We start from the raw sequence: 56225 nt of genomic DNA on the forward strand, positions 1-56225 counted from the left end.
CATGCGTTCCCGCATCCGCAGATAGCGGGCGAGTTTGGCGGCGGACCGTTCGACGCGCTCGGCGACCGCGGTCCGTACGGCGTCGATGTCGTCGGTGTCCCCGATGTCGACGCACTGCACCTTGACCATCAGTTCGTCCCTGATGGCCAGGGGCTTCGCGGGGCCCTCGGTGACGAACGCGCGCAGAACCCGGCGCCCGGCCTCGGTGAGCGAGAAGAGCCGTTTGTTGGGCCGGCGTTCCTGCTGGACGACGCGGGCGGAGACCAGTCCCTCGCCCTCCATGCGCTCCAGCTCGCGGTAGAGCTGCTGGGGGGTGGCCATCCAGAAGTTGGCGACCGAGGCCTCGAAGCCCTTCGCGAGGTCGTACCCGGACGCCTCGCCCTCCAGAAGCGCGGCCATCACCGCGTTGCGCAACGCCATGAGATCAAGCTAGCACCGCGTTGATTGGTCGTTGATCAGTCAAGGACGCGACTATCGACGCGGACGGGAGGGAGCAGCTCCGGCCGCTTGGCCTGCCGGCCGTCGCCCGACGAACGCCCCTGGACCCGGCGCAGGAGCCAGGGCCCCAGGAAACCGCCGACCCAGCGCAGTTCCGCCCCGACGACCCGCAGCCGCGTGGGTACGGACGCGTCGGGCGGCAGGGGCAGCGTCCAGGTTTCGTCACTGCCCGGCAGGCCGAACGCGTGCGCGACCGCGGCGGCGATACGCGCGTGGCCGAGCGGGCTCGCGTGCAGCCGGTCCGGACTCCACAGCCGGGGGTCCGTCACCACCTCGTGGGCGGACATGTCCGCGATGACCACTCCATGGCGTCCGGCCGCCTCCCGGATACGGGAGTTGAGGGCGAGGACCCGGCGGCCCAGCGGCCGGGCGAGCGGGGTGAGCCGGCCGACGTCGGGAAAGGTGACCGTCGCGACGCGGGCCCCCTGCCCGGTCAGCGCGGCGAACATCGCCTCCAGGTGGCCAGCCACCTCGTCCGCGTCGAAGCGGGGCCGCAGCAGGTCGTTCATCCCGGCGACCACGGTGGCCACATCGGGCCGCAGCGCGAGGGCCGGCGGCAGCTGCTCGGCGCGCACCTGCCCTGCGAGGCGCCCGCGGACGGCGAGATTCGCGTACAGGACGTCCGGAGACCCCTTCGCCAACTCCTCCGCGAACCGGTCGGCGCACCCGCGCAGCCCTGTCACGTCGTCACCGTCACCGAGCCCTTCGGTCTGGCTGTCCCCGAGGGCGACGTACCGCAGATATCCGCTGTCGGACATGGACCGACCCCCTTTCGTCATAGCCCACTAATACCCTATTCACTTTGTTGGCTATGACAAGGGGCGGCAGGGACCCGGCCGGAGCGGGCGCGCTCGGATCCCCGGCCGGTCTCCTCGGAGACTCAGTCCCTGGGCAGCAGCGTGCCGAGGGGGCCGAGATCGAGATTGAGGTCCTCCGGACGCACTCCGTGCTGTTCACACAGTTCCGTCATCCGTTGGTCGAGCAGCATGAGTGTGGTGCCGATCTCGTCGGCCTGCTCGTCGCTGAGGTCGCCCTGCTCGATACGGCGGATCGCCTGGCGCTCCATCAGCTGCCTGAGGAGTTCGACCACGGTGAGGACGAGGGCGACCAGGTCGCGGCCCATCTTCTCGGAGTCCAGGTCCACCCGGGAGCCGGTCACAGCGGGCCGCCGTCGGCCCAGGGAGCCGGGACGCGTTCGTTGACGGACGACAGCAGGGCGTGCAGCGACAGACGTACCAGCGGAACGTCGGCGATGGCGATGACCAGATCGCCGCTGATCACCACTCCGGTCGCGAGGACGCGATCCAGCAGATCGACGAGCGGCACCCCGACGGGACCGCCCAGTGGCCCGGCGTCGTCCCAAGCCACCACATCGGCATCGTGCGTCACGCTCTACACCTCGCCGACGAACGAGTAGGGCACCCACGGTCCGGACAGCTCGATCCGTGCTCCGGTGCGTTCCCGCAGCGTCCGGGTGAGCCGGGCGAGTTCCTCGGCGCGGTGTTCCGCCACGAGATAGGTCGCGTTGAGGACCTGGACCCGCCGCTCCCCGGCCGCCTGAGGCTGCGGCCGCAACCTGCGGGAGGCCTTGGCGAGACCCCCGACTTCGGCGTCCACCGCCTCGGCGATGCGCAGTGCCTCGTTCTGGCCGCGCTCGCGGCGTTCCTGCGCTCCCCGTTTGCGGTTCAGATAGGCGAGGCCGGCTCCGGGTGCCGGTCGAGTCCGGTCGGCCGACGCGACCTGCCGGGCCGGCGCCCGCTCCGGGTCGTGCGGGTCGTCCCGGCGATCACGTTCGAGTCGGTCGCTTCGGCCCTCCCGCTCGTCTCGGCCGTCCCGCGCGTCTCGGTCGACCCGCGTGCTGGGCGGCGCGTACACCTTCACGCCCCATTCGGCGTGGTGCGCGATGCGTCTGAGCGCGGCACGGAAGCGGTCCGCCTCCTCGCCCAGTGCTTCTCGCACTCTCCGTTCACCGTGGTAGAGGGTCGCCATCGGCAGAGGAACCGTAGGGCAGCGGGCCGCGACCGCGGAGACCACGTCGTGGTGGGCGCGTGCGTAACGTTCCAGCTCACGCTGATCGGACAGGCGTGCCTGCCAGGCCTCGTCGGTGAAGTCGGCCGCCCGGACGGTCTGGACGATCGCCGTCAGGGTCCCCAGGGACAGCGTGCTCACGGCTGAGTCGTCGCTGACACCGGTCAGTCCGACGACGTCCGTCGGGTCCGGATCCCGGCAGACGGCAAACACGTAGATCGTGTCGGCATCCGACGTCTCAGGGCCGCGCTCCGTCATGTGCCTCGGTTCTCCTTGCTGATCGCTGACTTCGTACGGTGCCGCGGAACCGCTATCGGGGTTTTCTTTCCGGTGCCTCGGACTCAAGCTCCTTCAGCCGCTCACGCAAATCTCGGTTCTCCTCCTGCAGCGCGTCGCGGGAAGCACGCGAACTGAGGGCCGGATCGTTCTCCCACCAGTCGATTCCGGCCTTCTTCGCGGTGTCCACCGATGCCACGAAAAGCCGGAGCCGAATGGTGAGCAGTTCGATGTCGAGAAGCTCGATCTTGATGTCCCCGGCGATCACGATCCCTTTGTCCAGAACGCGTTCGAGGATGTCGGCGAGGTTGGTGGTCTGCGGGCCGGGCACGGGATAGGACCTCTGCCGGAAGTCGACATCAGTCACGACGCCGCCTCTGCCCTCTCCTCTTCGGCGGGGTTTCTTCTTCCTCTTCTTCCTCTTCCTCTTCTTCCTCTTCTTTCTCCTCCGGCCCTTCTTCGTCCTCGTCCTCGTACGCGTCCTCGGCTTCGTCCTCTTCGTCCTCGTCGCCCTCCGGCGCGTCCTCGTCCTCGTACTCGGATTCGGCGCCCTCCTCGTAATCCTCCTGGTCCTCCTCGTCCTCCTGTTCCGCCTCTTCCTCTTCCACCGCGTCCTCGTGGGAGACGACGACTTCTCCGTCACGGATCTCGCCGCGCCACCCCTCGGGCTCTTCGGTGCTGAGGGTGACGTACCGCTGGAAATTCTTGAAGTCGAGACGCATCCGGCGACCTTGTGCCCGCCAGAGATTTCCCGTCTTCTCGAAGAAGCCGGACGGGTAGTACTCCACGACCAGCACGATCCGCGTCAGCGTGGGGCCCAGCTCATGGAAACTGACCGCGCCGCGAGTGGTGCCCTTGGCCCCTTCGGAGGTCCAGACGATCCGGTCGTCGGGGATCTGTTCCTGGACCGTCGCCTTGAAACTGCGCGTCGACGGGCCGACCTTGACCTTCCAGTCGCTTTCGGTCTCGTCGTTCTTCGAAACGTCGCGAACACCTTTCGCGAAGCCGCTGAACTGGTCGTACTGCGTCCAGTGGTCATAGGCGTCCCGCAGAGGAACCCCCACATCGAGAACCTCGATGATGTTCATGACCTTGCCGCCGCTTGCCTTGCGTTTGCCTTTTCCTCCGCCGAAGGCTTCCTTGGCCTTTCCCACGACGTTGTCCTTGACGCCCTTGGCCTTCTCCGAGACGAAAGCCTTCAGGGGTGAGTCACCCTGAAGGACACGGGAGCCGATCGCGGGCAGCGAGCCGCCGTTCTGGGCCACGTCCGTGAGCTGCCCGGTGACGTCGGTCAGTTTGTCGCCGGCCTTCTCCGCCAGATGCTCGACCTGCGCCGCCACGAATCTGGACAGCTGTTCACGAAGCTCGTCCAGGCCCGACGTCTCTTCCGTAGACCGGTCACTCTGCTTCTTGGCCATGACTGCCTACCTCCGACGATCGGCGCGCTTGGATCCTGCTCGCTTCGACGGCGCCGTCTTCTTCGCGGGAGCGGTCTTCTTCGCCGTCGTCTTCTTCGCCGCCGTCTTCTTGGCCGCGGTTTTCTTGGCCGCGGTCTTCTTGGCGGGAGCGGTCTTCTTCACGGGCGCGCTCTTCTTCGCGGGTGCGGCCTTCTTCGCGGGTGCGGCCTTCTTCGCAGGTGCCCTCTTGCGCGTCGCGGTCTTCCGCCGGGGCCTCTCCTGCGGCTCCTCTTCCTCCGGCTCCTCTTCTTCCGGCTCCTCTTCCGGCTCCTCTTCCTCCTCTTCTTCCTCCTCTTCTTCCTCCTCCGGCTCCTCCTCGTACTCCTCGTCCGGCTCTTCCTCGTACTCCTCGTCGTCCTCGTCCCCCGAGATCGACTTCTCTCCGATCCGGGCCGTACGGTCGCTGAGGGCACCGGCGAGCGTGCTCATGCCCCGGTCGGCGGCGGCGGTCATCGCCTTGCGGCCCGCGTCCAGCACTTCCCCGCGCAGCTGCTCCTGCAGCTCGGCGAACTGCGGAAGCTCCCCGAGCCTGCGCATCCCCTCGGCGGCGAGCTGGCGGGGTTCGAGGCCGAAGCGCCGGCCCGCCAGATAGGTCGCGACGGACAGCGCCAGCCGGCCCTTCTTGGTGCGGCCCAGTACATAGCCGCCCACTACGGCAGCCGCGAGAGCCACCTTGTCCTTGTCTTCCATGAGCCCATCACCTTCGATCGTTCGGGGAGGAGCGGGCCCGTGCGGCGTGCAGCCGGTCGAGCAGTCGTTCCTCTTCTCTTTCGAACTCCTCCAGGCCGATGTCCCCGTCCTCGAACTCCTGGTTCAGCACAGCCAGCTGGGTGCGGAGGACTCCGGGGTCGTGCAGCTCTCGCTCGGCGGCGTCGTTGAGCTTCTCCGCCACCCAGACGACGCCGCGGACCGGCGCGATGGGGAGGGTGAGCAGCCCGGTGATCAGTCCCATCTCAGACTCCGGCGGCGTGGACGGGAGTGCCTTCGGCGGCGACGAAGCTGTAGCAGGGCAGGGGACCGGAAAGGCGCAGTTCCACGCGGTCGCGGTGGGTGTGCGCGAAGCGCTCCGCGGCCTTGCGGAAGGCCTCGCTGTCGCCGCGGCCGACGAGGAACGACGTGTTCAGGACACACCCCTGGACCTCGGGGCCCGAGGTCACCGCGCGCGCCCTGGGCGTCAGCTCACCCAGAGCCCGCCGGCCCGCTTCGGCGGCCCGGCTCTCCAGTGCGGCGGCCACCGCCTGGCCCAGCCTGAGGCTCGCTTCGTAACCGGGCCGTCGGCGTACCTCGTCCCTCAGCCGGCGGACCTGCTTGTCCTCCGCGACGAGGCTTGCCAGCGCGTGTTGCGCCGGGAGCGCCTTGACGTTGATCTCGACCCCGTCGGAGAGGTGCTCCAGCGCGACCAGGTGCTCGGCCTCCTGGACCGCCAGCCGGTCGAGCACCGTCTCCTCGTCGGCCGCGATCATTCCGAAGCGCATCGGCAGCACCGGGCCCTGTTCCGACAGGCGCAGCAGCAGTTCCTGGTGGGCGAGCAGATCCCGGCGTCTGGCGCGGAGCGCGGGCGGAGCCTCGCTGACGACGGCCGCGACCCGCCCGCGCCGGATCAGCCGCAGTGGCGCGGCCGGGCTGCCCACACCCCGCGCGTCGGCGGGCAGCGGTCCCGCGGCGCGGATGATCGCGTACACGTACACACCTTCGTCCGGCACGGCTCACGCCTCCACGGGTCGTCGGCGGCTCGTACCGCTCCGGGCCGGGGCGCGCCGCTTCCGCGGCCGTTCCTGCCGGGTTTCCTCCGCCGCTTCCTCGTCCTCGTCGAAGTCGTCGTAGTCGTCGTCACGGCCGCCGACGGCCCGGCGGACGGTGTCGCCCACGTTCTCCGCGGCCTTGCGCACCTTGCGCTTGCCGATGGACTTGGCGGCACTGCCGCCGAGCAGTTCGGGGATGGTGGTGCTGCCGGAGTCGTGCTCCAGGTCGAGCCGGTTGCACGCCTCCGCGAAGCGCAGATACGTGTCCACGCTCGCCACGACGATGCGCGCGTCTATCTTGAGGATCTCGATGCCGACCAGGGACACCCGGACGAACACGTCGATGACCATGCCCCGGTCAAGGATCAGTTCGAGCACGTCGTACAACGTGCCGGCGCGCGGCGGGCAGGCAACGACCTCGTCGGAGTAGGTGGTCGCAGGCATGAGGGGTCCTTCCGGTAGTCGGGCAACCTGGGGCACTGCTCACTCGTCGGCGGACCCCCGCCGATAGCGGCGGACCCTGCGGTACTCCATGAGCTCGCCGTCCTGGTCGAGCCGCACCTCGTACGACGCGAGAAGGCTCGTCGTGTCCGGAATCCGGGGCAGCTCGAGGACGTCCACGACGACGCACCAGCCGTCGTCGTCCCGCCTCACCGCCGATACGCCCTCGGTGGGATGGCCGATCAGGCCCTCCAGGCTCCGGCAGGCCGCACGCGCCGCGTGTTCCGCCCCTCCCGCACGCGGGGAGCGGGGAGCGGTCGTCGTCGAGGACTTCCGGGCACGCGGCCGACGCTCTTCTGCCATACACGCAAGTCTGGTAGCTGTGCGGCGTGGCGCATCTTGAGCGGGGCAGTCGGGTGCCGGGCCCGCCCCCGGACCGCACGGACCTCGTTGATCACCGCCCCGGCCCGACCCGGCGAGGGCTGCCCCGGCCCGGCTCGGCCCCGGCTGACTCGGCCCCGGCTGACTCGGCCCGACTGACCCGGCCCGGCTGACCCGATCCGGCCCGGCTACGGAATCAGGGCCTCGTCCCACACAGCGACGTCGCGTCCTACAGACCCGCGATCGCGTTCCAGCGCTTCGCGAACTCCGTGCGTTCCTTCGCGGTGATGTCGCGGGCGATCGCGAGCCTCTTGCGCATGGCGGTGTCGGGGAAGATGAGCGGGTCCTCGGCGAGGGCGGCGGTCTCCTCGTCCTTGGCGGAGGCCAGGATGTCCTGGGCGGCCGGGACGGGGCAGACGTAGTTGACCCAGGCGGCGAGTTCGGCGGCCACGGCGGGCTCGTAGTAGTAGTCGACGAGTTTTTCGGCGTTCGCCTTGTGGCGGGCGAGGTTCGGGATCATCAGGGACTCGGACCAGAACTCGGCTCCCTCCTGAGGCACGACGAACTCGATGTCGGGATCGTCGGCCTGGAGCTGGATCACGTCACCGCTGTACGCCTGGCAGGCCAGCACGTCACCGCTCGACAGGTCCTTGATGTAGTCGTTGCCGGTGAAGCGGCGGATGTGGTCCGCGCGGACGAGCTTGTCGACCTGGTCGCACATCCTGTGGAAGTCGTCCGCGGTCCACCGGGTGATGTCGACGCCGTTGCCCTGCATCAGCAGCGCGAACGCCTCGTCGAGCCCCGACAGGAGCGTGACGCGGCCCTTGAGGTCGGCGGCCCACAGATCGGACACGTGCCGGATCTCCCGGCCCAGCCTGCGGCGGTTGTACGCGATACCGGTGATCCCCGACTGCCACGGCACGGTGTGGCGGCGCCCCGGGTCGAAGGCCGGGGAACGCAGTTGCGGGTCGAGGTACTCGGTGATGTTCGGCTGCCGGGAGCGGTCCATCTCCTGGACCCAGCCGAGGCGTACGAACCGCGCGCACATCCAGTCGCTGATGACGATCAGGTCCCGGCCGGTCTCCTGGTGGTTCATCAGGGACGGGCTGACCTTGCCGAAGAACTCGTCGTTGTCGTTGATCTCCTCGGTGTACGTGACCGCGATCCCGGTCCGCTTCCCGAAAGCCTCCAGGGTCGGGCGCCGTGACTCGTCCTCGTCGTCCGTGTCGATGTAGAGCGGCCAGTTCGCCCAGGTCAGGCGCTTCTCCGTGGCCGACAGATCGCTTCTTCGGCGGTCTGCGGGGGCGACGTACGCGGCGGGCACCCCGCAGCCCGCGGCGAGCACGGTCGCGGCGCCCGTGCCGAGGGTGCGCAGCAGGGAGCGGCGGGACATGCGGGTTCTCGGGGTGGGGTGGCTCCGGTTCGCTGGCACGTCCGCAGCATGCCGGGTGCCCTGGCGGGCGGGCAATGGACGTTGCGTCCAGCGGTAGGCCCGTCGGGCGACAGGGTGTCGCCCCCGCCGCCCCTACCCGTTCCCGTCCACACATGGGGGCTGCGCCCCCTCGCCCCCCGTATCGCGCTGCGCGCTCGTCCTCAAACGCCGGACGGGCTGGTAGTCAGCCCCTCCGGCGTTTGAGGAGCGGGGGTTCGGGGGCAGCGCCCCCGAGACGTGGACGATGGGGGTCCCCCGCTCGAGCGCAGCCGAGAGGGGGGAGGGAAGGGGCGGCGGGGGCGGGAACACCACCTCCACCCACAACCCGCCCTCCCCCCGCGCCCGCGCCTCCACCACACCCCCATGCGCCCCCACGATCGCCGCCACGATCGACAGCCCCAGCCCCGCCCCCTCGCGGGAGCGCCCCCGCACCCGCTCCACCCCCACCCTCCGGAACGGTTCGAACAGCGCGCCCACCTGATCGGCCGGCACCACCGGCCCGCTGTTGGCGATCCGCAACGAGGCCCGCCCGTCGACGACCCCGGTCCAGACGGTGACCCAACCGCCCGCCCCCTGCGGCACGTTGTGGCGGACGGCGTTCTCCAGCAGGTTGCTCACCATCCGCCCGACCAGGTGCGGGTCCCCGACGAGCGGCGCGGAGGCCAACTCGGCAGCCACCCGGGGCCCGGGGCCGTGCCCGACCCCGGACCCGTCCTGGGGCAGCAGCTCAGCCGCCAGGACCGCGAGATCCACCGACTCCCGCTCGGGCTCGGCCCGCTGCCCGCGCGCCAGCGTGAGCAGCGCCTCGATCAGCCGCTCCTGCTCCTGCCCGGCGGCCCGCACCCGGAGACAGGCCGCCCGCAGGGACGCGGCGTCGGCGCGCGGGTCGGCCAGCGCCACGTCGACGACGGCCTGCTGGAGGGTGAGCGGAGTACGCAACTCGTGCGACGCGTTGGCCACGAACCGCCGCTGCGCCTCGAAGGCGCCCTCGAGCCGGGCGAGCAGATCGTCGAACGTGTCGGCGAGGACCTTGAGTTCGTCGTCGGGGCCGGACACGGCGAGGCGCCGGTGCAGATCGTCCGCGGAGATCCGCCGGGCCGCGACCGCCATGTCCCTGAGCGGCGCGAGAACCCGCCCCGCGACCAGCCAGCCGAGGATCAGCGAGGCGATCACCATGACACCGAGCGCGATCCCCGACTCGATGAGCAACTGGTGGAGCTGGTCGTTGCGCTGGACGGCCAGCCGCTCGCGCACATACCTCTCGACCGCGCCCGCCCCCGGCTTCACGACCGGCCCGGAGCCCGTGTCCCCCGTACCGGCCTCACCCTCCCCCGGCGTCGGCCGCTCACCAGATCCCGCTCCCGATCCGGATCCCGATCCCGACACGGCCAGCGACTGGTCGTCGGCCACGAGCGCGTACGTGAGCGCCAGCAGCACCGCCCCCGTCACGACGAACAGCCCGCTGTAGAGCAGGGTCAACCGCCACCGGACGCTCTGCGGCCGCCGCCCCCTCCGCGCCCCCGGGAACGCGAACCGGCCGCGCACCACGCCCGTACCGCCCACGCGGCCTGTACCGCTCACACCGCTCACACCCGGTACCCCGCCTGCGCCACCGTCTCTATCAACGGTGGGTCACCGAGCTTGCGCCGCAGCCTGCTGACCGTCACCTTCACGGTCTGGGTGAAGGGATCGGCCGCCTCGTCCCAGCCGCGCTCCAGCAGTTCCTCGGCGGAGACCACCGCCCCGCCGGCCGCCATCAGCAGCTCCAGGACCGCGAACTCCTTCGGGCCGAGCGGCAGTTGCCGCCCCTCGCGGGACGCCACCCGACGGGCGGGGTCGAGCCGCAGGTCGCCGCGGACCAGTACGGGCGGCAACGCGGGCTGCGCGCGCCGCCCCAGGGCTCGTATCCGCGCGACGAGTTCGGTGAAGGCGAAGGGCTTCGGCAGGTAGTCGTCGGCGCCCATACCGAGCCCCGCGACCCGGTCGGCGACCGTGCCGGACGCGGTCAGCATCAGTACCCGCGCCCGGCTGCCCCCCTCGGCCAGGGCCCGGCAGACCCGGTCACCGTGCAGTCCGGGCAGGTCACGGTCGAGCACGACGACGTCGTATCCGTTGACCGTGGCCCGCTCCAGCGCCGCATGGCCGTCCAGTGCGAGATCGACGGCCATCCCCTCTCTGCGCAGTCCCGCCGCGACGGTCTCGGCGAGCTCCTCGTGGTCCTCGACCACCAATACGCGCATCGGCATCTCCGGCTGCGTCTCCGGCTGTTGCGAACCCTGCGGCCAGCGTGCCCGCCGGACGGTAACAGGGTGGTAAGAGCGCCCGTTCCCGTGCCGTAACCGCCCGCGCGCTGAGGTGTTCCCGACCGACGACCTGCGTCCCCGAACAGCCGACGCAGCCGGAGACACCAGGGAGGAACCCATGCGAAGTTCGACGAAACGGCACCGCCGACTGGCCGCCGCCTGCGCCCTGATCAGCGCTCTCACGCTCGGCGGGGTGTACGCCGGTCAGTCCGTGGCCGCCGGATCGCCCTCGCCGTCCGACGGTGACTCGTCGTCGGCGAAGCCGCCGGAGGACGACGGCTCTACCGACTGGAAGCGCCAGGACAAGGCGTCCCGCGCGTACACCGAGTGCATGCGGGACAACGGGCTGGAGGACTTCCCCGACATCGTCATCTATACGGCGGACGGGGGCCGCGGGGTGAAGGTGCGGATCGACCGGGGTGAGGGTGACGGGGCGAAGCGCCCGGACCCGACCTCGAAGGAGTTCCGCAAGGCCGCGAAGGCCTGTCAGGACATCCTCGACGAGATCGGCGTCAAGCTCCCGGTCCCGCCCGGTGACCTGCCCGGGAAGGGCGACGGCCCCTTCCCCGGCCCCGGCGGCTGCGGCGAGATCCGGCAGCGCGAGAAGGGGACCGGGGAGAAGGGGAGCGGCGATCAGCGCGAGGACGGCGACACGGAGTCGAGCGTCGAGGGGCTCGTCTTCAGCGGCTGACCCGCGTCCGGCCACCGAACCGGTGCTCGGCACCGGCAGCAGCACCTGTAGCGGCCCCGGGCGGACCGACTCCCGCCCGGGGCCGCACCCCCGTATCCCGGTACCGCCTACCGACTCCTCAGCCCAGCGACGTCATGACGTGCTTGATCCGCGTGTAGTCGTCGAACCCGTACCCCGACAGGTCCTTGCCGTAGCCGGAGTGCTTGAAGCCGCCGTGGGGCATCTCCGCGACCAGCGGGATGTGCGTGTTGATCCATACGCAGCCGAAGTCGAGGACCTTGGACATGCGCATCGCGCGTGCGTGGTCCTTCGTCCAGACGGAGGAGGCCAGCGCGTACTCGACGCCGTTCGCGTACTCGACGGCCTGGGCCTCGTCCGTGAAGGACTGGACGGTGATGACCGGGCCGAACACCTCGTTCTGGATGATCTCGTCGTCCTGCTTCAGGCCGGAGACGACGGTCGGGGCGTAGAAGTAGCCCTTCTCTCCGACGCGGTGGCCGCCCGCCTCGACCTTGGCGTGCGCGGGCAGCCGCTCGATGAAGCCGGTGACCTGCTTGAGCTGGTTCGGGTTGTTGAGCGGCCCGTACAGCACGTCCTCGTCGTCCGGCATGCCGGTCTTGGTGTCCGCGGCGGCCTTGGCGAGCGCGGCCGTGAACTCGTCGTGGATGGACTCCTGGACGAGGACGCGGGTGGCGGCCGTACAGTCCTGGCCCGCGTTGAAGAAGCCCGCCACCGAGATGTCCTCGACGGCCTTGGCGATGTCGGTGTCCTCGAAGACCACGACGGGCGCCTTGCCGCCCAGCTCCAGGTGGACCCGCTTGACGTCCTTGGCGGCGGACTCGGCGACGGAGATGCCGGCCCGTACGGAACCGGTGATCGACGCCATGGCCGGGGTCTTGTGCTCGACCATCAGACGGCCGGTGTCGCGATCGCCGCAGATGACGTTGAAGACACCCTCGGGGACGACCGAGCCGATGATCTCGGCGATCAGGACCGTGGACGCCGGAGTGGTGTCGGACGGCTTGAGCACGACCGTGTTGCCCGCGGCGAGCGCCGGCGCGAACTTCCACACGGCCATCATCATCGGGTAGTTCCACGGCGCGACCTGCGCGCAGACACCGACCGGCTCGCGGCGGACGATCGAGGTCAGGCCCTCCATGTACTCGCCGGCCGACCTGCCCTCCAGCATGCGGGCCGCGCCCGCGAAGAAGCGGATCTGGTCGACCATGGGCGGGATCTCCTCGGACCGGGTCAGTCCGATGGGCTTGCCGGTGTTCTCGACCTCGGCGGCGATGAGTTCCTCGGCCCGCTCCTCGAAGGCGTCCGCGATCTTGAGGAGGGCCTTCTGCCGCTCGGCGGGGGTCTGGTCGCGCCAGGCGGGGAAGGCCGCGGCGGCGGCCTCCATCGCGGCGTCGACGTCGGCCTGGCCGGACAGCGGCGCGGTGGCGTACGCCTCGCCCGTCGCGGGGTTGACCACGTCCGTGGTCCGTCCATCGGCGGCATCGCGGAACTCTCCGGCGATGTAATTACGCAGACGACGCAGCTCGGTGCTCACTGCCCGGCCCTCCTGTCGGATGTCCACAACGGATGTCCTACGACTGTTCTTCTACGGTCCTTCGCCCCAGGTGTCCACTACCTGAGACGCCTGCCCTCCCACCCTAATCCTCGCCCCGACGTTTTCAACACCCCCGTTGGCCCCAGAGCTGCGAAATCCGCAGACTTCGAACACGTAAACAACGAATTTCATCGATCACACCTTGCGGAACTGTCGAGCCCTCGTGCAGAGTGAGCGCGTGGCCAGTCGAAGCGCAGACCCCAGGGATTCCCGGGACTCCCGTGAGTCCAGGAGCGGCACCCCTCAGCTGGATGCCGTCTCCCTCGGCATCATCGAGCAGCTCCAGGAGGACGGCCGCCGGCCGTACGCCGCGATAGGCAAGGCCGTGGGCCTTTCCGAGGCGGCCGTGCGCCAGCGCGTCCAGAAGCTGCTCGACCAGGGCGTGATGCAGATCGTCGCCGTCACGGACCCGCTCACCGTGGGCTTCCGCAGGCAGGCGATGGTGGGCATCAACGCCGACGGCGACCTGGAACCGGTCGCGGACGCGCTGACCGCCATGCCGGAGGTCGAGTACGTGGTGATGACCGCGGGCTCCTTCGACATCCTCGCCGAGATCGTCTGCGAGGACGACGACCACCTGCTGGACGTCATCAACAAACGCATCCGGATCCTGCCCGGCGTGCGCTCCACCGAGAGCTTCGTCTACCTCAAGCTCAAGAAGCAGACCTACATGTGGGGAACCCGATAGCCGTGACTGCCAAGGACCTCAGCCGCACCGCGTACGACCACCTGTGGATGCACTTCACCCGCATGTCCTCGTACGAGAACGCGCCCGTCCCCACGATCGTCCGTGGCGAGGGCACCTACATCTACGACGACAAGGGCAAGCGCTACCTCGACGGTCTGGCCGGTCTGTTCGTGGTCCAGGCGGGCCACGGCCGTGCCGAGCTGGCCGAGACGGCCGCCAAGCAGGCCAAGGAACTGGCCTTCTTCCCGATCTGGTCGTACGCCCACCCGAAGGCCGTCGAGCTGGCCGAGCGCCTCGCGCACCACGCTCCCGGCGACCTGAACAAGGTCTTCTTCACCACCGGCGGCGGCGAGGCCGTCGAGACCGCGTGGAAGCTCGCCAAGCAGTACTTCAAGCTGCAGGGCAAGCCGACCAAGTACAAGGTCATCTCGCGTGCGGTCGCCTACCACGGCACCCCGCAGGGCGCCCTGTCCATCACCGGCCTGCCCGCCCTGAAGGCCCCGTTCGAGCCGCTGGTCCCCGGCGCCCACAAGGTGCCGAACACCAACCTCTACCGCGCGCCCGCCTTCCTCGACACCGGTTCGGGCGTCGACCCGGAGGTCTTCGGCCGCTGGGCCGCCGACGAGATCGAGCAGCAGATCCTCATGGAGGGCCCCGAGACGGTCGCCGCCGTCTTCCTGGAGCCCGTGCAGAACGCCGGCGGCTGCTTCCCGCCGCCGCCCGGGTACTTCCAGCGGGTGCGCGAGATCTGCGACCAGTACGACGTGCTGCTCGTGTCGGACGAGGTCATCTGCGCCTTCGGCCGCCTCGGCACGATGTTCGCCTGCGACAAGTTCGACTACGTACCGGACATGATCACCTGCGCCAAGGGCATGACCTCGGGCTACTCCCCGATCGGCGCCTGCATCATCTCGGACCGGCTGGCCGAGCCGTTCTACCAGGGCGACAACACCTTCCTGCACGGCTACACCTTCGGCGGCCACCCGGTGTCGGCGGCCGTGGGCCTCGCGAACCTCGACATCTTCGAGCGCGAGAACCTCAACCAGCACGTCCTGGACAACGAGGGCGCGTTCCTGTCCACGCTCCAGAAGCTGCACGACCTGCCGATCGTCGGCGACGTCCGCGGCAACGGCTTCTTCTACGGCATCGAGCTGGTGAAGGACAAGGCCACCAAGGAGACCTTCACGGACGAGGAGTCGGAGCGCGTGCTCTACGGCTTCGTCTCCAAGAAGCTCTTCGAGTACGGCCTCTACTGCCGCGCCGACGACCGCGGTGACCCGGTCATCCAGCTGTCGCCGCCGCTGATCTCCGACCAGTCGACGTTCGACGAGATCGAGGGCATCGTCCGCCAGGTGCTGACGGAGGCCTGGGCGAAGCTCTGAGCCGAACCTGTCGGCGGGGACGGCCGCTCACCGGCCCGCCCGACCGCCCGCTGAACCTTTGAGCTGAACAAGTGATCAACACCGGCCCCGGTGGCGCCCGTTCGAGTGAGAATGCGCGCCCCGGGGCCGCGTGCTGTCCTGCCTCCGGGCCCCGACTCCCTAGCGTGCCCAGTGACCGATCGGCCCTGCCTTCGTTCCCCCGACCGGGGGACCCGACGACCTTCCGAGGCCGCCCGGGCAGCGCAATCAGATCTGAAGAGGTGTACGCGATGGCGGCTCCGCCGGACAACGACGTGCTCTGGGCACGCGCCCTGCACGTCACACACAACGGCTCACCCGCACTCACCGGCGTCTCCCTCGGGGTCCGCGAGGGCGAGATCCTCGCCGTCGGCGGCCCGCGCGGCAGCGGCAAGACGACCCTCCTGCGCTGTCTGTCGGGTCAGCTCACGGCGCAGGAGGGCGAGGTCTGGTTCGACAGCACGCCCGTCCACACCATGAGCCCGAGGCGGCGCGAGCGACTGCGCCGCGACCGTTTCGGCTGGATCGACCCGGCTCCGGTTCTCGTCCCCGAGCTGACCGCCTGGGAGAACGCCGCCCTGCTCCTGATGCTGCGCGGCGTGAGCCGCCGCCGGGCCAGGACCACCGCGCTGGAGTGGCTGGACCGCCTGGACGTCGGCGGCTGCGCCCGCAAACGCCCGTACGCCCTGCTCCAGGCGGAGCGCCAGCGGGTGGCCATCGCCCGCGCGCTGGCGCCCGCGCCGAGCGTGATCTTCGCCGACGAGCCGACCGCGCCGCTGCACCGCGCCGACCGCGCCCAGGTGCTGCGCACGCTCACCGCGGCGGCCCGTTCGCACGGGATCACCGTCGTCCTGGCCACGCACGACGCGGACACCGCGGCGCTCGCCGACCGCACGGTGTCGCTGCTCGACGGCCGGCGCGTGGACACCGTCCATCTGCCACCGCTCGCGGAATCGACGGAGCCCACCAGATCCCGCGAGCCCAGCGGGCCGGGCGGCCCGAGCGCAGCACCCGATCCCAGCCAGCCGGGCCAGCCCGGCGAGCCCACCGAGACGGAAGGCCGGGCCGCGTGCTCGCTCTCCGCCTAGTCCGCGGGGCCAACCCCGCCGTCCAGTTCCGCAGGCTCCTCGTCGCCGCGGCGTCCGCGGGCACCGGCTTCCTGCTCCTGTGCACCCTGGGATACGCGCTGGGGCACCCGGACGCGTCCACGGCGGCCGTGCTCCGGCTCGCCTGGTGCCTCGCGCCGATCGCGGCCACCGTGCAGTTCGCGGTCGCCGTCGCCCGGACCGACCCGGCCACCCGCCCCCGGGCCGGGCTCGCGGCGATCGGTCTGGGACCCGGGCAGCTGATGGTCCTGGCAGCCGTCTCCACCGCCGTGTCCTGCACGCTCGGCTCGATGGTCGCGCTGCTGTTCTTCCTGCACCTGCGCGGCGATCTGACCGGCCTCCCCTTCGACGGCGACGCGGCCGGCTTCCTCGCCGCGAACCAGCCGCTGCCCCTGCCCGCCACGCTCACGCTCCTTGCGCTGGTGCCGGTCCTCGCGTCCGCGGCCAGCGCGGTCGTACTGCGCCCGCGCGGTTCGCGCCCGCCCCGCCCCGTGGTGAGCGGACGCCCGGGCCTGCTGTCCGGTTTCGGCGGCTACGGCCGCCCCACCGAACGCATCGGCTCCCCCAGCTACGCCCGCCTCGGAACCCACCCGCCCAGGGACGCACCCACACCGGCCCACTTGACCGAACGGGCCCCCCAAGGGGCCCGCGGAACTGCGTGGGCAACCCCCACCGGCCCGCGGAACCCCCACGACCCCCTGGCCCCCGCCCCCACCCCCGGCGGCCTCCCCTGGGGCGCGGCCGTGCTGGCCGCGGGCCTCGCCGTGGAGACGTACGCCGGCCGCGCCGCCTCCGCCCACGAGGGCCCCACGCTGCCCGGCGGATTCACCGGAGGCCCCTTCGGCGTACTCGTCGGCTGGGCACTCACCGCGTTCGGCCTCGCGCTGGCCGGCCCCGCCCTCACGCACTTCTGCGGCAGGCTCCTCCAGTCCCTGCGACCCGGCGCCCTGCGGCTGCTGGCCGGACGCGTGCTCATGGAGGAGGCGACCCGCATCGGACGCCCCCTCGGCGTGGTGTGCGCGGTGGCGTCGGGCACGTACGCCATGGCCGTGCTCTACACCGGAACACGTCCCGGCATCGGCCCCCTCACCACGCTCGGCATGCTGCTCGTCGCCGGGTGCGCCGTGGCGACGCTGCTGACCGCCGCCGTCGAGGCGAGGAACGCCCGCGCCGAAACCACCGCGGCCCTGCTGCGGATCGGCGCGCCCGCCTCGACGCTGCGCGCCGCCGCCGCCCTCCGCGCCGGCGCCCTGTTCACCGTCCTCACCCCGCTGACCTGGGCGATCGCGGAGCTGGCGGCCATGCCACTGGTCCGCTGACACGGCGTACGCCGAGGAACGATCGAACGGTCGAGTGCGCGTACGAAAAAGATGCGCGCGGACCGATGATTTTCCGGTGAGGTGTCGGTCTGACCCTTCGAACAGCAACTCACCTGACGGAGGACCTCCCATGTACCAGCAGATGATCTTCGTGAACCTGGCCGTGAACGACGTGGAGGTGTCCAAGAAGTTCTTCTCGGACCTGGGCTACACGATCAACGCGCAGTTCTCGGACGAGAACGCAGCGTCCGTCGTCATCAGCGACACGATCGTCGCGATGCTGCTGAACAAGCAGCGCTACGCGGACTTCACGAAGAAGGAGATCGCCGACTCGACGAAGACGAGTGAGGTGCTGCTGTGTCTCAGCGCCGAGAGCCGCGAGAAGGTCGACGAACTGGTCGACAAGGCGATCGCCGCGGGCGGCTCGGCGAGCGGGGAGACCCAGGACCACGGCGTCATGTACGGGCGCGCCTTCGACGACCCGGACGGCCACACCTGGGAGGTCATGTGGATGGACCCGTCCGTCGTCCAGGGCTGATTCCCCCGGCCGCGACCGAACGGGCCACGCCGAAAGAGGCCGTGCTTACATGGGCGGGTGCAGACGAGCCCCGCCCATGTGGCCCATCACAACGACCGTGAGATCGAGACGCTGGAGGAGTTCGACGCGACCGTCTCGGCCCGCGGCGCCCTCACCGGCTTCCGCGTGCAGGCCGTCGATCTGACGGACCGTACGAGAGAGCTGCTCGCCAGCGACACCGCGGGCGCCGTCTTCCTGGGCTGCGCGATGCGGGAGAACGCGGCGGCGAAGATCCGGGCCGACGGCGCGCTCGTCTTCCCGCCGCTGCCCGATGTGCCGTTCGACCCGTACCGCGGTCATCTCTACACGCCCGACGAGCTGTTCGGCTCCCTCGACAAGGGCTACGAGGCGACGCCGGACGCCGTCGCGTACGACTGGTTCCAGCAGACCCGGGCCGACGGCGACATCTACGCGTCGATGCTGCGCTCCATCCACGACGACGCCGTCTCCGACGCCCTCGACGAACTCCTGCGCGGGGCGCGCGTGGTGGGCGTGATGGGCGGACACGCGATCGCGCGCGGCACGCAGGCGTATGGGGGCGCGGCCAGGCTGGGCCGCGCGCTCGCCCGCGCCGGGTTCACGGTGGCGACGGGCGGCGGCCCCGGCGCGATGGAGGCGGCCAACCTCGGCGCGTACGCGGCCCCGTACCGCGACGGCATGCTGGACGAGGCGTGCGAACTCCTCGCGAGGGCACCGTCGTTCGTGCCGTCGGTGACCGACTGGGCGCGCGCGGCCTTCGACGTGCGCGAGCGCTGGCCGAAGGGCAACACCTCCGTCGGCATCCCCACCTGGTTCTACGGGCACGAGCCGCCGAACGCCTTCGCCTCCCACATAGCCAAGTACTTCGCCAACGCCACCCGCGAGGACGGTCTGCTGGCCCGCTCGAACGCGGGGGTGGTCTTCCTGCCCGGCGCCGCGGGAACAGTGCAGGAAATCTTCGACAACACGACCCCCAACTACTACGAGTCCCGCGGCGAACCCACCCCCATGGTCCTGGTGGACCGCGCCCACTGGACGGAACGCCTGCCCGCCTGGCCGCTCCTGCAAGCCCTCGCCCGCGACCGCTCGATGGAGTCCCGCATCACGCTGGTGGACCGGATCGAGGAGGCACCGGAGGCGCTCGACCGCCTGTCGCGTGTAAATGAAACCTAAAAGCCAAGGGGCAAGACGGACACACGGATTGACAACCGGAGACGGTGCCCAATAAACCTGTGAGGCGTCTGGGATTGCTGTTTCTCAGTAGCTCCCATCAACCCCCCTCATTTTGTGCATCCCGTGAAGGGCAATCGTGTCCATATCTCGCCGTACCGCACGTTCTGTGCGCATTCTCGGAGTTGCCTCCGCCTCGGCCGCGCTCACGCTCGGCCTGGCCGGCAACGCGCTCGCCTGCAACATCAGCGAGTTCTCGGCCGTCGCCAAGTGCGACGGCACCAAGGGCGTCATCAGTGTCACCGACAAGGACCCGTCGGGCGTCAAGGCCAGGGTCAGTGTCTACCTCCAGTCGAACGGCGCCGACGCGAAGCTCGTCGGCGAGCAGGACGTCGAGGGCACGCGTGAAGGCGTGACCATCGACTTCTCCGAGGACTGGAAGCCGAACGCGACGTACCGCGTGCACGTCAAGGCCGGCAACCAGGTCGACGAGGACATCAAGCCGAACCTCGTCACCCCGTCCGAGGCCTGCGAGTCCCCGGAGACGACCACGCCTCCGGCGACCCCGAAGCCTTCCGAGAAGCCCTCCGAGCCCGCGGAGGAGCCCTCGGAGCCCGCCGAGTCCCCGGAGCCGTCGGAGTCGGAGAGCACTCCGGCCGCGTCGACCGGTGACAACGCCCCGTCCCCCGCGGGCGACTCGAACCTCGCCGAGACCGGTTCCAGCTCCAACACCGGTGCGATCGCCGGCATAGCGGCCGCGCTCGTGGCGGCCGGCGCCGGCGTGATGTTCGCGCTCCGCCGCCGAGGCGCAGCAAAGACCCGCTGACCCACGCACAAAAGTGGCCCGCCCCCACGAAGGGGGCGGGCCACCGCGCTGTCCACCCCCACCCCCCTTCCAGGGGCGCGGGGAACGGCGCAATCTCTTGGGGGCGCGAGGAACGGCGCAGGTCTTCCGCCTCTGGGGGCGCGGGGAACGGCGCAGTCTTTCGCTTTTAGGGGCGCGGGGAACGGCGCAGTCTTTCGCTTTTAGGGGCGCGGGGAACGGCGCAGAAGCCCCGCAGGGGTTCCCAGGGGCGCGGGGAACTGCGCACCCACCCCCCACCGCCCTCAGGCGAAAGACGCCCGCTCAAGCCAGAAGTCCAACAACTCCCGCTCCCCGAGCACCTCCAACCGCCCCCCGTCCACGGGAACCCGCCGGTAGAAGGCGAGCAACACCTCCGTCAACGGCCCCCGCAACGCGACCGTCGCCTTCTCGTGCCCCCGCCGCCACCCGATCCCCTTGTCGTCGAACTCGACGATCCACTCGGCATCGAGCCCCGCCACGGCATCGGTGGCATGCAGATGGATGCTCCGCCCCGCCCCACGCAACTCCCGCGCCGCGTCCCCGGGATACCTCTCCTGCGCGAACCGCACGATCTGCAGCCACTCGTCGATCGCGTCCGCCGCCAGATCCTGCGCGACCTCGTACGCCGCTCCGACCGTGCCGGCCGCGTCGGCCCGGTGGATCACCGTCTCGTGTGCCATGCGCCGCGCCCAGAACCCGGCCGAGTGCTCCCACGCCCAGGACCAGGCCGCCGCGTCGGCCCCGGCGGCGCGGAACGTCCGTGCGGCCGTCTCCGCGCCCTCCGCGAGCCAGACGTCCAGGGAGACGGGGTCGTCGTCCTCGGGCCCCAGGGCCCCCGCCACGTCCTCGACGGGCACGTCGCCGGTCGCCCGCGTGCGGACGATGTGCTCGGCCCACCGGTGGGCCTCGCCCACATGCACGGCGAGTTGCCGCAGCGTCCACTCCGGGCAGGTCGGCACGGTCGCGGTGAGATCGCCGCCCGCGAGATGCGCCCGCAGCAGCGCGGTCTGCCCGACGACTTCGTCGCAGTAACGGTCGTGCCCGAGTAGCGTCATGGGCCGCACCCTAGAGCCCGGCGACTCCCGCGAGTACGACAATTTCGGCTGCGTCGAAGGCCACCCCGACCTCGTCGCCGGTCTCCGGCGCGTCCCGCAGCGCACACGCCGCCTCAAGCCGCGGCGCCCCCTCGGGCTGCAGTCGTACGGCGACATGGGTGCCCCGGAAGGTCCGCGCGGCCACCGTGCAGCGCAGCCCCTCCCCGGCCGGTACGAGCCGTACGCCCGCGGGTCTGACGAGCAGCGTGACCTCGCCCTGGGTCGTGTCCGAGGGCACCGGCAGCTTGCCCCAGGGGGTGTCCGCGGCCTCGCCGGAGACGGTCGCCCCGGTCACGTTCTCGAAGCCGAGGAAGCGGGCCACGAACGCGTCGGCCAGCCGCTGCCAGACCTCAAGGGGCGTACCCGTCTGGGCGATCCGCCCGTCCCGCATGACGACGACCCGGTCGGCGAGCGCGAAGGCCTCGCCCTGGTCGTGGGTGACCGCGAGCACGGTGGTGCCCAACTCCGCGAACAGTTCCCGCAGTTCGACCACGAGTCGTTCGCGCAGCGAGCGGTCCAGCTGGCCGAGCGGTTCGTCGAGCATGAGCAGCCGGGGTCGGGGGGCCAGGGCGCGGGCGAGGGCGACCCGCTGCTGCTCGCCGCCGGAGAGGGAGGCGACGGCCCTGCCCTGCGCGCCCGGCAGACCCACGAGCGTCAGCAACTCCTCGACCCTCAGCGCCTGCCGCTGCTTCGACTCCCCGTGCATCCGCAGCCCGAAGGCCACGTTTCCGGCCACGTCGCGCTGCGGGAACAGCTGGTGGTCCTGGAACATCAGGCCGACCCCCCGCTTGTGCGCGGGTACGCCGTCGAGGTCGCGGCCGTCCAGGAAGATGCGCCCGTCGTCCAGGTGCTGCAGCCCGGCGACGGCCCTCAGCAGCGTCGACTTGCCACTGCCGCTGGGCCCGAGGACGCACACGATCTCGTGCTCGGCGACATCGAGCCCGACCTCGTCGAGCACAGCCCGCCCCCCGAACCGTACGGTCGCCCCCTTGAGTTTGAGCATCGTCAGAACTCTCCCGTCCGGTCGGAGCGAAGGCCGGTGCGAAGGCGTTCGAGGACCAGCAGGGACACCGCGCACACCAGCATCAGGATGGTCGACAGGGCCATGGCCTGCCCGTAGTTGAGTTCGCCGGCCCGCCCGAGCAGCCGCGCCACGGCGACCGGCAGCGTCGGGTTGTCGGGCCGTGCGATGAAGACGGTCGCGCCGAACTCGCCCAGCGACACCGCGAAGGCGAACCCGGCCGCGATCAGCAGCGCCCGCCGCACCATCGGCAGATCGACCTCGCGCCACACCCGCCAGGGCGAGGCCCCGAGCACCGCCGCGGCCTCGCGCAGCCGTCCGTCCACCGCGCGCAGCACCGGCAGCATGGTCCGTACGACGAAGGGGACGCCCACCAGCGCCTGCGCGAGCGGCACCAGGATCCAGGTGCTCCGCAGGTCCAGCGGCGGCTCGTCGAGCGCGATGAGGAAGCCGAAGCCGACGGTCACGGCGGAGACGCCGAGCGGCAGCATGAGCAGCGCGTCGAAGCCCCGTACGAGACGTCCGAGGCGTCCGGCGTCCCGGCGGGTGAGGGCGGCGGCCGCGAGTCCGCCGATCAGCAGGGCGATGGCGGTCGCGGCGAAGGCGTACCGCAGCGAGTTGCCGACCGCCTCGATCGGCGGGACCAGGAAGAGACTGCCCTCGTTGCGGGTGAGTGCCTTGTAGTAGCCGAATCCGGGGGCGTCGAGCGAGCGTTCGACGAGGACGGCCAGCGGCAGCACGAGCAGGACGGCGATGGAGCCGAGGACGCCCGCGAGCAGCGCCCACTGCCCCGCCCCGCGCGGCCGGCGCGCGGTCGCTCCGGCGTCCACCAGCCGCAGGGCCGTCTCCCGTCGTCGTACCGTCCGGGCGTGGACGGCGAGGATCGCGCCCACCGCGGCGAACTGGACGAGCGTCAGCACGGCGGCCGTCGAGAGGTCGAAGATCTCCGAGGTCTGCCGGTAGATCTCGACTTCGAGCGTCGAGAAAGTGGGGCCGCCGAGGATCTGCACGACACCGAAGGAGGTGAAGGTGAAGAGGAACACCATGAGCGCGGCAGCGGCCACGGCCGGTCCGAGCGCCGGGAGCGTCACCGTGCGCCAGGCCGTGAACCGGGAGGCGCCGAGCATCCGCGCGGCCTCCTCCTGCCGCGGGTCGAGCTGCGCCCAGAGGCCGCCGACCGTGCGGACGACGACCGCGTAGTTGAAGAAGACGTGCGCGAGCAGGATGGCCCACACGGTGGTGTCCAGGCGTACGCCCCACAGCTCGTCGAGCAGCCCGCCCCGCCCGAGCAGCGCCAGGAAGGCCGTGCCCACGACGACCGTCGGCAGCACGAACGGGACGGTCACCACGGCCCGCAGAATCTGCTTGCCCCTGAACTCGAAGCGCGCGAAGACGTACGCGCCGGGGAGCGCGATCAGCAGGGTGAGCGCGGTCGAGGCGAGCGCCTGCCAGGTCGTGAACCACAGGACGTGCCGGATGTCCGGCTGCGCGAGCACGTCCCCGATCCGCCCGAACCGCCAGACACCGTCGACCTTCAGCCCGCGGACGGTGATCGCGACGACCGGATAGGCGAAGAACACCCCGAAGAACGCGACGGGCACGGCCATGAGCCCGAGCCGCGCCACGCTCCCCCGGTGCGGCGACCGGGGGCGGGCGGGAGGCGCTACTTCAGTACGAGCGAGGTCCATGACTTGACCCACTCGTCACGGTTGTCGGCGATCCTGGCCGGAGCCAGGGTCTCGGGGTCCGCGGCGGCCGGCCCGTACTGCGTGAACGCGTCGGGCACCTTGGCACCCTCGACCACCGGGTACACGAACATGTTGAGCGGCATGTCCTCCTGGAATTGCCTGCCGATCAGGAAGTCGATGAGTGCCTTGCCGCCCTCGGTGTTCTTGGCGTTGCTGAGCAGTCCCGCGTACTCGACCTGGCGGAAGCAGGTGCCGTCCGCGACGCCGGTCGGCGCGGTCCTGGGCTTCGGGTCGGCGTAGATGACCTCGGCGGGCGGGGACGAGGCGTACGAGACGACGAGCGGCCGCTCCCCCTTGGCCTTCTTGCCTCCGGCGGACCCGGAGAACTCCTCGTTGTAGGCCTGCTCCCAGCCGTCGACGACCTTCACGCCGTTGGCCTTGAGCTTCTTCCAGTAGCCCTCCCAGCCGTCGTCGCCGTACTTCGCGGCGGTGCCGAGGAGGAAGCCGAGGCCGGGCGAGGAGGTCGAGGCGTTCTCGGTGACGAGCAGGTCCTTGTACTCGGGCTTGATCAGATCGTCGAAGGACGTCGGCGGGGTCAGCTTGTGCGCGCTGAACCAGGCCTTGTCGTAGTTGACGCAGATGTCACCGGAGTCGATGGGCGTGACCCGGTGCTTGTCCTGGTCGACGCGGTACTGCGCCTGGATTCCGTCGGCGCCCTCTGCCTCGTACGACTGGAAGAGTCCGTTGTCGAGCGCGCGCGACAGCAGGGTGTTGTCGACGCCGAAGAAGACGTCGCCCTGCGGGTTGTCCTTGGTGAGGATCGCCTTGTTGACGGCCTGCCCGGCGTCGCCGTCCTTGAGGACCCTGACCTTGTACCCGGACTCCTTCTCGAACGCCTTCAGGACGTCCTTGGTGTAGGCGAAGGAGTCATGGCTGACGAGGGTGACGGTCTTGGACCCGGAGCCGTCTTCGCCCCCGGAGTCGGACGAGCCGCACGCACTGAGCACGGCGAGGCCGAGCCCGGTGGCCACGACGACAGCCGTGATCTTCTTGGTACCGCTGATGGTGCTCATGATGTTCCTCCTGGGCTGACCAGGAAGAGACGCGGCCCTGCCCGGGATCTCGGTCGGATCCCGGGCAGGGCGCAACAGCTTGAGTAGTGACCGAACTTCCTACCCAGAATGACCTGGGCGAGGTTCAGAGGGTCTGCGGGCTGTCCCGCACTCTCAGCGCTGTGGCGCTCCCCTGTCGGAATATGAAGATGTGGACCCACACAGGCGTACGACAACCGCCCACGTCCGCCAGACTACCGCTCGGTGGCCGCGAGCTGTCCGCACGCCCCGTCGATCTCCTGGCCACGGGTGTCCCGGACGGTGACGGGCACACCATGGGCCGCGATCGCCTCGACGAACGCCTTCTCGTCCTCGGGCCGCGAGGCGGTCCACTTGGAGCCGGGCGTCGGGTTCAGCGGGATCAGGTTCACATGCACCGGCTTGCCCTTGAGCATCCGCCCGAGCCGGTCACCGCGCCACGCCTGGTCGTTGATGTCCCGGATGAGCGCGTACTCGATGGAGAGCCGGCGCCCCGACCGGGCCGCGTACTCCCATCCGGCGTCCAGTACTTCCCGTACCTTCCACCGCGTGTTGACCGGTACGAGGGTGTCGCGCAGCTCGTCGTCCGGTGCGTGCAGGGAGATGGCGAGGCGGCACTTGAAGCCCTCGTCGGCGAACCGGTTGATGGCGGGGACGAGACCCACGGTCGAGACGGTGATCCCGCGCTGCGAGAGTCCGAGCCCGTCCGGCTCCGGGTCGGTGAGGGCCCGGATGGACTGGACGACCCGCTTGTAGTTGGCGAGGGGCTCGCCCATGCCCATGAAGACGATGTTGCTGAGCCGCGCGGGCCCGCCGGGGATCTCCCCGTCGCGCAGCGCCCTCATGCCGTCGACGATCTGGTGCACGATCTCGCCGGTCGACAGGTTCCGGTCGAGCCCGGCCTGTCCCGTCGCGCAGAACGGGCAGTTCATCCCGCAGCCGGCCTGTGAGCTGATGCACATGGTGACCCGGTCCGGGTAACGCATCAGCACGGACTCGACGAGCGTGCCGTCGAAGAGCCGCCAGAGGGTCTTACGGGTGGTGTCGTCATCGGTGGACAGATGCCGCACGACCGTCATCAGCTCGGGCAGCAGCGCTTCCTGCAGCTTTTCGCGCGAGCCGGCGGGGATGTCGGTCCACTGCTCGGGGTCGTGCGCGAACCGCGAGAAGTAGTGCTGCGAGAGCTGCTTGGCGCGAAACGGCTTCTCACCGACCGCGGCAACAGCCTCTTTACGCTCGGCGGGCGTGAGATCGGCAAGGTGCCGCGGCGGCTTCTTGGCTCCGCGGGGGGCGACGAATGTGAGTTCTCCGGGCTTAGGCATGGCTGTACCAGTGTCGCAGATCGAATCATGTGACCTGGGCCTCGCGACCGGGGGCCATTCCGGAGGGGCGGGATCGCCACTGAAGGGCTGCCTTTCACCGCCCGCGTTGCCATCTAGGCCACCCTTGGACCTAGAATCGAACGCGTGTCCGATAAAGTGGATCGCCTGGACCGCCTGCGCAGCGTCCGCGAATGGCTGGCCTGGCAGCTGCGCCGTACGGACGACACCATCGCCGAACTCGAACGTCAGGAGGCAGCCACGGCCCGCACCGCTCGCACCCTGCCCTCATCCACGCCCGGCTGGAAGCTCGCCTTGCGAAGAGCGGGCGGCAGGCCCACACCCGAAGCCGTTCATACGGGCGACTGCGGCATGGCCGGCAAGAACACCAGGCCGCTGCCCCGCGAGCAGGCGCTCCGGGCTCTCACGGAGGACGGCATCACCGCGTGCCCCTACTGCCGGCCCGACAACGATCTGGGTGTGCTGTGAACGGCGAACGGCCGCAGGACGAGAACACGAACGGGACGAGCGGGACGGGCGGGACAGGCCCGGCGCCCATCGTCGTGCACCGCATGACGGGCGCCCGCGGGCGCCGGGTCACCATCCACGGCCAGGTCTTCGGGCTCGCGCACAGCGACACCGACCTGGTCGAGTTCCTGCGCCGGGCGGGCCTGCCGGACGACGCCTGGGAGCTGCTGGACGACCCGCGGTGGGTGAAGTGGCAGGGCGGCCGGCCGCACGAGTACTCCCCGGCGGGCCCGGACGCCGAGGACCCCCAGCCCTGATCGGCTGGGGGTCCCCGAAAGTCACGCGGCGCTCGGTCCGGTCAGCCCGATCCGACGAAGAGCACCAGCAGCAGCCACACCACGGGAGCGGTGGGCAGCAGCGAGTCCAGTCGGTCCATGATCCCGCCGTGGCCCGGGAGCAGGGTGCCCATGTCCTTGATGCCCAGATCGCGCTTGATCATCGACTCGCCGAGGTCACCGAGCGTGGCGCTGGCCGCGACCGCGAGGCCGAGGAGCAGCCCCTGCCACCAGGCGCCGCCGTCGATGAGGAACTCCATGCACAGCGCGCCCGCCACCATCGCGAACGCCACCGCGCCGAGCAGGCCCTCACGGGTCTTGCCGGGGCTGATGCGCGGGGCGAGCTTGTGCGTGCCGAAGCGCCACCCGACGGCGTACGCCCCCGTGTCGCTGACCACGGCCAGCACCAGGAACGTGAGAACACGCCACGCGCCGTCGTCCGCGGTGAGCATCATCGCCACGAAGGTGGCGAGGAACGGGATGTAGAAGGTCGCGAAGACCCCCGCGGTGACGTCCTTGAGGTAGCCCTCGGGCGGTTCGGTCATCCGCCAGACCAGGACCGCGAGCGCGGTGAGCGCCATCGCCACCCAGGCGCCCTCGGGCCCGCGGACGTACCCGGCGATGACCATCGCCGCGCCGCCCAACGCCAGTGGCACGAGCGGGGCCTTGATGTCCTTGCGCTCGGCGAGCCGCGACGTCAGTTCCCACAGGCCGACCACGACAGCGACCGTTATGACGCCGACGAAGGCGGCCTTGACGACGAACAGCGACGCGACGATGACCACGCCGAGCCCGACGCCGACCCCTATGGCAGCACCCAGGTCGCGGCCCGCGCTCTTCTTCTGCGGCGCGGGTGCGGGCTGTGCGGCGCTGGTCATGGGCTCCTGCGGATTCTGCGGATTCTGCGACGGTGCCTGGTAGGGCGGCGTCGGCGGCGTCTCGTCGCGGAACAGGGGGCCGCCCGTCCGAGCAGCCCCCCGGTCGTCATCCTGGTCTCCGCCATGCGCGGGTACGTCGGGCACGATGGGCATGGGGCGAGTCTGCTGCGCGTGGTGCGCATCGTACGCGGGACCCGCCGGGGCAGCCCCCTGGACAGGCCCCTGGTCGGACGGCCCCCAGTACCCGGCTTGTGGCGGTGCCCCCCAGGAAGAGTCGTTCATCAGACTTCGAGCAGCTCTGCTTCCTTGTGCTTGAGCAGCTCGTCCACCTGCGCGACATACTTCGCGGTGGTGTCGTCGAGCTCCTTCTCCGCACGGCGGCCCTCGTCCTCGCCGACCTCGCCGTCCTTGATCAGCTTGTCGATGCCGTCCTTGGCCTTGCGGCGTACGGAACGGATCGAGATCTTGGAGTCCTCGGCCTTGGTGCGGGCCACCTTGATGTAGTCCTTGCGGCGCTCCTCGGTCAGCTCGGGGAACACCACCCGGATGATGTTGCCGTCGTTGCTCGGGTTGACGCCGAGGTCGGAGTCGCGGATCGCCTGCTCGATGTTGCGCATCGCGCTCTTGTCGAACGGGGTCACCACGGCCATGCGCGGCTCGGGCACCGAGAACGAGGCCAGCTGGTTGATCGGGGTCAACGCGCCGTAGTAGTCCGCCACGATCTTGTTGAACATCGCCGGGTGCGCACGGCCTGTGCGGATCGCGGCGAAGTCCTCCTTGGCGACCACGACGGCCTTCTCCATCTTCTCCTCGGCTTCGAGGAGGGTCTCTTCGATCACCACTTGCTCCTGCGTGTCTTGAGTAGGCCCGGCTGCGGTTCCCTGGCGGTTAGGCGGCCGGCTGCGTCGCGTCTTATTCCTGAACGGTTCCCGACCGGCAGGACATTGTCCATCCCCCGGTCAGGCCCGACTGCCCTGGTCACCCACAAGCGTGCCGATCTTCTCACCCTTGACCGCCCGAGCGATATTGCCCTCGGCCAGAAGCTCGAAGACGAGGATCGGGAGCTTGTTGTCGCGGCACAGCGTGATCGCGGTCATGTCGGCGACCTTCAGGTCGCGGGTGATGACCTCGCCGTAGCTGAGCGCGTCGAACTTGACCGCCTCGGGGTTGGTCTTGGGGTCGGAGTCGTAGACCCCGTCCACACCGTTCTTGCCCATCAGCAGCGCTTCGGCGTCGATCTCCAGAGCGCGCTGGGCGGCGGTGGTGTCCGTGGAGAAGTACGGCATGCCCATGCCCGCACCGAAGATGACCACGCGGCCCTTCTCCAGGTGCCGCACGGCTCGCAGCGGGATGTACGGCTCGGCGACCTGCCCCATGGTGATGGCGGTCTGCACGCGCGAGTCGATGCCCTCCTTCTCCAGGAAGTCCTGGAGGGCGAGGCAGTTCATGACGGTGCCGAGCATGCCCATGTAGTCGGAGCGGGCCCGGTCCATGCCGCGCTGCTGGAGCTCGGCCCCGCGGAAGAAGTTGCCGCCCCCGATGACGACGGCGATCTGGGCGCCGCCGCGGACCACCGCGGCGATCTCCCGGGCCATCTTGTGCACCACGTCGGGGTCGACGCCGAGCGCTCCGCCACCGGCGAACGCCTCACCGGAAAGCTTCAGCAGAAAGCGGCCGGAGCCCTTGCCGGTGTCGCTCTTTTCGTCCTTGTCGGCGGCCTTGGTGGTGGTCATGGAGATCTCGCCTCTTCTACGTGTCGCACATACGGGTCGCACATACGAAGAAGGCCACTGCCGGCGGGGTGTTGTTCGCATCCCATGCGCGGCAATGGCCTCCTCGTCAGATCTGCTGTCGTCCGTTCACGCCCGCGCGTGACGGTCTGCGCGACCACCACGGACGACTGCTGTCGACCCTAGCGGGATCGCGCGTCGATCGCGGTACGGACTCAGATGCCGACCTTGATGCGCGAGAAGCGCTTCAGGGTGACACCGGCCTCGTCCAGGACCTTCTGGACGGACTTCTTGTTGTCGAGCGCGTACGGCTGACCGAGGAGGGTGGCCTCCTTGAAGAAGCCGTTGACGCGACCCTCGACGATCTTCGGGAGCGCGGCCTCGGGCTTGCCCTCGGCGCGCGTGGTCTCCTCGGCGACGCGGCGCTCGGACTCGACGACCTCGGCCGGAACGTCCTCACGGGAGAGGTACTTCGGCGCGAAGGCGGCGATGTGCTGCGCGATGCCCTTGGCAAGACCGGCGTCGGCCTTGTCCAGCTCGACCAGAACACCGATCTGCGGGGGCAGGTCGGGCATGGTGCGGTGCATGTACGCGGCCACGTAGGCGCCGGTGAACTGGGCGAAGCGGTCCAGGACGATCTTCTCGCCCAGGTTCGCGTTGGCCTCGTCGACGAACGCCTGAACCGTCTTGCCGGACTCGATCTCCGAGGCGAGGAGCGCCTGGATGTCGGCCGGGGAGGTCGCGGCGGCGTGCTCGGCGATCTGGTTGGCGACGGCCTGGAACTTCTCGCCCTTGGCGACGAAGTCCGTCTCGCACTTCAGCTCGACCAGAACACCGGAGGTGTTGTCGTCGGCGATGATGGAGACCACGGCGCCGTTCTCGGCGGAGCGGCCCTCGCGCTTGGCGACGCCCTTCTGGCCCTTGATGCGCAGCGCCTCGACGGCCTTGTCGACGTTGCCGTCGGCCTCGTCCAGCGCCTTCTTGCAGTCCATCATGCCGGCGCCCGTGAGCTCACGGAGCTTCTTGACGTCGGCGGCGGTGTAGTTCGCCATGATCTGTGAATCTCTTCTCGGAGTTCGAAGTCTCTGCAGTCGGCGTCCGCCGCTGATCGGGCGGGCGTCCACCGAAGATCTACGGGCTGGGGGTGAACGGCGGGCGACGCACCAGGCGCCGCCCGCCCTCACTCAACCGTGGCGCTGGATCGTCAGGCCTGCTCGGCCGCAGCCGGCTTCTCAGCCTCGGCCTCGGCGGGGGCCTCGGCGGCAGCCGGAGCCTCGGCCTCAGCGGCGGGGGCCTCGGTGGCGGCCTCGGCGGCGGGGGCCTCGGCGTCAGCGGCCGGAGCGTCGGCGGCGGGCGCCTCGGCAGCGGTCTCGTCGGCCTTCTTCTCGCCGCCCTCGAGCAGGTCGCGCTCCCACGCGGCGAGCGGCTCGCCCGCGGCCTTGTCACCCTCGGCGGCCTTGCCGGCACCGGAACGGGAGATGAGGCCCTCGGCGACGGCGTCGGCGATCACGCGGGTGAGCAGGGTGACGGAGCGGATCGCGTCGTCGTTGCCCGGGATCTTGTAGTCGACCTCGTCGGGGTCGCAGTTGGTGTCGAGGATGGCGACGACCGGGATGTTGAGCTTCCGGGCCTCACCGACCGCGATGTGCTCCTTCTTGGTGTCCACGATCCAGACGGCGCTGGGCACCTTGGACATCTCGCGGATACCGCCGAGGGTCTTCTCCAGCTTGGCCTTCTCGCGGGAGAGGACGAGCAGCTCCTTCTTGGTGAGGCCGGACGCGGCCACATCCTCGAAGTCGATCTGCTCAAGCTCCTTGAGGCGCTGCAGACGCTTGTAGACGGTCGAGAAGTTGGTGAGCATGCCGCCCAGCCAGCGCTGGTTCACGTAGGGCATGCCGACGCGGGTCGCCTGCTCGGCGATGGCCTCCTGCGCCTGCTTCTTCGTGCCGACGAACATGACCGTGCCGCCGTGGGCGACGGTCTCCTTGACGAACTCGTAGGCGCGGTCGATGTACGACAGCGACTGGAGCAGGTCGATGATGTAGATGCCGTTGCGCTCGGTGAAGATGAAGCGCTTCATCTTCGGGTTCCAGCGACGGGTCTGGTGACCGAAGTGGACGCCGCTTTCCAGCAGCTCCCGCATCGTGACGACGGCCATGGCCGTACTCCTTGGTGTTCTCGGTTGTGCCGCGTCCGCCGGACGGCGGTCGCGCCTGACGCCCGCATTGCGCCTTGCCACGAGGGACCGAGGGGCGCTGACATCGGCTGTTTGACGACCTGATGTCGGGGCGTGCGAAGTCGACCCGGTGACCCGGATCGCCACAAGAAGTGTACGGGACCCACGGGGTGCCGGGTGACGCCGCTGTCCACAACCGACGGGTACTCCACAGATCCCGGCCATGATCCCCTTTTTCATGCCATCCGAGGCACCGTTCTCGCATGCGAGCAGACCGTTTTCCTCATACGCGGCCGGTGTGGCGGCCCGCCATGACGCTGGCCGCCGTGCTGGCACTCGGCCTCCTGCTGGGCCTCGCGCCCGGCGGCGGCCCCGCGGCCACGGCCCGGGACGGCGACCCCGGCGGAGGTTCTGCCGTCGGTTCCGGCGGCGGGGGCCCGCCGGTCCCTGCCGTCGGCCGCGCCTGGCCTGTGGGGTCGCGCCCGTCGGTGGCGCGGGGCTGGGAGCCGCCGGCGACCGCCTACGGCCGGGGCCACCGGGGCGTCGATCTCACCGCGGCCACCGGCACCCCGGTCCGGGCCGTCGCGCCCGGCCGCGTCTCCTTCGCCGGCCCGGTCGCGGGCCGCGGGGTCGTCTCGGTCGAGCTGACGGGCACGGGGGATCCGCCCCTGCGCACGACGTACCAGCCGGTGACGGCGACGCTGAGAAAGGGCACCGAGGTGACCGCGGGCGAGGTGGTGGGCGTACTGGAGCCACCGACATCCCACTGCCCGATGCCATGCCTCCACTGGGGACTGCGCCGGGGGGACACCTACCTGGACCCGCTGTCGCTGCTGCCCCCCTGGCTACTGACGAGGGGCCCATCACGCCTGCTACCGCTCACGGGAATCCCACAACCGGGGACCACCGGCCTGCGGTAGAGGCGGTGAGAGTTGGAGAGAGGGGGGAGGGGGAGGGCGGGGGCAATGCCCATCAACCCCGCACGCCTCGCAGAGCCATCGCGACGGCGGCCTCGGTGATCACCTCGGGCTCCTCGGCCGCACCGATCTCGATCCTCCGCACCGCCGCGTCCGCGATCCCCTGTAGAAGCATCGCGGCCATCCGGGGCTGCTCGTGCCCCATGTCCCGCAACGCCTCCACGATCATCGCGACGAGCCCTCCGTGCGCGGCGCGGATCTTCTCGCGCGCGCCGGCGTCGAGTTCACTCGCGGAGATCGCCACGACGGCCCGGTGGCGCCGGTCCCCCACCAGGGCGAGCTGTCGGCGGACGTACGCCTCGACCTTGCCCTCGGGTGTCCCGGCGAGCGACATCGCGGTTTCGACCTCGGCGGCCCAGAGCGGGAAGTCGACCTCGCAGAGCTCTTCGACCACGGCCGCGCGGGAACGGAAGTACTCGTACACGGAGGACCGCGCGAGACCCGTCCGCTCGGCGAGCGCCGGGAACGTCAGGGCTTCCGTCCCGCCCTCGGACAGCAGTGATCGCGCCGCGTCCAGCAGGGCGGCTCGCTGCATCGACCGGTGCTCGGCCACGGAGGCCGCTCGAATCCTTGGCACGCCCCCACTTTACGGACGCGCCACCCAGGACGGGAGACTCTCGCCCCTGAGCACTCGCTCAGTCACGACGCACCGGCGCTGGGCGCGGGGGTTTCCCGGTTCCGACCGAGGGGTTTCTCGCCGCCGGACGAGGGGGTTTCTCGGCTCCCCGCCAGGGGGCGTCCTCCCGCCCGGAGCCCACGCCAAGCGGCTTCCGCCCGCACACGAGAAGCCCCGACGGAGACACACCCCGCACCCCGGACGGACCCGATCCGCCGAGGTCAGCGAGACCAGCAGAGCCGACGAGTTCGGCATGGCCGGCGGATCCGTCGAGGCCGCGGGACCGCGGGGCTGAGAGACCATGAGACCGGCAGGACCAGCAGGCCGCGAGGCAGGCGGACGCGGCGGGATCGGTGAGGCCTGCGAGACCGCGAGGCCGGCGGACCCGGTGAAACCGGCGAGGCCCGGCCGGGCTGCGAACCCGGCAATGCCTGCGAGACCGCGAGACCGACGGAGTCGGCCGGCCGCGAGACCGGCGGGGCCGAAACCCGACGAGGTCGGCGAGGCCAGCGAACTCGGCGAGGCCAGCGGAGTCGCGGGGCCGGCAGAGTCGGCGGGACCGCGGACCCGGCAAGGCCCGGGGGCCGCGAGACCGGCAACGCCCGCGGGGCCAGCGACGTCGGAAACGCCCGCGGCAGGCGCCCCGCAAGGTCAGCGGCCGAAGCTGGCCAGTTTCGCTCGGAGCTGTAGCACCGACTTCGTGTGGATCTGGCTGACGCGGCTCTCCGTCACCCCGAGTACGTTGCCGATCTCGGCGAGCGTGAGGCCCTCGTAGTAGTAGAGGGTCACCACGGTCTTCTCCCGCTCGGGCAGCGTGTTGATGGCCCGTGCCAGGAAACGCCGCAGCTCACGGTCCTCCGCGACCTCCACCGGGTTGTCGGCCGCGGTGTCCTCGAGCGTGTCCATCAGGCTCAGCCGGTTGCCGCCCTCACCGCCGACGTGCAGCAGCTCCTCCAGGGCCACGACGTTGGCCAGCGACAACTGACCGAACACCGCGTGCAGTTCCTCGACCGCGATCCCCATCTCGGCGGCCACCTCGCACTCCGACGGCGTACGCCGCAGCCGCGCCTCCAGCGTCGCGTAGGCCCGCTCGACATTGCGTGCCTTCTGCCGCACGGACCGGGGGATCCAGTCCAGCGCCCGCAGTTCGTCGATCATCGCGCCCCGGATCCGCGTGATCGCGTACGTCTCGAACTTGATCTCCCGCTCGATGTCGAACTTCTCGATGGCATCAATCAGCCCGAACACGCCCGACGAGACGAAGTCCGCCTGCTCCACATTGGGAGGCAGCCCCACACTCACCCGGCCGGCGACGTACTTCACCAGCGGCGAGTAGTGCAGGATCAGCTGCTCGCGCAGCCGCCCGTCGCCCGTGGTCTTGTACGACCTCCACAGCTCGTCGAGCGTCGAGGGGGCGGGCGGCCGCACGCCGCCGTCACGGGCGGCGGGGGGAACCGCCGCCCGGTCGGACCCGGAGGTGTGCTGGGGCATGCGTCGCCTTGTGCCGTTCTGCAGTGAACTGTGGGTAACTGCGTGAGCTGTCGGTCTGATGTCGAAGTTGCCTGTCTGAGTCGGAATCCATGTGAGCGTAGCGTGACTGGAGAGTCGCAGTGTGCGAACAGTGGCGGACTCACCGTGCGCAGATACGTTCCGCTGGACGCCCCACGGAGGCACGGCCGTCGCCGTGTGTGACCACCGCTGGGCGTCAACTCCGGGAAAACCCGGGGACTTCGAGGGCTAGCCCGGACGGCCGAACACGCTCGGTCAGCGTCACCCCCGATCCATACCGATGGACAGAGTGGCCTGGCGTGTCAACTTCCAGCCGTCGCCGTGTCGTTCGACGAAGCCAAGTGAGCGGAGTTCGTACAGTCTCGCGACCACGTCGTCCTCGGTCGTCCCGGCGCCCCGGGCGATCTCCTGCCGCGACGCCGCCTCCCTGACCGGCAGCGCGGCCAGCACCCGGGCGGCATCCGGGTCCAGCAGGTCGCGCGGGAGTACGGGTCCGTGCCGGGCCGGGGCCAGCTCGCCCATGTCACCGACGAGCTCGGCGACTTCCGCGGCGTCGGTGACCAGCACCGCGTCCCCGCGCAGGAGTTCGTGCACACCCGCCGAGAGCCCGCTGGTGGCCGGCCCGGGTACTCCTATCGTGAATCTGCCCAGCCGCTGAGCGGCCCGGGCGGTCGCCAACGCGCCGCTCCGATATGCCGCCTCCACGACCACGGTGCCGCGCGTCAACGCCGCGATGACCCGGTTCCGCAGGATGAACCTGCTCGGGGTCGGATGGTCGCCGGGTGGCAACTCCCCCACCACCAGACCCTGTTCGGCGATCCTGGTGATCAGCTGTGTGTGACCGCGCGGATAGGGCCGGTCGACCCCGCAGGCGAGCACGGCGACGGTGGCGCCGCCCGCCCCGAGCGCTCCCCGATGCGTCGCGCCGTCCACTCCGTAGGCACCCCCCGACACCACGACCCAGCCCCGCTCCGCGAGCCCGGCGCCGAGCGTCGACGCCATGTGGGCGCCGTACTCGGTACAGGCCCGTGCCCCCACGACGGCGACGGAGCGCAGCGCCCATATCCGCAGACTGGGCAACCCCCGCACCCAGAGCCCGACGGGCCTCGCGTCCTCCAGGTCGTCCAGTTGCGCGGGCCACTCCGGATCGCCGGGACACACGAACCGTGTCCCGCTGTCCCGCGCCACCGCGAGGTCCCGCTCCGGGTCCGCCCGCTCGGCCCGCGCCCGCAGACCCGCCCATCGCACGTCCGTCACACCCGGCAGCTGCTGTCCGCCTCCGGTGAGGCGCCGGACCACCTCCCCCGCTCCGCACTCACGGAGCCATCGCCCGCAGACCTCATCCCCCGGTTCGACGACGCGTGCGAGCAAGGCCCGATGGAGCCGCTCACCCTCCCCGCCCCCGCCCCTGTCCCCGCTCACCGGGAGGCTCCGATCGCCATCGGCACCCCCCGGGGGACCCCGGTGCGCAGTTGCAGCGCGAGGGTCACATCCGCCACCCCCGGCCGGTCGCGGCCGGCGAGATCCGCGACGGTCCAGGCGACCCGCAGGACACGGTCGAGCCCCCGGGCGGTGAGCACACCGCGCTCCAGACTGCGCTCCGCGTCGTCCATGGCTCCCGGGGACGCGTACCACCGGCTGCGGAGCTCGCGGCCCGGTACCTCGCTGTTCGTGCGCCAGGGGGTGTCCGTCAGCCGCGCGGCGGCCCTCGCCCTGGCCTCCCTGACCCGGTCGGCGACCGTCTCGGTGGACTCGCCCCGCGCGCCCCGCTCCGTCAGCTGGGAACGCGTGACGCGGTCCACCTCTACCCGAAGGTCGACGCGGTCGAGCAGGGGTCCGGAGAGCCGTGCCTGGTAGCGGCGGATCATGGAGGGCGAGCACTCGCACAGGGTGTCCCGCTGCGAGAAGCGGCCGCAGGGACAGGGATTGGCCGCGAGGACCATCAGGAAGCGTGCCGGGAAGCGCACGACACCCGCACTGCGCGCGATCACCACATGCCCCGACTCCAGGGGCTGGCGCAGTGCGTCGAGGGCACGGCTGCTGAATTCAGGTGTCTCGTCCAGAAAAAGGACTCCGCGGTGAGCGAGCGACACCGCGCCCGGCCGTGCCACCCCCTGGCCGCCCCCGACGAGTGCCTGCATGGTCGCCGAGTGGTGCGGGGCGCAGTAGGGGGCGACGTCGACCAGCGGTTTGCCGGGTGGCAGCAGACCGGCGACCGAGTGGACGGCCGTGACCTCCAGGGACTCGCTCCGGTGGAGTCGCGGCAGGACGGCGGGCAGCCGCTCGGCGAGCATGGTCTTGCCCGCTCCCGGCGGCCCCTCCAGGAACAGGTGGTGGCCGCCGGCCGCGGCGACCTCCACCGCGGTCCGTGCCGAGAGCTGGCCCACGACGTCGGCGAGGTCGTGGTCGTGGTGCGCGGCGTCCATGCTGTGCATTCCGGTGGCCGCGCCGGTGCCCGGCATGCGCAGGCCCGCGAGCGGGTCGGTCCGGCCCTGCTCGTCCGGATCCTCGTCGGGCACCGGTTCGTCCGTGAGGACCGCGATGAGCTGGCGGAGGCTGCGGACGCCGAGCACGGACACACCGGGCACCAGGGATGCCTCGGCGGCCGCGCTCTCCGGCACCACCACCTGTTCGTACCCCGCCTCGGCTGCGGCCAGCACGGCCGGCAGCACACCTCGTACGGGCCGGACCCGTCCGTCCAGACCCAGCTCTCCGATCATCACGATGTCGGCGAGCACGCGGGGATCGATGCGTTCCGAGGCGCCCAGCGCGGCACAGGCGATGGCCAGGTCGAACCCGCTGCCGCCCTTCGGCACCGAGGCCGGGCTGAGTCCGACGGTGAGCTTCTTCTGCGGCCACTCGCCGCCGGAGTTGACCACGGCCGCCCTGACGCGGTCCTTGCTCTCCGTCAGGCTCTTGTCGGGCAGTCCCACCAGGGTGAACGCCGCGACCCCCGGTTCCAGATCGGCCTGGACCTCGACGACGACACCGTCAACGCCCACGAGGGCCACCGAGCACGTACGCGCGAAGCCCATCAGGCCGCCCCTCGTACATGCTCCACGACGGGTGCGCCGCGGTCGGGCAGCAGGACAGCCACGACGTCGATACGGACGCCGCCGGGTGGAGCCCCTCCGTGTTCCTGCAGCCAGCGTTCGGCGAGGCCGCGCAGACGCTGGGCCTTGACCGGGGTCACGGCGGCCATCGGATGCTCGAAGGACCCCGCACGGCGGGTCTTGACCTCGCAGACGACCAGCGCGTCGCCGTCGCGGGCCACGATGTCGATCTCGCCGGACCGGCCCGCGCGCCAGTTGCGCTGCAGGACCGTCATGCCGGCCTCGGCCAGCCGTCGCGCGGCCAGGTCCTCGCCGTACTTGCCGAGTGCGTTGCGCGCCCTGGAAGCCTTGGGCACCTCGGCCGGCCCTGCCGACCCGGATGCCCCTGCTGTCCCGGCTGAGTTCACTGCTTCGGATGCCTTGGACGTCTTCATGCCGGCACCACCTCCGGCGCCAACACTGAGCCCATCACGATCCGCTGTTGGATCTTGGTGGACGGCCGCTCGACTGTGGACAACTCAGTCACCCGTACGAGCGGCCGCCTTGGAACTCCCGGGACCGATCCGACTGTCCCAGCCGTCCCGTCCTAGCTGCTCGGCAGTTCGAGATCGCTCTTGTTCAGCTCCTCGATATTCACGTCCTTGAATGTCAGGACGCGCACCTGCTTCACGAACCGAGCAGGTCGGTACATGTCCCACACCCAGGCATCCGCCATGGACACCTCGAAAAACACCTCGCCCTGAACCGAGTGGACCTGCATCTCGTAATCGTTGGTGAGGTAGAAGCGCCGTTCGGTCTCGATCACATATTTGAACAGACCGACGACATCGCGGTACTCCCGGTAGAGCTTCAGCTCCATCTCGGTCTCGTACTTTTCGAGGTCCTCGGCGCTCATGGCATGTTCCCCTTCAGCCGTGCGTCCCCCTATTGTGCGTCAGCCCCGCGAACCCCTAGACGATTTCCGTGTCGAGGGTCTCGGGCCTGGCCGGGGGCCCTTCGTCGAGCAGCCTGAGCAGCAGCTCGGCGAGTCTGGTCGGATACACCGTCTCATGTGCCCGGGCAAGTTCCCGGCACGTCCACCAGCGCGCTCCGGCGACACTGCGCCGTTCCAGCTCGGTCAGCCCCGTGGTCTCGGTCGCCGTCTGCGTCGTACGGCCCAGGAAGTACCACTCGTCCTGGTCCCAGCGACGCCCCGCGAACGGGAACGAACAGGTCCGCCGCCACAGCACCGGACCCAGCTCGACCTCGGTGATGCCGGTCTCCTCCGCGAGCTCCCGCAGCGCGGCCTCTTCCCGTGTCTCGTCCCCCTCCACCCCTCCGCCCGGCGTGAACCACCAGTCGTCCGACGGGTCGTCGGGCTCGTGCCCGTGCAGCAGCAGGATGCGGTCCCGCGGGTCCAGCAGCACCACCCGAGCGACCTTCCGCAGCTCACCGAGCCCACCGGGCACCGGGAGCGTCCCCTCGTCGAGCCCACCGGGCACCGAGCTGATCTGCTCCCCCGTACCCCGCTCGCCCGTACCCCCCGCTCCCGTGGCCGCCCGGCCGTCCGTAGGTGAGGACGCGTCAGCCGGCAAGGGCCCGCTCCCCCGCCCCCGTACGGCTGCGCCGGCGTGCCGACCGGTTGGCGATCGGCCCGTACGCGGCCCCGCCGAGGACGAGTACCGCGCCCGCCACGACCGCTGCGAGGACCAGCCGCAGGGGCCCGGGGTCGGAGATGCCGCCGAGCGGCTCGAAGCCGGTGGGACGGTCCAGCATGCCGTTCATGGGCCAGGCCACCGCGTCGACGCGCGCGCTCACCGCGCTGCGCGGCACCGTGCCGTTGCCGGCCTCCGTCAGGTGGGCGGTGGAGTCCAGCGAGCCGCTGCGCTCGTCGCCGAGCAGGAAGAGCCGGTCCTTGGGCACCTCGATGGAGGGGATCGTGGACGACTCCGCCGCGCTGCCCTTCGGCAGATAGGGTTCCTCGATCTTCTTGCCGTTGACGGTCAGCTTGTCCTGCGTACAGCAGGCGACCGTGTCCCCGCCGACGGCGACGACCCGCTTGACCATGGGCATGTTGCCCCAGGTGGCCTGCTTGAAGACGACGACGTCACCGCGCCGCACCTCGGAGCCGTCGATCCGCTCGGCGAGCACCCGGTCGCCGCTCGCGATGGTCGGCGCCATCGAGTCGGTCGGCACGGTGTACGGCTGGTAGACGACCGCTCCCCAGGCGAACCCACCGAGGAAGAGCACACAGCCGAGGGCCACGGCCAGCCCCGACAGCTTGCTGCCGAGCCGTCCGTGGCCCTCGTCCGTACGACGTGTCCCGCTCATCCCAGTGCTCCCCAACTCGGAGAATCGACCTCGCGGCCCGGCTCGGGCCACGGAAGATCGGCGTCTGGGACGGCACCCTACCCGGCGGTACGCGACCCAGAAACCCTGGTGTTCCCGACGGTAAGGCGACGCCTGCGCCACAGCACCAGCGGCAGCGCGCCCGCGAGCCCGAGCGCACCCGGGGCGGCGGCGCTCAGGTTCTGGTCGAAGGTGTCCGGCACCGGAAGCGTCGACCAGCGGGTGGGCGGCCAGGCGACGACGATCGCGCGGCCCACCACGTTGTCCACGGGTACGAAGCCCTTGTGCTTGTCCTGCTGGTGGTAGCGGGAGTCCAGCGAGTTCTGCCGGTGGTCACCCATGACCCAGATTTTGCCTTCGGGAACCTTCACCTTGAACTGGCCGCCGGCGTCGTCCATGGTGCAGGGGGTGTTGCCCGGGTACACGTAGGAAGCCTCGTTCAGCGCCTTGCCGTTGACCTTCAGCGGACCGGTGCCCTTGCACTCGATGGTGTCGCCTGCGACTCCGACGACGCGCTTGATGAGGTCTTTCTCCTCGGAGGAGGGCATCAGGCCGATCCAGCTGAGGGCTGTCTGGATCGCGTTCGGGTTGGGCGTCGGCTCGCCGGCCAGCCACTTGTCGGGGTCGTGGAAGACGACGACCTCGCCGCGCTCGGGCTCCGAGCCGAACCACGGGGTCAGCTTGTCGACGAGGACGCGGTCACCCTGCTGGAGGGTGTTCTGCATCGAGTCCGAGGGGATCGAGAACGCCTGCACCAGGAAGGACTTGATCAGCAGCGCGAGAACCAGCGCGATGCCGATGAGCAGGGGAAGTTCTTTCCAGAAGGACCGCGGCTTCTTCGGCGCAGGGGCGGTCCCGTCGAGGTTCCGCTCGTCCCCGCCGTCGTCACCGGAGGCGTCTCCGGGGGCCACGGCGTCCTCGCCGGCCGGCGGGACCGACTCTTCGGATCGTCCCGGTCGTTCCTCGGGCCCCTCGTGTCCGGATCGTGCGCCGACCGCCAAATCCCCCACATCCACTCCTCACTCCGTGCCGCCGCCCGCGCCGGATACGACGCAGGCCCACCACTCCCATAACGAGCGGGAGTTCCGCAGGGGTCGGGAGCGGGATCAATCCATATCGATCCGCGGTGGCCACCCTATGCGACGTGTCGAGTGCGGTGGTCGCTCCGCCGGCGACCTCGGGCACGGACGCGTAGGTGTCGGGTTCCTTGAGCTGCGTCCAGTGACCGATGGGCCAGGCGATGACCATCGCACGGCCCACGACGTCCTCGGAGATGGTGCCGTTGTACTTCTCGGTGCGGTGGAAGCGTGAGTCGGCGGAGTTGGACCGGTGGTCACCCATCACCCACAGGCGCCCCGCCGGCACCTTGACCTCGAAGACCAGCGAGGAGGGTTTGTCGCCGGGGTTGATGTAGGGCTCGTCGAGCGGCATTCCGTTGACGGTGACGCGGCCCTGGGCGTCGCAGCACTTGACGGTGTCGCCGCCGACCGCGACGACCCGCTTGATGAGGTCCCGGTCGTTGTCGGAGGGCAGCAGGCCGATGAAGGTCAGCGCCTCCTTGACCTGCTTGACGACGATGGGGTCTTCCTTCTTCGCCGTCGGCTGTTCGTCCTCCAGCCATCCGCCGGGGTCCTTGAACACGACGACGTCACCGCGCTCGGGCTTCGACCCGAACCACGGGGTCAGCTTGTCGACCAGGACACGGTCGCCGATCCGGATCGTCTGCTCCATGGAGCCCGACGGGATCACGAAGGCCTGGACGAGGAACGTCTTCAGGACGAGCGCGATGAGCAGCGCGACGCCGATCAGAAGCGGTATTTCCTTGATCGCGGAGCGCTGCCTGCGCCGCTTGACCCGCCGGGCCAGCTTGCGCCGGTCGGCGCGGCCGGGCATCACGGGGCCGCCCGTGCGCCGGGAGCCCGTGGGCAGGAGGTCCTCGGCGGCACTGTGGGTGCCGCGGGGCTTGCCGCGGTTACCCATGGACACCGTCCACGGTTTTCCGCCCGTTGGTCGCCGTCTGGCGCCCGGGTACGGGTTCGTCGCGGCGCGCCTGCCCGGGCAGGCCCGTGAGCGCCGGGAGGGGCGCGGGAAGGAGCGGGCCCGCGGCGGCGGGCACGCGCGCGTAGCCGTCGGCCCGTTCGATACCGGTCCAGTGGCCGAGCGGCCAGGCGATCCAGTCGGCTCTGCCGATCACGTCGTCGACGGGGATCATGCCGCCGCCCGGGGAGCCGAGGTGGTCACGGGAGTCGCTGGAGTCGCCGCGGTGGTCACCCAGGACGAAGAGGGTGCCCTCGGGGACGGCCACGTCGAAGCGCACTTCGGACGGCTCGTTCCCCGGGTACAGAAACGTCGACTCGTCGACCGAGCGGCCGTTCACCTCGATCCTCCCCTGCCTGTCGCAGCAGACCACATGGTCTCCCCCCACGCCGACCACACGTTTGATGTAGTCGGCGTCGCCGAAGTAACCGGTGCCGTCGAACACGACGACGTCACCGCGCCTCGGCTCAGCACCGAAACGGTACGCCAACTTATTTACGAGAACGCGGTCCCCGATCCTCAATCCGGGCTCCATCGAGCCACTGGGAATTTGGAACGGCTGGATCACGAACCGGGTGAGCAGCAGCAGGGAGAAGAGGCAGAACAGCACGGTCAGGGTGATCCGTCCGCCCGGCAGCCAGTCGGCGGCCCGGGCCACCAACGCGAAACGCGACCGTCCCTCCGCCCCCTGTGTGTCCGAGATCTCCTCGGATACGACGGGGTGGGAGGAGCGGTCGCGCTCCGTGTGCTGTGCTTCGGCGTCCATGTGGGCCAGATGCTATCCGGCCCTCATGAGGGACCCGGCGCTAGCTCAGTTGTCGCGCTTCTCCTTGATCTTCGCGGCCTTGCCGCGCAGCTCACGGAGGTAGTAGAGCTTGGCGCGGCGGACGGCGCCGCGGCTGACGAGCTCGATCTTCTCGACGATCGGGGTGTGCACGGGGAAGGTGCGCTCGACGCCGACGGAGAAGGAGACCTTGCGGACCGTGAAGGTCTCACGGACACCGGCGCCCTGGCGGCGGATGACTACACCCTTGAACTGCTGCACACGGGAGCGGTTGCCCTCGATGACGCGCACGTGGACGTTGACGGTGTCACCCGGGCGGAAGGCCGGGACGTCGCTGCGCAGCGACGCGGAGTCGACGGACGCGAGCAGGTTGGACATGATCGTCTGCTTTCTTCGCCGATGCCACAGGTCATCGACGGAAGTCGGTGTTTCCAGAAGGTGGGCTGTTCTCGCCGGGGCGGGCGTCATGTCCCCCTGTGGCAGGGGCGCACGCCGGACGACGTACAGCAGCGGCCTATTCTTCCACGGTGTCGGGCCTGCGCCCAAATCGGCCGTCGGGTCCGGGCTGCCAGCCCAGGATCGAGAGCATTTCGCGGTCCTTCTTGTCGAAGGCGGCGGGGTCGCAGCGCTCGATGAGGTCCGGCCTGTTGGCGGTCGTGCGCCGCAGCGCCTCGTCCCGGCGCCAGCGGGCGATCTTGCCGTGGTGGCCGCTGACCAGCACGTCCGGGATCTCCCGGCCGCGCCACTGGGGCGGCTTCGTGTAGACCGGCCCCTCCAGGAGGTTCGCCATGGCTCCCGGCGCGAACGAGTCGTCCCGGTGCGACTCGGCGTTGCCGAGCACGCCGGGCAGCAGCCGGGCCACGGCCTCCGTGACGACCAGGACAGCCGCCTCACCGCCGGCCAGCACGTAGTCCCCGATGGAGACCTCGTACACGGGCATACGGGTCGCGTACTCGTCGATGACGCGGCGGTCGATGCCCTCGTAGCGCGCGGGTGTGAAGACCAGCCAGGGGCGCTCGGAGAGCTCGACGGCGAGTTCCTGGGTGAAGGGACGGCCGCTGGGCGTGGGGACGACCAGGACGGGCCCCTGGGAACCCGTCTCGTAGCCGTCGGCCAGGACGGAGTCCAGTGCGTCGCCCCAGGGCCCGGTCTTCATGACCATGCCGGGGCCGCCGCCGTACGGGGTGTCGTCGACCGTGTTGTGCCGGTCGTAGGTCCACTCCCGCAGATCATGCACATGCACCTTCAGCTGTCCACGCGCGCGTGCCTTGCCCACGAGGGAGACGTTCAGGGGTTCCAGGTACTCGGGGAAGATCGTGAGGACGTCGAGCCGCATCAGGCGTCGGCTCCCGCAACGCCGCCCGCGCCGGAGCCGGTGTCCTTGTCCCTGCCGGTATCCGCGTCCCCGTCGGGTTCCGCGTCCCCGTCCGTTTCCGTGTCCCTGGAGGAGGCGATCTCCGCGCGGTCGTCGATCAGCCCGGGCGGCGGGTCGATGACGGCGCGCTGCTTCTCCAGGTCGATCTCGACGACGATCTCCTCGACGAAGGGGATCAGCACCTCGGTCCCGTCCGGCCGCTCGACCACGAAGAGGTCCTGGGAGGGCAGATGCGAGATCTCGGTGAGCCGTCCGACCTCGGTGCCGTCCTTCAGGACGACGTCCAGGTCCATGAGCTGGTGGTCGTAGTACTCGTCCGGGTCCTCGGGCGTCACGTCCGGGTCGACCTCGGCGATGAGGAGGGTGTTGCGCAGCGCCTCGGCGCCGTTGCGGTCGCGTACTCCCGCGAACCGCAGCAGGAGGCGGCCGCTGTGCACCCGCCCCGTCTCGATGGTCAGCGGACCGGCCGAGGCGGGGTCCGTGGCCAGGACGGCACCGGGCGCGAGCCGCAGCTCCGGCTCGTCGGTACGTACCTCGACGGTGACCTCGCCCTTGATGCCATGGGCGCGGCCCACCCGCGCGACTACCAGCTGCACTTGCTTGATCTCCTGTCGTGTGTCCACGGTTCTACCGCGTGGACGACTACGGGCCGGGGACGGCCCTGAGGCCCTCCCCGGCCCGAGCCGGTGCTGCGTGTGCGTCAGCGGACGTGATCCACGTCGACGAGGTCGACGCGGACACCACGGCCGCCGATGGCGCCTACGACGGTACGCAGGGCGCGCGCGGTGCGGCCGTTGCGGCCGATCACCTTCCCGAGGTCGTCGGGGTGAACCCTGACCTCCAGAACGCGCCCGCGGCGCAGGTCGCGCGAGGCGACCTGCACGTCGTCCGGGTTGTCGACAATGCCCTTCACGAGGTGCTCAAGAGCCTCCTCAAGCATGCTCAGGCCTCGGTCGACGCGGACTCGGCGGCAGCCTCGTCCTTCTTCTCAGCCTTCTTCTTCTGCGTGATGGCCTCGCCCTTGCTGTCGTCGTCGCCGCCCAGGGCGTCGAACAACGGGCGCGCGGCCTTCGGCTCGGCGACGAGGAGCGGCGCCGGGGCCGGCAGGCCCTTGTGCTTCTGCCAGTCGCCGGTCAGCTTGAGAATGGCGAGCACGGGCTCGGTCGGCTGCGCGCCGACACCCAGCCAGTACTGCGCACGCTCGGAGTCGACCTCGATGCGCGACGGGTTCTGCACCGGGTGGTACAGGCCGATCTCCTCGATGGCCCTGCCGTCACGGCGGGTACGGGAGTCGGCGACGACGATGCGGTAGTGAGGCGCGCGGATCTTGCCGAGACGCTTCAACTTGATCTTGACTGCCACGGAAGTGGTGTCTCCTGGTCTTGACGGGGTTGGGCACGGCGAGATTGCCGCGTGGGGTTGCGGTACCCGAGTGCCCGATGGACGCGTCAGCCGGAGGAGAGAGGGGTCCTGTGCGGCTGCGAGTACAGCTGACCATTCTGCCACACCCACAAGGGCCCCTCGACCCGGGCGGTCCGGGGCGGCGCCGGGCCGCCCCGCGATACCGCCGGGGCCTGTCACCGGGCCCGTACGGGTGTCGCCGTCGAGGTGGGCCATCGCGCGAACCGGCACCCACGAAGTGCCGCCGCGCTCTCCCGCACCACCCCGGCGGGACGACGGCCCGCCGCTGCGTCAGCCGTCCGCTCAGCCCGCTGCCGCGCCGACCACCTCCGGGATGCGGAACGGCTTCCCGCACCCTCCGCACACGATCGGCGCCTGCGCGAGGACCGACGGGACGACGCGGACGTTACGTCCGCAGTCGCAGACCGCCTTCACCCGCACGCCCCCTCCGGAGGAGCCGTGCCGGGCGGCCGGGCCCCGGAAGCTGCGGGCCGTGTCGGCGGCGGTCGCAACCGTGTGCGCCTTGAGGGCGCGCTGCAGCCGCTCGATCGTCGGGCGGTAGCGCCGCTTCGCCTCGGGGTTGAGCGTGACCAGGGAGAAGCCGCTGCTGGGATGCGGTTCCTCGGGGTGGTCCAGGCCCAACTCCTCGGCGATCGCGAGGAATCTGCGGTTGTGGTACCGGCCGGCGCGGGAGGTGTCACGGACACCTCGGGCGGCGGCGATGCCGTGGACTGCCTCGTGAAGCAGTCGTTCGAAGGAGAGTTCGTGTCCGCAGGCGGACGACGACTCCCCGATCAGGGACTCTGGCGCGGCAAGATCGGGCAGCTCGGGGTGGTGCCGCTGAATGTCGGCCCACGCCCCTGCCAGCTCTGCGGCGAGAACAGGTGGTGTCGTGCTCACGTAATGACAACGAGCCGAGGTGCCTCTGTGTTCCTATTCCGGGGCATCCCAAATATTTTGCACGTACCCGTCAGTTGCCGCTGATGCGTCCTGACGAGGGCGGGTGCGCTGATCTGCGGAGAAGCCTCACAGTTCACACCCAGCCGGTACGTAGTGACGTGTACGTCCGGGCCATTAGGCGCTGTCTGCGCATCGGGACACCTGGGGTCGCCGGATGCGCAAGAGGCGTTTCGGTCCTTCTCGCGGCGGAACGCCGGGGCCCGGTCGACGCGGGCCACGACGGCGACGTTACCGGGTGCGTCATCCACCCGGGGCACCGGCCCGTCCCCGGCCACCAGACACCGTACGGTCCTCCGCGACCGCCGGTCGACGAGTTCGTGGACCTTGGCCGGAACCGCATCCTCACCAGTGATGACGTGAAGCACGCCTTGTGGGGGCCGGGCACCGCGACGCCCGCGACCCACCGTCATCGCGGTACGACACGAACAGGCCACCCACCCCGCGGGCACCCCTCCGACAAACGACATTCGCCCACTCATCGGCGAGGAGCGGTAGGCGCACATGTTGCCGGTATGTGAATTTTCCCGGCGCGCGCCGATGGTACGCAAACCGGGCTCCGTAACCCCTGGACGCCACGACGAGCGCGGAGTTTCCTGGCATACGGGGGGAGTGCGAGCGCACTGCACGGGGGTGAAGGAACGGGGCACGAACGCAACTCTCGGTGGATTGGGGCACATTCGATGACACCTACGCTCGTGCGGCAGCACCTACCTCACTCAGGGGCCGCGCCCCAGGTGGATCAGTGGGCACGCGCGCGTGACTGGGCCGAGATACAGGAGCGGATGCTCGTACCGCTCTACGAGGCCGTCTACGAGCGACTCGAAGTGGGCTCCTCGACCAGGCTGTTGGGGCTCGGCTGCGGGTCCGGCCTGGCGCTGCTGATGGCTGCGGCGCGGGGCGCGTCGGTCACCGGTCTGCAGGCTCACGCGCCGGAGCGACTGGCGCTCGCGCGCGAGCGCCTGCTCCCCGAGGCGTGGGGCACGCGTGCGCGTGCCGGTGCGCGGCTGACGGACGGGGAGCCGACGGACATCGACGACGAGGCGGCGGCCGCATACAGCCTCGTGACCGCTTTCGAGCCGGTCGGGTGTGTGGCCGGCGACTCCGAAGGCCTCACCGAGGCGCTGGCGGCGGCGAGTCCGCTCGTCGGCCGAGAGGTTCCCGTGGTTCTGGCGGGCTGGGGGCCTCCGGAGCGGTGTGCCACGTCCTCGGTGCTGCGGGTCGCCGCGAAGCTGGCGGATCCCCTGCGCGGTGCGGGCAGTTGGCGCCCGGCCCTGCGTGACGACCTGGAGGAGGTCGCCCAGCGGGCCGGTCTGCGGCCCGACGGGTCCGGACGGGTCGCCTGCCCCTTCGGGTACGCGGACGTGGACAACGCGGTGCGTGGGCTGCTGTCCACGGGGCTCTTCGACGCGGCCGTCGCCGCGACGGATCCCGATCAGGTCGACAAGGAGATGCGGGAGGCTCTGCATCCGTACAAGCGGCGGGACGGGACGGTGTGGATGCCGAACGTCTTCCGGTATCTGATCGCTCGGACCTGAGGGCTCGCGCCCCCAGACCCCCCTGTTGTCCTCAAACGCCGGACGGGCTGGAAAACCAGCCCGTCCGGCGTTTGAGGACCTGGAGTTCGGGGGTGGCGCCCCCGAGGGAAAGTCCGAGGGAGCGTCAGCCCATGAACTTCTTGAACTCGTCGGGGAGTTCGAAGTTCTGGGGCTGCTGGCCGCCCGGCAGACCGAAGGCGCCACCGGCCTGCCCCCCGGCCTCCCGCCGAGCCGCCGCCTCTTCCTCCTGCTGCTTGCGCTTCATCGGGTTCCCGGAGCGCTGCTTGCCCTTGCTCTTCTTGGGCTGCTTCTTCGTCCGGCCGGCCCCGCCGCCCATGCCCGGCAGCCCGGGCATCCCCGGCATGCCGCCGCCCTGGGCCATGCGGGACATCATCTTGCGGGCCTCGAAGAACCGCTCGACCAGACCCTTGACCGCGCTGACCTCGACACCGGAACCCTTGGCGATACGGGCGCGGCGCGAGCCGTTGATGATCGTCGCGTCCTGGCGCTCGGCCGGGGTCATCGACTTGATGATCGCGGCCGTGCGGTCGACGTCGCGCTCGTCGAGGTTGCTGATCTGGTCCTTGATCTGACCCATGCCGGGGAGCATGCCGAGCAGCTTGGAGATGGAGCCCATCTTCCTGACCTGCTCCATCTGGGCCAGGAAGTCGTCGAGCGTGAAGTCCTCGCCCTTCTTGGAGGCGAGCTTCGAGGCCATGGCCTCGGCCTCCTGCTGCGAGAAGGTCTGCTCGGCCTTCTCGATCAGCGTGAGCACGTCGCCCATGCCGAGGATGCGGGACGCCATGCGGTCCGGGTGGAACGCGTCGAAGTCGTCCAGCTTCTCGCCGTTGGAGGCGAACATGATCTGGCGGCCGGTGACGTGCGCGATGGAGAGCGCCGCACCACCGCGGGCGTCGCCGTCGAGCTTCGAGAGGACCACGCCGTCGAAGCCGACTCCGTCGCGGAAGGCCTCCGCGGTGTTGACCGCGTCCTGGCCGACCATCGCGTCGACGACGAAGAGGATCTCGTCGGGCGAGACCGCGTCGCGGATGTCGGAGGCCTGCTGCATCAGCTCGGCGTCGATACCGAGGCGGCCCGCGGTGTCGACGATGACGACGTCGTGCTGCTTCTGCTTCGCGTACTCGATGGAGTCCTTGGCGACCTGGACCGGGTCGCCGACGCCGTTGCCCGGCTGGGGCGCGTAGACGCCTACGCCCGCGCGCTCACCGACGACGCTCAGCTGGTTCACGGCGTTCGGACGCTGGAGGTCGCACGCGACGAGCAGCGGGGCGTGTCCCTGGCCCTGCAGCCACTTGCCGAGCTTTCCGGCGAGCGTGGTCTTACCGGCACCCTGCAGACCCGCGAGCATGATCACGGTCGGCGGCTGCTTGGCGAAGCGCAGCCGGCGGGTCTCGCCGCCGAGGATGCCGACGAGCTCCTCGTTGACGATCTTGATGACCTGCTGGGCGGGGTTGAGCGCCTGTGAGACCTCGGCCCCGAGGGCCCTCTCCTTGACCTGCTTGATGAAGGCCCGGACGACCGGCAGCGCGACATCCGCTTCCAGCAGGGCGATACGGATCTCGCGCGCGGTGGCGTCGATGTCCGCCTCGGACAGGCGCCCCTTGCCGCGAAGGTTCTTGAATGTCGCTGCGAGGCGATCGGAGAGAGTGTCGAACACGGCGGTCGCGAATCCTCAAGTAGGGGGCAGGGGGGCAGGTCCGCCCTCCAGAGTATCTGCCCACACCGGAAAGGGTCTCCACCCCGTCGCCACAGGCTTCCTTCCGGCGAACGGACGCCCCCAGGAACTGCCTCTCAGGGGCGCGGGGCTGTGACATCGTGCGGCTCCGCAGACGAAACCAGACGGAGCCGACCCGAGCCGGGCGGAGCGCACCCGGGCCGGGCGGAGCCGACCCGGGCCGGGCGGTGCCGACCCGAGCCGGGCGGAGCGCACCCGCTCACTCCCTCAACGTGTCCTCCAGCGCCCGCGCCAGCGAAGCGGCCTGCTCCCCCGGCAACGGGGACCCGTCGGGCCCGGTCACATAGAACGCGTCCACGGCGTTGGCGCCCAACGTCGACACATGCGCACTGCGCACCCGCACCTCCGCGTCCTCCAGCGCGCGCCCGATCCGGTGCAGCAGCCCCGGGGCGTCATGGGCGCGCACCTCGATGACGGTGGCGAGCCGGGACGCGGCGGGGGCCACGCTCACCCGGGCCGCCGGTGCCACGATGCCCCGCCGGCGCGGATAGGCGGCGTCCCGCTCGGCCAGGCGACCGGCGATGTCGAGGGACCCGTCGAGGGCGCGTACGAGATCGGCGCGCAGCCGGGCCGCCTGCGGCAGGGACCCGTACTCGGCGGCGACCCGCCAGTCGAGCAGCAGGACGGAGCCGGAGACACCGTCGGGCAGTTCCAGGGCCCGCAGTTCCGCCGTCCGCACGGTGAGCCGGTGCATGGCGAGGACGCCCGCCACAGCCGGCAGGACGCCCTTCTGGTCCGGTACCGCGATGAGCAGTTCCACGCCGAGGGGTTCCGGTTCGCCCGAGGGTTCCACCGGGGGCTCCTCGGTGGACGCTTCGGCGGGCGGCTCGGTCTGGGCGCGCAGCGCGAGCACGGGGCCGCCGGTGCGGAACGCCTCGATGGCGAGCCGTTCCTGTTCGGCGGTGGGCGCCGCGGCTTCGGGTTCGTCGGGGTCGTCCCCGGCGAGCGCGGCGGAGACCCGCTTGACCAGGTCCGCGACGAGGGAGGCGCGCCAGGAGGACCAGGCGGCGGGCCCGGTGGCCAGGGCGTCCGCCTCGGTGAGGGCGTGCAGGAGTTCCAGCGTGCCCTGCGAGCCGACCGCCTCGGCGACCGAACGGACGGTCGCCGGGTCCTCCAGGTCGCGCCGGGTCGCCGTCTCGATGAGGAGCAGGTGATGGCGTACGAGGGTGGCGAGGGTGGCCACGTCGGTGCGGTCGAAGCCGATGCGGGCCGCCACGTCCCGGGCGATGATCTCGCCGGCCACGGAGTGGTCGCCGGGCCAGCCCTTGCCGATGTCGTGCAGCAGCGCGGCGACCAGGAGGAGGTCGGGGCGGTGGACACGGCGGGTGAACTCGGCGGCGCGCACCGCCGTCTCGATGAGATGGCGGTCGACGGTCCAGATGTGGACGGCGTTGCGCTGCGGCCGGCAGCGGACGCGCTCCCAGTCGGGCAGCAGCCGGGTGATCAGCCCTTCCGCCTCCAGGGCCTCCCAGACCTCGATGGTCGAGGGGCCGGAACCGAGGAGCGTGATGAGTTGCTGGCGGGCCTCGGCGGGCCACGGGGTGGGCAGCGGTCGGGCCGCGGCGGCCATCCGGCGGACCGCGTGCAGCGAGAGCGGCAGGCCCGCCTGGGCGGCAGCGGCGGCGGCGCGCAGCGGCAGTACGGGGTCGCGGTCGGGTCGGGCGGCGCGGGCGAGGACGACCTCGCCGTCCTGCTCGACGACGCCCTCGGCCAGCGGGGAGCGTTCGGGGGCGGGTTTGCCGCCGCCCAGCATGGCGCGAAGCCGTGGCCGCACGGCGCGCGAGCGCAGTACGCGCCCCACCTCGCGCCAGGTGACATCACTGGCGTACGAGACGACGCGGGCGGCCTCGTACACCTGGCGGAGCAGGGTGTCGGCGTCCAGGAGGCCGAGTTCCGCGGCTACCTGGTCCTGCTCCTGGAGGGCGAGGCGGTCGGTGGCGCGGCCCGTGGCGAGGTGCAGCGCGTCACGGACGTCGAGGAGGGTCTTTCGGGCCTCGGCCAGGCCCTCGCGCGGGGCGTCGGCGAGCCAGGAGGCGGCGACGGCGCGCAGCGCGGTGGCGTCGCGCAGACCGCCGCGGGCCTCCTTGAGGTCGGGTTCGAGGAGGTACTGCAGTTCGCCCTGGCGCTCGGCGCGCTCGGCGCACAGTTCCTGGAGTTCGGGGAGGCGCTTGGGTGCCTGGTTGCGCCAGTCGGCGAGGACGGCCGTACGCAGTCCGGCGGTCAGGCCGAGGTCGCCCGCGAGGTGGCGGGCGTCGAGCAGCCCGAGCTGCACCTTGAGGTCCTCGCCCGCCGTCCTGCGTGCCTCGGCGGGGGTGCGGACGGAGTGGTCGAGGTCGAGACCGAGGTCCCAGACCGGGTACCAGATGCGGTCGGCCAGGGAGGCGATCGCACCGGAGTCGGCGCTGCCGTCGTGCAGGAGCAGCAGGTCGAGGTCGCTGCGCGGGGAGAGTTCGCCGCGGCCGTAGCCGCCGACGGCGACGAGCGAGACGCCGCGCAGTTTCTCGGCTCCCGCGTCGAAGAGGCCGGTGAGCCAGTCGTCGGTCAGTTCGGCGAGGGCCGAACGGCGCGGCGGCCCGGACCGCGCCCCCTCCTGGAGGAGGCGCAGCCGGGCCGCCGCGTAGCCGCTGGGTCCCGAGTCCTCTGCTTCTGTACGCATGTCCGTACTCGTCACCCAGTGGCTCCTGTTCGTCTGCTGCCTACAGCGCGTCGGGTCCGCGCTCGCCGGTCCGGACCCGGACCGCCGTCTCGACCGGGACGGACCAGACCTTGCCGTCCCCGATCTTGCCCGTGCGGGCCGCCTTCACGATGACATCGAGCAGCTGCTCGGCGTCGTCGTCCTCGACCAGCACCTCGATACGGATCTTGGGAACGAGGTCGACGGTGTACTCGGCACCGCGGTAGACCTCGGTGTGGCCCCGCTGACGACCGTAACCGCTCGCCTCGGTGACCGTGAGGCCGTGGACGCCGAAGGCCTGGAGGGCCTCCTTGATCTCGTCGAGCCGGTGGGGCTTGACGACGGCGGTGATGAGCTTCATGCGTCCACCTTCTTGCTCGCGGTACCGGCGACCGGGGCCGGCGGCGCGGTACGGGTGGCGGCGCCGCCACCGGCACCGCTGAAGTCGTATGCGGTCTCGGCGTGCTCGGCCTGGTCGATGCCCGCGATCTCGTCGTCCTCGGGGACGCGCATCCCGATCGTCTTGTCGATCAGGAAGGCGAGGATCGCGGAGGCCACGAGGGAGTAGGCGAGGACACCGAAGACACCGGCGCACTGCTTCCAGAACTGGTCGAGGCCGCCGCCGTAGAAGAGGCCCGCGACGTCGGACTGGCCGCCGCCGGTGGCGAAGAAGCCGATCAGCAGGGAGCCGACGACACCGCCGACGAGGTGGACGCCGACGACGTCGAGCGAGTCGTCGTAGCCGAACTTGTACTTGAGGCCGACGGCCATGGCGCAGAGCACACCGGCGATGGCGCCGACCGCGATGGCGCCGAGCGGGGAGACCGCGCCGCCGGACGGGGTGATCGCGACCAGACCGGCGACCGCGCCGGAGGCGGCGCCGAGGGTGGTGAACGCGCCGTGGCGGATCTTCTCGTAGGCGAGCCAGGCCAGCATGGCGGCGGCGGTGGCGACCTGCGTGTTGACGAACATCAGCGCGCCGACGCCGTCGTCGTTGCCGAGCCAGGAGCCGGCGTTGAATCCGAACCAGCCGAACCAGAGCAGACCGGCGCCGAGCATCACCAGCGGGAGGCTGTGCGGGCGCATCGGGTCCTTCTTGAACCCGACGCGCTTGCCGATGACGAGGATGACACCGAGCGCGGCGGCACCCGCGTTGATGTGGACCGCCGTACCGCCGGCGAAGTCGATGACGCCGAGCTCGAAGGCCCAGCCGCCGGTGCCCCAGACCCAGTGGGCGACGGGGAAGTACACGACCGTGGCCCACAGGGCGACGAACAGGGACCAGGCGGTGAACTTCACGCGGTCCGCGAGAGCGCCGCTTATCAGGGCGGGCGTGATGATCGCGAACATCAGCTGGAAGACGGCGAAGACGTAGATCGGGATGGTGTAGCCGTCCCAGAGCTCCACCTTGCCGATGCCGCTGAGACCGACGAAGTCCGAGGACCAGCCGATGACGCTGCCCGAGTCGGTACCGAAGGCGAGCGAGAAGCCGTAGAGGACCCACAGGATCGTGACGATCCCCATGCTGATGAAGCTCATCATCAGCATGTTCAAGGTGCTCTTGACCCTGACCATGCCTCCGTAGAAGAAGGCGAGTCCGGGAGTCATGATCAGCACCAGGGCGGAACAGATGAGCATGAACCCGGTGTTGGCGGCAGACAGCGTGGGAGCGTCTGCGGCAAGCGTGATGGCTGGTGCCATCGGCGTCTCCTCGTCGTTGGTACGGCCCCGTGCGGGCGAAGCCATGAGCGGTTGTGAGGGGTGGGCCGGTTATGTGCCAGAGATTGGCGCAGCGCCGTTTCGACCGGAGCCCCTGCATGTTTCGCGCGGGTGACGAAGAGAACGTGCGTGTTACGCGTCGATGAACCGCCGGATAGCGGCGGCTCCGATCGTTATCGTGGCGCAACCTTCCCCGGCCGAGCCCTCAGCCATGACCGGCCGCGGACCCGAGCCATGGATCGCGCGACCCCGACGGCGCTCAGCCGCACCCGCGAGAGCGGTGTCGGCGTAGGCGCGAAAACCGGACCGGCCGCGGCCTCCGTCCGATGACCTGGCATGGGGGAGCCGAGTCGGGCTGTTATGGACGGGGGTCGCGGCCGGCGTACTGGGGGGTCAGACCGCCTCGGCGGTCTCGGGCAGGTCGATGGCGAGCTGATCGGTCAGATCCACGACCGCGGCGAGGTCCCCGAAGTCGCGTACGGCCGTGTCGACCGTTTTTCGGATACGAGTGTTGACCCGCTCCGAGCGCACCTTCTTGGCGATCGCGAGGGCTTTGCGCACCAGGACCGTGCTCTGCTCCGGTTCGCGCCGCAGGAGGTGCACCGTGCCCATTCCGACGAGGTTGAGCGCGTATGAACGCTGGTGTTCGGCGTCCTTCTCGAAGAGGTCGACGGCTTTCTGCATGACGGGCTCGGCCAGCGACGCGTACGCGGGGCTGCGGCCGGCGACATAGGCGAGGTCGCGGTAGGAGTGGCTGTTCTCGCCGTGCAGCTCGGCCTCGGAGAAGAAGCGGATCCAGTCGGCCTCGGGCTCGTCGAACTCCTCGGCGTCCCCGAAGGTGTCCTCCGCCATCCGGACGGCCCGCTTGCACTTCCCCGGCTGCCCCATGTTGGCGTAGGCGCGGGCCTCCATCGCATACAGCATGGACTGGGTACGGGGGCTCGCGCAGTCACGGCTGCCGTACTGGGCGAGATGGATCAGTTCCAGCGCGTCGTCGGGCCGCCCCAGGTGGATCATCTGGCGGCTCATGCTGGAGAGGATGTACGAGCCGAGCGGCCGGTCGCCGGCTTCCTTGGCGGCGTGCAGGGCGAGGACGAAGTACTTCTGGGCGGTGGGCTGGAGCCCCACGTCGTAGCTCATCCACCCGGCCAGCTCGGCCAGTTCGGCGGCGACCTTGAACAGCCGCCTGGTGGTGGCCTCGGGCTGAGGCTCCTGGAGCAGGTCGGTCACCTCGTGCAGCTGGCCGACGACCGCCTTGCGGCGCAGACCACCGCCGCACTGGGCGTCCCACTGGCGGAACATGACGGTGGTGGACTCCAGGAGGTCCAGTTCGGGCTGGGAGAGCCGGCCGGGGCGGCGCGAGGCGGCGGCGGGGAGGGCGGGCTCCGCGCGCGGGGCGGTGGGGCTGGGCACCAGCCAGCGCTGCATGGGCTCGATGAGCGTGGGTCCCGCGGCGAGGGCGAGGGACGTGCCGAGGAAGCCGCGGCGCGCCAGCATCAGGTCGCTGCGGGAGAACTCGCTGATCAGGGCGACCGTCTGCGGGCCGGTCCAGGGCAGATCGACGCCCGACACGGACGGTGAGCGGTGAGCGGCGCGCAGGCCCAGGTCCTCGACGGCGACGACACAGCCGAAACGCTCGGAGAACAGCTCGGAGAGGATGCGCGGGATCGGCTCGCGGGGGTTCTCGCCGTCGAGCCAGCGGCGGACACGTGAGGTGTCCGTCGAGATGTGGTTGGCGCCCAACTGGCGTGCTC

Annotated in this window: 60 protein-coding genes (2 of these 60 cut by a window edge); 12 read left to right on the plus strand and 48 right to left on the minus strand. The window is 70.6% G+C overall.

The window, feature by feature from the left end; all coding sequences use genetic code 11:
* The 15 genes from IE278_RS24335 to IE278_RS24405 all read right to left on the minus strand — a co-directional run.
* Positions 1-420 carry the 5' portion of a PadR family transcriptional regulator gene (locus IE278_RS24335; RefSeq protein WP_189775388.1) on the minus strand. 207 nt of this gene lie to the left of the window's left edge, so the window shows 420 of its 627 coding nt (coding positions 1-420); it begins with the start codon at positions 418-420; the stop codon falls past the left edge of the window.
* 35 nt (positions 421-455) lie between these two features.
* Positions 456-1256, minus strand: a complete 801-nt coding sequence (locus IE278_RS24340; RefSeq protein WP_189775389.1) for an SGNH/GDSL hydrolase family protein — start codon at positions 1254-1256, stop codon at positions 456-458.
* A 122-nt stretch (positions 1257-1378) separates the two neighbouring features.
* Positions 1379-1657, minus strand: coding sequence for a gas vesicle protein K (locus tag IE278_RS24345; protein WP_189775390.1), 279 nt, complete (start codon positions 1655-1657; stop codon positions 1379-1381).
* The gene (locus IE278_RS24350) at positions 1654-1887 is read right to left on the minus strand and encodes a gas vesicle protein (protein ID WP_189775391.1); all 234 of its coding nucleotides are present in this window, start codon (positions 1885-1887) and stop codon (positions 1654-1656) included. The genes IE278_RS24345 and IE278_RS24350 overlap by 4 nt, the downstream gene beginning before the upstream one ends.
* A gap of 3 nt (positions 1888-1890) precedes the next feature.
* Positions 1891-2784: a GvpL/GvpF family gas vesicle protein gene (locus IE278_RS24355; RefSeq protein WP_189775392.1), complete on the minus strand. Its 894-nt coding sequence runs from the start codon at positions 2782-2784 to the stop codon at positions 1891-1893.
* Between the two features lie 52 nt (positions 2785-2836).
* A complete protein-coding gene (locus IE278_RS24360) occupies positions 2837-3169 on the minus strand; it encodes a gas vesicle protein (RefSeq protein ID WP_189775393.1) in 333 nt (110 codons plus the stop codon).
* Complete coding sequence (locus IE278_RS24365; protein ID WP_189775394.1) at positions 3162-4220, minus strand: SRPBCC family protein; 1059 nt, start codon at positions 4218-4220, stop codon at positions 3162-3164. Before IE278_RS24365 ends, IE278_RS24360 begins: the two co-directional genes overlap by 8 nt.
* A gap of 6 nt (positions 4221-4226) precedes the next feature.
* Positions 4227-4949, minus strand: a complete 723-nt coding sequence (locus IE278_RS24370) for a histone protein (RefSeq protein WP_189775395.1) — start codon at positions 4947-4949, stop codon at positions 4227-4229.
* A 7-nt stretch (positions 4950-4956) separates the two neighbouring features.
* Positions 4957-5211 carry a gas vesicle protein GvpG gene (locus tag IE278_RS24375; protein ID WP_189775396.1) on the minus strand — a complete coding sequence of 85 codons (255 nt, stop codon included), beginning with the start codon at positions 5209-5211 and terminating at the stop codon, positions 4957-4959.
* 1 nt (position 5212) lies between these two features.
* Positions 5213-5962, minus strand: a complete 750-nt coding sequence (locus IE278_RS24380) for a GvpL/GvpF family gas vesicle protein (protein ID WP_189775397.1) — start codon at positions 5960-5962, stop codon at positions 5213-5215.
* Between the two features lie 3 nt (positions 5963-5965).
* Positions 5966-6445, minus strand: a complete 480-nt coding sequence (gvpJ, locus tag IE278_RS24385; RefSeq protein ID WP_189775398.1) for a gas vesicle protein GvpJ — start codon at positions 6443-6445, stop codon at positions 5966-5968.
* A gap of 39 nt (positions 6446-6484) precedes the next feature.
* The gene (locus IE278_RS24390; RefSeq protein ID WP_189775399.1) at positions 6485-6805 is read right to left on the minus strand and encodes a gas vesicle protein GvpO; all 321 of its coding nucleotides are present in this window, start codon (positions 6803-6805) and stop codon (positions 6485-6487) included.
* 247 nt (positions 6806-7052) lie between these two features.
* Positions 7053-8216 (minus strand): ABC transporter substrate-binding protein, encoded by a 1164-nt coding sequence (locus tag IE278_RS24395; RefSeq protein WP_189775475.1) that lies wholly within the window; start codon positions 8214-8216, stop codon positions 7053-7055.
* 132 nt (positions 8217-8348) lie between these two features.
* Complete coding sequence (locus IE278_RS24400) at positions 8349-9836, minus strand: sensor histidine kinase (RefSeq protein ID WP_246570567.1); 1488 nt, start codon at positions 9834-9836, stop codon at positions 8349-8351.
* A 5-nt stretch (positions 9837-9841) separates the two neighbouring features.
* Entirely contained in the window at positions 9842-10495 is a 654-nt protein-coding gene (locus IE278_RS24405) for a response regulator transcription factor (RefSeq protein WP_189775400.1), read from the minus strand.
* 181 nt (positions 10496-10676) lie between these two features.
* Between IE278_RS24405 and IE278_RS24410 the strand changes: the two genes are divergently transcribed.
* Entirely contained in the window at positions 10677-11249 is a 573-nt protein-coding gene (locus IE278_RS24410; RefSeq protein WP_189775401.1) for a hypothetical protein, read from the plus strand.
* Between the two features lie 118 nt (positions 11250-11367).
* On the opposite strand, the gene IE278_RS24415 is transcribed toward IE278_RS24410, so the two are convergent.
* A complete protein-coding gene (locus IE278_RS24415) occupies positions 11368-12804 on the minus strand; it encodes a gamma-aminobutyraldehyde dehydrogenase (RefSeq protein ID WP_189775402.1) in 1437 nt (478 codons plus the stop codon).
* Between the two features lie 223 nt (positions 12805-13027).
* Here IE278_RS24415 and IE278_RS24420 point away from each other — a divergent pair, with 223 nt between their 5' ends.
* The 7 genes from IE278_RS24420 to IE278_RS24450 all read left to right on the plus strand — a co-directional run bounded on the left by IE278_RS24420 (position 13028) and on the right by IE278_RS24450 (position 19929).
* The gene (locus tag IE278_RS24420) at positions 13028-13552 is read left to right on the plus strand and encodes an Lrp/AsnC family transcriptional regulator (protein WP_189775403.1); all 525 of its coding nucleotides are present in this window, start codon (positions 13028-13030) and stop codon (positions 13550-13552) included.
* Positions 13537-14934, plus strand: a complete 1398-nt coding sequence (locus tag IE278_RS24425) for an aspartate aminotransferase family protein (RefSeq protein ID WP_189775404.1) — start codon at positions 13537-13539, stop codon at positions 14932-14934. The genes IE278_RS24420 and IE278_RS24425 overlap by 16 nt, the downstream gene beginning before the upstream one ends.
* Before the next feature lie 269 nt (positions 14935-15203).
* Positions 15204-16040 carry an ABC transporter ATP-binding protein gene (locus IE278_RS24430; RefSeq protein WP_189775405.1) on the plus strand — a complete coding sequence of 279 codons (837 nt, stop codon included), beginning with the start codon at positions 15204-15206 and terminating at the stop codon, positions 16038-16040.
* Positions 16022-17377, plus strand: a complete 1356-nt coding sequence (locus IE278_RS24435) for a hypothetical protein (protein WP_189775406.1) — start codon at positions 16022-16024, stop codon at positions 17375-17377. The genes IE278_RS24430 and IE278_RS24435 overlap by 19 nt, the downstream gene beginning before the upstream one ends.
* A 130-nt stretch (positions 17378-17507) precedes the next feature.
* Positions 17508-17915 carry a VOC family protein gene (locus tag IE278_RS24440; protein ID WP_189775407.1) on the plus strand — a complete coding sequence of 136 codons (408 nt, stop codon included), beginning with the start codon at positions 17508-17510 and terminating at the stop codon, positions 17913-17915.
* 57 nt (positions 17916-17972) lie between these two features.
* The gene (locus tag IE278_RS24445) at positions 17973-19106 is read left to right on the plus strand and encodes an LOG family protein (protein WP_189775408.1); all 1134 of its coding nucleotides are present in this window, start codon (positions 17973-17975) and stop codon (positions 19104-19106) included.
* Positions 19107-19272: 166 nt separating this feature from the next.
* Entirely contained in the window at positions 19273-19929 is a 657-nt protein-coding gene (locus IE278_RS24450) for an LAETG motif-containing sortase-dependent surface protein (RefSeq protein ID WP_246570569.1), read from the plus strand.
* Between the two features lie 281 nt (positions 19930-20210).
* Here the strand turns inward: IE278_RS24450 and IE278_RS24455 are convergent, their stop codons facing one another.
* The 5 genes from IE278_RS24455 to rlmN form a co-directional block, all read right to left on the minus strand.
* A complete protein-coding gene (locus IE278_RS24455; RefSeq protein ID WP_189775410.1) occupies positions 20211-21002 on the minus strand; it encodes a maleylpyruvate isomerase family mycothiol-dependent enzyme in 792 nt (263 codons plus the stop codon).
* Between the two features lie 10 nt (positions 21003-21012).
* Positions 21013-22044 (minus strand): ABC transporter ATP-binding protein, encoded by a 1032-nt coding sequence (locus IE278_RS24460; protein ID WP_189775411.1) that lies wholly within the window; start codon positions 22042-22044, stop codon positions 21013-21015.
* Between the two features lie 2 nt (positions 22045-22046).
* Positions 22047-23750: an ABC transporter permease gene (locus IE278_RS24465; RefSeq protein WP_189775412.1), complete on the minus strand. Its 1704-nt coding sequence runs from the start codon at positions 23748-23750 to the stop codon at positions 22047-22049.
* Positions 23726-24823, minus strand: coding sequence for a thiamine ABC transporter substrate-binding protein (locus IE278_RS24470; protein ID WP_373312073.1), 1098 nt, complete (start codon positions 24821-24823; stop codon positions 23726-23728). The genes IE278_RS24465 and IE278_RS24470 overlap by 25 nt, the downstream gene beginning before the upstream one ends.
* Positions 24824-25056: 233 nt before the next feature.
* On the minus strand, positions 25057-26163 hold the full coding sequence (rlmN, locus tag IE278_RS24475) for a dual-specificity RNA methyltransferase RlmN (protein ID WP_189775413.1): 1107 nt from the start codon (positions 26161-26163) through the stop codon (positions 25057-25059).
* A gap of 144 nt (positions 26164-26307) precedes the next feature.
* Here rlmN and IE278_RS24480 point away from each other — a divergent pair, with 144 nt between their 5' ends.
* The gene (locus IE278_RS24480; protein ID WP_189775414.1) at positions 26308-26649 is read left to right on the plus strand and encodes a DUF6233 domain-containing protein; all 342 of its coding nucleotides are present in this window, start codon (positions 26308-26310) and stop codon (positions 26647-26649) included.
* An 83-nt stretch (positions 26650-26732) separates the two neighbouring features.
* Positions 26733-26945, plus strand: coding sequence for a hypothetical protein (locus IE278_RS24485; protein WP_189775478.1), 213 nt, complete (start codon positions 26733-26735; stop codon positions 26943-26945).
* 41 nt (positions 26946-26986) lie between these two features.
* Here the strand turns inward: IE278_RS24485 and IE278_RS24490 are convergent, their stop codons facing one another.
* From IE278_RS24490 to rpsB, 5 genes are all read right to left on the minus strand, one after another.
* Positions 26987-28123, minus strand: coding sequence for a phosphatidate cytidylyltransferase (locus tag IE278_RS24490; RefSeq protein ID WP_189775415.1), 1137 nt, complete (start codon positions 28121-28123; stop codon positions 26987-26989).
* Positions 28123-28680 (minus strand): ribosome recycling factor, encoded by a 558-nt coding sequence (gene frr / locus IE278_RS24495; RefSeq protein ID WP_149515371.1) that lies wholly within the window; start codon positions 28678-28680, stop codon positions 28123-28125. The genes IE278_RS24490 and frr overlap by 1 nt, the downstream gene beginning before the upstream one ends.
* Positions 28681-28800: 120 nt before the next feature.
* Positions 28801-29574, minus strand: coding sequence for a UMP kinase (pyrH, locus tag IE278_RS24500; protein WP_189775416.1), 774 nt, complete (start codon positions 29572-29574; stop codon positions 28801-28803).
* A 212-nt stretch (positions 29575-29786) separates the two neighbouring features.
* Entirely contained in the window at positions 29787-30623 is an 837-nt protein-coding gene (gene tsf / locus IE278_RS24505) for a translation elongation factor Ts (protein WP_189775417.1), read from the minus strand.
* A gap of 152 nt (positions 30624-30775) precedes the next feature.
* Entirely contained in the window at positions 30776-31729 is a 954-nt protein-coding gene (rpsB, locus tag IE278_RS24510) for a 30S ribosomal protein S2 (RefSeq protein WP_189775418.1), read from the minus strand.
* A gap of 281 nt (positions 31730-32010) precedes the next feature.
* Between rpsB and IE278_RS24515 the strand changes: the two genes are divergently transcribed.
* Positions 32011-32667: a M23 family metallopeptidase gene (locus IE278_RS24515; protein ID WP_246570571.1), complete on the plus strand. Its 657-nt coding sequence runs from the start codon at positions 32011-32013 to the stop codon at positions 32665-32667.
* Positions 32668-32719: 52 nt separating this feature from the next.
* Here IE278_RS24515 and IE278_RS24520 read toward each other — a convergent pair whose 3' ends face one another.
* The 17 genes from IE278_RS24520 to IE278_RS24600 form a co-directional block, all read right to left on the minus strand.
* A complete protein-coding gene (locus IE278_RS24520) occupies positions 32720-33277 on the minus strand; it encodes a TetR/AcrR family transcriptional regulator (protein WP_189775480.1) in 558 nt (185 codons plus the stop codon).
* A gap of 714 nt (positions 33278-33991) precedes the next feature.
* Positions 33992-34831 carry an RNA polymerase sigma factor WhiG gene (gene whiG / locus IE278_RS24525; RefSeq protein ID WP_189775419.1) on the minus strand — a complete coding sequence of 280 codons (840 nt, stop codon included), beginning with the start codon at positions 34829-34831 and terminating at the stop codon, positions 33992-33994.
* A 279-nt stretch (positions 34832-35110) separates the two neighbouring features.
* Positions 35111-36271, minus strand: coding sequence for a DNA-processing protein DprA (gene dprA, locus IE278_RS24530; RefSeq protein WP_189775420.1), 1161 nt, complete (start codon positions 36269-36271; stop codon positions 35111-35113).
* Positions 36268-37884: a YifB family Mg chelatase-like AAA ATPase gene (locus IE278_RS24535; protein ID WP_189775421.1), complete on the minus strand. Its 1617-nt coding sequence runs from the start codon at positions 37882-37884 to the stop codon at positions 36268-36270. The genes dprA and IE278_RS24535 overlap by 4 nt, the downstream gene beginning before the upstream one ends.
* Entirely contained in the window at positions 37884-38336 is a 453-nt protein-coding gene (locus tag IE278_RS24540; protein ID WP_189775422.1) for a YraN family protein, read from the minus strand. The genes IE278_RS24535 and IE278_RS24540 overlap by 1 nt, the downstream gene beginning before the upstream one ends.
* A gap of 152 nt (positions 38337-38488) precedes the next feature.
* The gene (locus IE278_RS24545; protein ID WP_055510545.1) at positions 38489-38797 is read right to left on the minus strand and encodes a DUF2469 domain-containing protein; all 309 of its coding nucleotides are present in this window, start codon (positions 38795-38797) and stop codon (positions 38489-38491) included.
* A gap of 55 nt (positions 38798-38852) precedes the next feature.
* On the minus strand, positions 38853-39383 hold the full coding sequence (locus IE278_RS24550; protein ID WP_246570580.1) for an NUDIX hydrolase: 531 nt from the start codon (positions 39381-39383) through the stop codon (positions 38853-38855).
* A gap of 82 nt (positions 39384-39465) precedes the next feature.
* A complete protein-coding gene (lepB, locus tag IE278_RS24555; RefSeq protein WP_189775423.1) occupies positions 39466-40212 on the minus strand; it encodes a signal peptidase I in 747 nt (248 codons plus the stop codon).
* A gap of 77 nt (positions 40213-40289) precedes the next feature.
* Positions 40290-41231, minus strand: coding sequence for a signal peptidase I (gene lepB / locus IE278_RS24560; protein WP_189775482.1), 942 nt, complete (start codon positions 41229-41231; stop codon positions 40290-40292).
* Complete coding sequence (lepB, locus tag IE278_RS24565; RefSeq protein WP_189775424.1) at positions 41116-42210, minus strand: signal peptidase I; 1095 nt, start codon at positions 42208-42210, stop codon at positions 41116-41118. Before lepB (IE278_RS24565) ends, lepB (IE278_RS24560) begins: the two co-directional genes overlap by 116 nt.
* Entirely contained in the window at positions 42203-43033 is an 831-nt protein-coding gene (gene lepB / locus IE278_RS24570; RefSeq protein ID WP_189775425.1) for a signal peptidase I, read from the minus strand. The genes lepB (IE278_RS24565) and lepB (IE278_RS24570) overlap by 8 nt, the downstream gene beginning before the upstream one ends.
* A 45-nt stretch (positions 43034-43078) precedes the next feature.
* On the minus strand, positions 43079-43429 hold the full coding sequence (gene rplS, locus IE278_RS24575) for a 50S ribosomal protein L19 (RefSeq protein ID WP_189775426.1): 351 nt from the start codon (positions 43427-43429) through the stop codon (positions 43079-43081).
* Positions 43430-43565: 136 nt separating this feature from the next.
* Complete coding sequence (gene trmD, locus IE278_RS24580) at positions 43566-44387, minus strand: tRNA (guanosine(37)-N1)-methyltransferase TrmD (RefSeq protein WP_189775427.1); 822 nt, start codon at positions 44385-44387, stop codon at positions 43566-43568.
* Entirely contained in the window at positions 44387-45022 is a 636-nt protein-coding gene (gene rimM / locus IE278_RS24585; RefSeq protein WP_189775428.1) for a ribosome maturation factor RimM, read from the minus strand. The genes trmD and rimM overlap by 1 nt, the downstream gene beginning before the upstream one ends.
* Positions 45023-45126: 104 nt before the next feature.
* Positions 45127-45366 (minus strand): RNA-binding protein, encoded by a 240-nt coding sequence (locus tag IE278_RS24590; protein ID WP_005479813.1) that lies wholly within the window; start codon positions 45364-45366, stop codon positions 45127-45129.
* A gap of 2 nt (positions 45367-45368) precedes the next feature.
* A complete protein-coding gene (rpsP, locus tag IE278_RS24595; protein WP_107021809.1) occupies positions 45369-45788 on the minus strand; it encodes a 30S ribosomal protein S16 in 420 nt (139 codons plus the stop codon).
* Positions 45789-46130: 342 nt separating this feature from the next.
* On the minus strand, positions 46131-46727 hold the full coding sequence (locus IE278_RS24600; RefSeq protein ID WP_107021810.1) for a hypothetical protein: 597 nt from the start codon (positions 46725-46727) through the stop codon (positions 46131-46133).
* Positions 46728-47467: 740 nt separating this feature from the next.
* Here IE278_RS24600 and IE278_RS24605 point away from each other — a divergent pair.
* Positions 47468-48322: an SAM-dependent methyltransferase gene (locus tag IE278_RS24605; protein ID WP_189775429.1), complete on the plus strand. Its 855-nt coding sequence runs from the start codon at positions 47468-47470 to the stop codon at positions 48320-48322.
* A 124-nt stretch (positions 48323-48446) separates the two neighbouring features.
* On the opposite strand, the gene ffh is transcribed toward IE278_RS24605, so the two are convergent.
* The 5 genes from ffh to nsdA form a co-directional block, all read right to left on the minus strand.
* Entirely contained in the window at positions 48447-50000 is a 1554-nt protein-coding gene (gene ffh / locus IE278_RS24610) for a signal recognition particle protein (RefSeq protein ID WP_189775430.1), read from the minus strand.
* A 277-nt stretch (positions 50001-50277) separates the two neighbouring features.
* Positions 50278-52749, minus strand: coding sequence for a [protein-PII] uridylyltransferase (locus tag IE278_RS24615; protein ID WP_189775431.1), 2472 nt, complete (start codon positions 52747-52749; stop codon positions 50278-50280).
* Between the two features lie 25 nt (positions 52750-52774).
* On the minus strand, positions 52775-53113 hold the full coding sequence (locus IE278_RS24620) for a P-II family nitrogen regulator (protein ID WP_055510557.1): 339 nt from the start codon (positions 53111-53113) through the stop codon (positions 52775-52777).
* Positions 53110-54453 carry an ammonium transporter gene (locus tag IE278_RS24625; protein ID WP_189775432.1) on the minus strand — a complete coding sequence of 448 codons (1344 nt, stop codon included), beginning with the start codon at positions 54451-54453 and terminating at the stop codon, positions 53110-53112. Before IE278_RS24625 ends, IE278_RS24620 begins: the two co-directional genes overlap by 4 nt.
* A 411-nt stretch (positions 54454-54864) precedes the next feature.
* Positions 54865-56225, minus strand: partial view of a transcriptional repressor NsdA gene (nsdA, locus tag IE278_RS24630; protein WP_189775433.1) — the 3' portion only. Its footprint extends 127 nt past the window's final position; only the last 1361 of its 1488 coding nucleotides appear in the window; its start codon lies beyond the right edge, outside the window; its stop codon occupies positions 54865-54867.

The sequence above is a fragment of the Streptomyces tauricus genome, assembly GCF_014650955.1.
Classification (GTDB): Bacteria; Actinomycetota; Actinomycetes; order Streptomycetales; family Streptomycetaceae; genus Streptomyces; species Streptomyces tauricus.

Bases quoted from the DNA above. Each gene is read 5' to 3' on its own strand.
- IE278_RS24340 (WP_189775389.1), bottom strand. From the start codon at position 1,256: ATGTCCGACAGCGGATATCTGCGGTACGTCGCCCTCGGGGACAGCCAG.
- IE278_RS24355 (WP_189775392.1), bottom strand. From the start codon at position 2,784: ATGACGGAGCGCGGCCCTGAGACGTCGGATGCCGACACGATCTACGTG.
- IE278_RS24365 (WP_189775394.1), bottom strand. From the start codon at position 4,220: ATGGCCAAGAAGCAGAGTGACCGGTCTACGGAAGAGACGTCGGGCCTG.
- IE278_RS24370 (WP_189775395.1), bottom strand. From the start codon at position 4,949: ATGGAAGACAAGGACAAGGTGGCTCTCGCGGCTGCCGTAGTGGGCGGC.
- IE278_RS24375 (WP_189775396.1), bottom strand. From the start codon at position 5,211: ATGGGACTGATCACCGGGCTGCTCACCCTCCCCATCGCGCCGGTCCGC.
- gvpJ (WP_189775398.1), bottom strand. From the start codon at position 6,445: ATGCCTGCGACCACCTACTCCGACGAGGTCGTTGCCTGCCCGCCGCGC.
- IE278_RS24390 (WP_189775399.1), bottom strand. From the start codon at position 6,805: ATGGCAGAAGAGCGTCGGCCGCGTGCCCGGAAGTCCTCGACGACGACC.
- IE278_RS24395 (WP_189775475.1), bottom strand. From the start codon at position 8,216: ATGTCCCGCCGCTCCCTGCTGCGCACCCTCGGCACGGGCGCCGCGACC.
- IE278_RS24405 (WP_189775400.1), bottom strand. From the start codon at position 10,495: ATGCGCGTATTGGTGGTCGAGGACCACGAGGAGCTCGCCGAGACCGTC.
- IE278_RS24410 (WP_189775401.1), top strand. From the start codon at position 10,677: ATGCGAAGTTCGACGAAACGGCACCGCCGACTGGCCGCCGCCTGCGCC.
- IE278_RS24430 (WP_189775405.1), top strand. From the start codon at position 15,204: ATGGCGGCTCCGCCGGACAACGACGTGCTCTGGGCACGCGCCCTGCAC.
- IE278_RS24440 (WP_189775407.1), top strand. From the start codon at position 17,508: ATGTACCAGCAGATGATCTTCGTGAACCTGGCCGTGAACGACGTGGAG.
- IE278_RS24455 (WP_189775410.1), bottom strand. From the start codon at position 21,002: ATGACGCTACTCGGGCACGACCGTTACTGCGACGAAGTCGTCGGGCAG.
- IE278_RS24460 (WP_189775411.1), bottom strand. From the start codon at position 22,044: ATGCTCAAACTCAAGGGGGCGACCGTACGGTTCGGGGGGCGGGCTGTG.
- IE278_RS24465 (WP_189775412.1), bottom strand. From the start codon at position 23,750: ATGGACCTCGCTCGTACTGAAGTAGCGCCTCCCGCCCGCCCCCGGTCG.
- IE278_RS24470 (WP_373312073.1), bottom strand. From the start codon at position 24,823: ATGAGCACCATCAGCGGTACCAAGAAGATCACGGCTGTCGTCGTGGCC.
- rlmN (WP_189775413.1), bottom strand. From the start codon at position 26,163: ATGCCTAAGCCCGGAGAACTCACATTCGTCGCCCCCCGCGGAGCCAAG.
- IE278_RS24485 (WP_189775478.1), top strand. From the start codon at position 26,733: ATGACGGGCGCCCGCGGGCGCCGGGTCACCATCCACGGCCAGGTCTTC.
- IE278_RS24490 (WP_189775415.1), bottom strand. From the start codon at position 28,123: ATGAACGACTCTTCCTGGGGGGCACCGCCACAAGCCGGGTACTGGGGG.
- pyrH (WP_189775416.1), bottom strand. From the start codon at position 29,574: ATGACCACCACCAAGGCCGCCGACAAGGACGAAAAGAGCGACACCGGC.
- tsf (WP_189775417.1), bottom strand. From the start codon at position 30,623: ATGGCGAACTACACCGCCGCCGACGTCAAGAAGCTCCGTGAGCTCACG.
- rpsB (WP_189775418.1), bottom strand. From the start codon at position 31,729: ATGGCCGTCGTCACGATGCGGGAGCTGCTGGAAAGCGGCGTCCACTTC.
- IE278_RS24515 (WP_246570571.1), top strand. From the start codon at position 32,011: ATGCGAGCAGACCGTTTTCCTCATACGCGGCCGGTGTGGCGGCCCGCC.
- whiG (WP_189775419.1), bottom strand. From the start codon at position 34,831: ATGCCCCAGCACACCTCCGGGTCCGACCGGGCGGCGGTTCCCCCCGCC.
- IE278_RS24535 (WP_189775421.1), bottom strand. From the start codon at position 37,884: ATGGGCTTCGCGCGTACGTGCTCGGTGGCCCTCGTGGGCGTTGACGGT.
- IE278_RS24540 (WP_189775422.1), bottom strand. From the start codon at position 38,336: ATGAAGACGTCCAAGGCATCCGAAGCAGTGAACTCAGCCGGGACAGCA.
- IE278_RS24545 (WP_055510545.1), bottom strand. From the start codon at position 38,797: ATGAGCGCCGAGGACCTCGAAAAGTACGAGACCGAGATGGAGCTGAAG.
- lepB (WP_189775423.1), bottom strand. From the start codon at position 40,212: ATGAGCGGGACACGTCGTACGGACGAGGGCCACGGACGGCTCGGCAGC.
- lepB (WP_189775424.1), bottom strand. From the start codon at position 42,210: ATGGGTAACCGCGGCAAGCCCCGCGGCACCCACAGTGCCGCCGAGGAC.
- lepB (WP_189775425.1), bottom strand. From the start codon at position 43,033: ATGGACGCCGAAGCACAGCACACGGAGCGCGACCGCTCCTCCCACCCC.
- rplS (WP_189775426.1), bottom strand. From the start codon at position 43,429: ATGTCCAACCTGCTCGCGTCCGTCGACTCCGCGTCGCTGCGCAGCGAC.
- trmD (WP_189775427.1), bottom strand. From the start codon at position 44,387: ATGCGGCTCGACGTCCTCACGATCTTCCCCGAGTACCTGGAACCCCTG.
- IE278_RS24590 (WP_005479813.1), bottom strand. From the start codon at position 45,366: ATGCTTGAGGAGGCTCTTGAGCACCTCGTGAAGGGCATTGTCGACAAC.
- IE278_RS24605 (WP_189775429.1), top strand. From the start codon at position 47,468: ATGACACCTACGCTCGTGCGGCAGCACCTACCTCACTCAGGGGCCGCG.
- IE278_RS24620 (WP_055510557.1), bottom strand. From the start codon at position 53,113: ATGAAGCTCATCACCGCCGTCGTCAAGCCCCACCGGCTCGACGAGATC.
- IE278_RS24625 (WP_189775432.1), bottom strand. From the start codon at position 54,453: ATGGCACCAGCCATCACGCTTGCCGCAGACGCTCCCACGCTGTCTGCC.